47 protein-coding genes and 1 pseudogene (1 of these 48 cut by a window edge) are annotated in these 57,671 nt (G+C 71.0%); 27 read left to right on the top strand and 21 right to left on the bottom strand.

The genetic code is table 11. The features are described 5' to 3' along the window. Positions 1 to 430, top strand: the 3' portion of a protein-coding gene (locus ABZT18_RS16920; RefSeq protein WP_354992471.1) for a hypothetical protein. It extends 11 nt beyond the left edge of the window; the window shows 430 of its 441 coding nt (coding positions 12–441); its start codon lies off the left edge, out of view; the stop codon is at positions 428 to 430. 130 nt (positions 431 to 560) lie between these two features. Then, positions 561 to 1,280, top strand: coding sequence for a VOC family protein (locus ABZT18_RS16915; RefSeq protein WP_355251699.1), 720 nt, complete (start codon positions 561 to 563; stop codon positions 1,278 to 1,280). Positions 1,281 to 1,389: 109 nt separating this feature from the next. Here the strand turns inward: ABZT18_RS16915 and ABZT18_RS16910 are convergent, their stop codons facing one another. The 4 genes and pseudogenes from ABZT18_RS16910 to ABZT18_RS16895 form a co-directional block, all read right to left on the bottom strand. After that, positions 1,390 to 1,677, bottom strand: coding sequence for a hypothetical protein (locus tag ABZT18_RS16910; protein WP_354992473.1), 288 nt, complete (start codon positions 1,675 to 1,677; stop codon positions 1,390 to 1,392). Positions 1,678 to 1,711: 34 nt separating this feature from the next. After that, positions 1,712 to 1,880 (bottom strand): annotated as a pseudogene (locus ABZT18_RS16905) (YcxB family protein); the annotation flags it as partial. Between the two features lie 34 nt (positions 1,881 to 1,914). Beyond that, entirely contained in the window at positions 1,915 to 3,177 is a 1,263-nt protein-coding gene (locus ABZT18_RS16900; RefSeq protein ID WP_354992474.1) for an RNA polymerase sigma factor, read from the bottom strand. A 100-nt stretch (positions 3,178 to 3,277) separates the two neighbouring features. Continuing rightward, on the bottom strand, positions 3,278 to 3,712 hold the full coding sequence (locus ABZT18_RS16895; RefSeq protein WP_354992475.1) for a YciI family protein: 435 nt from the start codon (positions 3,710 to 3,712) through the stop codon (positions 3,278 to 3,280). 221 nt (positions 3,713 to 3,933) lie between these two features. On the opposite strand from ABZT18_RS16895, the gene ABZT18_RS16890 reads away from it, so the two are divergent. After that, complete coding sequence (locus tag ABZT18_RS16890; protein WP_355251696.1) at positions 3,934 to 4,473, top strand: GNAT family protein; 540 nt, start codon at positions 3,934 to 3,936, stop codon at positions 4,471 to 4,473. A 113-nt stretch (positions 4,474 to 4,586) separates the two neighbouring features. On the opposite strand, the gene ABZT18_RS16885 is transcribed toward ABZT18_RS16890, so the two are convergent. Continuing rightward, positions 4,587 to 5,144 (bottom strand): TetR/AcrR family transcriptional regulator, encoded by a 558-nt coding sequence (locus ABZT18_RS16885; protein ID WP_355251693.1) that lies wholly within the window; start codon positions 5,142 to 5,144, stop codon positions 4,587 to 4,589. Between ABZT18_RS16885 and ABZT18_RS16880 the strand changes: the two genes are divergently transcribed. From ABZT18_RS16880 to ABZT18_RS16870, 3 genes are all read left to right on the top strand, one after another. Next, entirely contained in the window at positions 5,109 to 6,203 is a 1,095-nt protein-coding gene (locus ABZT18_RS16880) for an aldo/keto reductase (RefSeq protein WP_355251690.1), read from the top strand. The two genes, ABZT18_RS16885 and ABZT18_RS16880, sit on opposite strands and share 36 nt — an antisense overlap. A 110-nt stretch (positions 6,204 to 6,313) precedes the next feature. After that, positions 6,314 to 6,904: a DinB family protein gene (locus tag ABZT18_RS16875; RefSeq protein WP_354992479.1), complete on the top strand. Its 591-nt coding sequence runs from the start codon at positions 6,314 to 6,316 to the stop codon at positions 6,902 to 6,904. 20 nt (positions 6,905 to 6,924) lie between these two features. After that, positions 6,925 to 8,952, top strand: a complete 2,028-nt coding sequence (locus tag ABZT18_RS16870; protein WP_355251687.1) for a hypothetical protein — start codon at positions 6,925 to 6,927, stop codon at positions 8,950 to 8,952. 121 nt (positions 8,953 to 9,073) lie between these two features. Here ABZT18_RS16870 and ABZT18_RS16865 read toward each other — a convergent pair whose 3' ends face one another. After that, on the bottom strand, positions 9,074 to 11,782 hold the full coding sequence (locus ABZT18_RS16865; RefSeq protein ID WP_354992481.1) for a glucosidase: 2,709 nt from the start codon (positions 11,780 to 11,782) through the stop codon (positions 9,074 to 9,076). 42 nt (positions 11,783 to 11,824) lie between these two features. On the opposite strand from ABZT18_RS16865, the gene ABZT18_RS16860 reads away from it, so the two are divergent. From ABZT18_RS16860 to ABZT18_RS16805, 12 genes are all read left to right on the top strand, one after another. Then, positions 11,825 to 13,768 (top strand): amylo-alpha-1,6-glucosidase, encoded by a 1,944-nt coding sequence (locus tag ABZT18_RS16860; protein ID WP_355251684.1) that lies wholly within the window; start codon positions 11,825 to 11,827, stop codon positions 13,766 to 13,768. 137 nt (positions 13,769 to 13,905) lie between these two features. After that, positions 13,906 to 15,240: a glycosyltransferase family 4 protein gene (locus tag ABZT18_RS16855; protein ID WP_355251681.1), complete on the top strand. Its 1,335-nt coding sequence runs from the start codon at positions 13,906 to 13,908 to the stop codon at positions 15,238 to 15,240. Between the two features lie 83 nt (positions 15,241 to 15,323). Then, entirely contained in the window at positions 15,324 to 17,051 is a 1,728-nt protein-coding gene (locus ABZT18_RS16850) for a protein kinase (RefSeq protein WP_355251678.1), read from the top strand. Between the two features lie 117 nt (positions 17,052 to 17,168). After that, entirely contained in the window at positions 17,169 to 18,788 is a 1,620-nt protein-coding gene (locus tag ABZT18_RS16845; protein ID WP_355251675.1) for a serine/threonine-protein kinase, read from the top strand. A gap of 103 nt (positions 18,789 to 18,891) precedes the next feature. After that, positions 18,892 to 19,701, top strand: coding sequence for a metal-dependent hydrolase (locus ABZT18_RS16840; RefSeq protein ID WP_355251672.1), 810 nt, complete (start codon positions 18,892 to 18,894; stop codon positions 19,699 to 19,701). Next, entirely contained in the window at positions 19,698 to 20,606 is a 909-nt protein-coding gene (locus ABZT18_RS16835; protein WP_355251669.1) for an amidohydrolase family protein, read from the top strand. The genes ABZT18_RS16840 and ABZT18_RS16835 overlap by 4 nt, the downstream gene beginning before the upstream one ends. A 354-nt stretch (positions 20,607 to 20,960) precedes the next feature. Then, positions 20,961 to 22,010, top strand: a complete 1,050-nt coding sequence (locus ABZT18_RS16830) for a LacI family DNA-binding transcriptional regulator (protein ID WP_354992519.1) — start codon at positions 20,961 to 20,963, stop codon at positions 22,008 to 22,010. Between the two features lie 85 nt (positions 22,011 to 22,095). Further along, positions 22,096 to 23,400, top strand: a complete 1,305-nt coding sequence (locus ABZT18_RS16825) for an extracellular solute-binding protein (protein WP_355251666.1) — start codon at positions 22,096 to 22,098, stop codon at positions 23,398 to 23,400. A 67-nt stretch (positions 23,401 to 23,467) separates the two neighbouring features. Then, positions 23,468 to 24,436 carry a sugar ABC transporter permease gene (locus ABZT18_RS16820; protein WP_355251663.1) on the top strand — a complete coding sequence of 323 codons (969 nt, stop codon included), beginning with the start codon at positions 23,468 to 23,470 and terminating at the stop codon, positions 24,434 to 24,436. A 1-nt stretch (position 24,437) separates the two neighbouring features. Then, positions 24,438 to 25,325: a carbohydrate ABC transporter permease gene (locus tag ABZT18_RS16815; RefSeq protein WP_354992490.1), complete on the top strand. Its 888-nt coding sequence runs from the start codon at positions 24,438 to 24,440 to the stop codon at positions 25,323 to 25,325. Then, the gene (gene yicI / locus ABZT18_RS16810) at positions 25,322 to 27,553 is read left to right on the top strand and encodes an alpha-xylosidase (protein ID WP_354992491.1); all 2,232 of its coding nucleotides are present in this window, start codon (positions 25,322 to 25,324) and stop codon (positions 27,551 to 27,553) included. Before ABZT18_RS16815 ends, yicI begins: the two co-directional genes overlap by 4 nt. Continuing rightward, the gene (locus tag ABZT18_RS16805) at positions 27,550 to 28,959 is read left to right on the top strand and encodes a GH1 family beta-glucosidase (RefSeq protein ID WP_354992492.1); all 1,410 of its coding nucleotides are present in this window, start codon (positions 27,550 to 27,552) and stop codon (positions 28,957 to 28,959) included. The genes yicI and ABZT18_RS16805 overlap by 4 nt, the downstream gene beginning before the upstream one ends. A 159-nt stretch (positions 28,960 to 29,118) precedes the next feature. Here the strand turns inward: ABZT18_RS16805 and ABZT18_RS16800 are convergent, their stop codons facing one another. Both ABZT18_RS16800 and ABZT18_RS16795 read right to left on the bottom strand, forming a co-directional pair. Further along, entirely contained in the window at positions 29,119 to 29,712 is a 594-nt protein-coding gene (locus ABZT18_RS16800; protein WP_354992520.1) for a nucleotidyltransferase family protein, read from the bottom strand. A 172-nt stretch (positions 29,713 to 29,884) separates the two neighbouring features. Further along, positions 29,885 to 31,594, bottom strand: a complete 1,710-nt coding sequence (locus ABZT18_RS16795; RefSeq protein WP_355251819.1) for a bifunctional 3'-5' exonuclease/DNA polymerase — start codon at positions 31,592 to 31,594, stop codon at positions 29,885 to 29,887. 119 nt (positions 31,595 to 31,713) lie between these two features. Between ABZT18_RS16795 and ABZT18_RS16790 the strand changes: the two genes are divergently transcribed. Next, positions 31,714 to 33,450, top strand: coding sequence for an ABC transporter ATP-binding protein (locus ABZT18_RS16790; RefSeq protein WP_355251660.1), 1,737 nt, complete (start codon positions 31,714 to 31,716; stop codon positions 33,448 to 33,450). A 50-nt stretch (positions 33,451 to 33,500) separates the two neighbouring features. Next, positions 33,501 to 35,204, top strand: a complete 1,704-nt coding sequence (locus ABZT18_RS16785) for an ABC transporter ATP-binding protein (RefSeq protein WP_355251816.1) — start codon at positions 33,501 to 33,503, stop codon at positions 35,202 to 35,204. A 53-nt stretch (positions 35,205 to 35,257) separates the two neighbouring features. Here the strand turns inward: ABZT18_RS16785 and ABZT18_RS16780 are convergent, their stop codons facing one another. Genes ABZT18_RS16780 through ABZT18_RS16760 form a run of 5 tightly spaced genes read right to left on the bottom strand, consistent with a single transcriptional unit; the run spans position 35,258 to position 40,285 of the window. Then, positions 35,258 to 36,187 (bottom strand): carbohydrate ABC transporter permease, encoded by a 930-nt coding sequence (locus ABZT18_RS16780; protein WP_354992494.1) that lies wholly within the window; start codon positions 36,185 to 36,187, stop codon positions 35,258 to 35,260. Beyond that, positions 36,187 to 37,095 carry a sugar ABC transporter permease gene (locus ABZT18_RS16775; RefSeq protein ID WP_354992495.1) on the bottom strand — a complete coding sequence of 303 codons (909 nt, stop codon included), beginning with the start codon at positions 37,093 to 37,095 and terminating at the stop codon, positions 36,187 to 36,189. The genes ABZT18_RS16780 and ABZT18_RS16775 overlap by 1 nt, the downstream gene beginning before the upstream one ends. Positions 37,096 to 37,113: 18 nt before the next feature. Then, positions 37,114 to 38,550, bottom strand: coding sequence for an N-acetylglucosamine/diacetylchitobiose ABC transporter substrate-binding protein (gene ngcE, locus ABZT18_RS16770; RefSeq protein ID WP_355251657.1), 1,437 nt, complete (start codon positions 38,548 to 38,550; stop codon positions 37,114 to 37,116). A gap of 26 nt (positions 38,551 to 38,576) precedes the next feature. Continuing rightward, the gene (locus ABZT18_RS16765; protein WP_354992497.1) at positions 38,577 to 39,326 is read right to left on the bottom strand and encodes an SIS domain-containing protein; all 750 of its coding nucleotides are present in this window, start codon (positions 39,324 to 39,326) and stop codon (positions 38,577 to 38,579) included. Next, on the bottom strand, positions 39,323 to 40,285 hold the full coding sequence (locus ABZT18_RS16760; protein WP_355251654.1) for a MurR/RpiR family transcriptional regulator: 963 nt from the start codon (positions 40,283 to 40,285) through the stop codon (positions 39,323 to 39,325). Before ABZT18_RS16760 ends, ABZT18_RS16765 begins: the two co-directional genes overlap by 4 nt. A 205-nt stretch (positions 40,286 to 40,490) precedes the next feature. Here ABZT18_RS16760 and ABZT18_RS16755 point away from each other — a divergent pair, with 205 nt between their 5' ends. Further along, entirely contained in the window at positions 40,491 to 41,480 is a 990-nt protein-coding gene (locus tag ABZT18_RS16755) for a BadF/BadG/BcrA/BcrD ATPase family protein (protein WP_355251651.1), read from the top strand. A 261-nt stretch (positions 41,481 to 41,741) separates the two neighbouring features. On the opposite strand, the gene ABZT18_RS16750 is transcribed toward ABZT18_RS16755, so the two are convergent. The 3 genes from ABZT18_RS16750 to ngcE (ABZT18_RS16740) all read right to left on the bottom strand — a co-directional run bounded on the left by ABZT18_RS16750 (position 41,742) and on the right by ngcE (ABZT18_RS16740) (position 45,027). Further along, entirely contained in the window at positions 41,742 to 42,560 is an 819-nt protein-coding gene (locus ABZT18_RS16750; protein ID WP_355251813.1) for a carbohydrate ABC transporter permease, read from the bottom strand. An 83-nt stretch (positions 42,561 to 42,643) separates the two neighbouring features. After that, positions 42,644 to 43,552, bottom strand: a complete 909-nt coding sequence (locus tag ABZT18_RS16745; protein WP_355251648.1) for a sugar ABC transporter permease — start codon at positions 43,550 to 43,552, stop codon at positions 42,644 to 42,646. Between the two features lie 62 nt (positions 43,553 to 43,614). Continuing rightward, positions 43,615 to 45,027 carry an N-acetylglucosamine/diacetylchitobiose ABC transporter substrate-binding protein gene (ngcE, locus tag ABZT18_RS16740; RefSeq protein ID WP_354997848.1) on the bottom strand — a complete coding sequence of 471 codons (1,413 nt, stop codon included), beginning with the start codon at positions 45,025 to 45,027 and terminating at the stop codon, positions 43,615 to 43,617. A 192-nt stretch (positions 45,028 to 45,219) separates the two neighbouring features. Between ngcE (ABZT18_RS16740) and ABZT18_RS16735 the strand changes: the two genes are divergently transcribed. Further along, on the top strand, positions 45,220 to 46,674 hold the full coding sequence (locus tag ABZT18_RS16735; protein ID WP_355251645.1) for an acyltransferase: 1,455 nt from the start codon (positions 45,220 to 45,222) through the stop codon (positions 46,672 to 46,674). Here the strand turns inward: ABZT18_RS16735 and ABZT18_RS16730 are convergent. Both ABZT18_RS16730 and ABZT18_RS16725 read right to left on the bottom strand, forming a co-directional pair. Then, complete coding sequence (locus ABZT18_RS16730; RefSeq protein WP_355251642.1) at positions 46,646 to 48,133, bottom strand: CoA-acylating methylmalonate-semialdehyde dehydrogenase; 1,488 nt, start codon at positions 48,131 to 48,133, stop codon at positions 46,646 to 46,648. The genes ABZT18_RS16735 and ABZT18_RS16730 overlap by 29 nt on opposite strands. Further along, positions 48,130 to 49,428, bottom strand: coding sequence for an aspartate aminotransferase family protein (locus tag ABZT18_RS16725; protein WP_355251639.1), 1,299 nt, complete (start codon positions 49,426 to 49,428; stop codon positions 48,130 to 48,132). The genes ABZT18_RS16730 and ABZT18_RS16725 overlap by 4 nt, the downstream gene beginning before the upstream one ends. A gap of 203 nt (positions 49,429 to 49,631) precedes the next feature. On the opposite strand from ABZT18_RS16725, the gene ABZT18_RS16720 reads away from it, so the two are divergent. Beyond that, on the top strand, positions 49,632 to 50,690 hold the full coding sequence (locus tag ABZT18_RS16720) for a hypothetical protein (RefSeq protein ID WP_355251636.1): 1,059 nt from the start codon (positions 49,632 to 49,634) through the stop codon (positions 50,688 to 50,690). A 62-nt stretch (positions 50,691 to 50,752) separates the two neighbouring features. Here ABZT18_RS16720 and ABZT18_RS16715 read toward each other — a convergent pair whose 3' ends face one another. Next, positions 50,753 to 51,448: a Tat pathway signal sequence domain protein gene (locus ABZT18_RS16715; RefSeq protein ID WP_354997843.1), complete on the bottom strand. Its 696-nt coding sequence runs from the start codon at positions 51,446 to 51,448 to the stop codon at positions 50,753 to 50,755. A 393-nt stretch (positions 51,449 to 51,841) separates the two neighbouring features. On the opposite strand from ABZT18_RS16715, the gene ABZT18_RS16710 reads away from it, so the two are divergent. The 3 genes from ABZT18_RS16710 (at position 51,842) to ABZT18_RS16700 (ending at position 53,954) form a co-directional block, all read left to right on the top strand. Continuing rightward, on the top strand, positions 51,842 to 52,624 hold the full coding sequence (locus ABZT18_RS16710) for a TetR/AcrR family transcriptional regulator (RefSeq protein ID WP_354997842.1): 783 nt from the start codon (positions 51,842 to 51,844) through the stop codon (positions 52,622 to 52,624). Positions 52,625 to 52,813: 189 nt separating this feature from the next. Then, positions 52,814 to 53,443 (top strand): DUF6230 family protein, encoded by a 630-nt coding sequence (locus ABZT18_RS16705; protein ID WP_354997841.1) that lies wholly within the window; start codon positions 52,814 to 52,816, stop codon positions 53,441 to 53,443. A 1-nt stretch (position 53,444) separates the two neighbouring features. Beyond that, entirely contained in the window at positions 53,445 to 53,954 is a 510-nt protein-coding gene (locus ABZT18_RS16700; protein WP_354997840.1) for a DUF6114 domain-containing protein, read from the top strand. Between the two features lies 1 nt (position 53,955). On the opposite strand, the gene murD is transcribed toward ABZT18_RS16700, so the two are convergent. Continuing rightward, positions 53,956 to 55,320, bottom strand: a complete 1,365-nt coding sequence (gene murD / locus ABZT18_RS16695) for a UDP-N-acetylmuramoyl-L-alanine--D-glutamate ligase (RefSeq protein WP_354997839.1) — start codon at positions 55,318 to 55,320, stop codon at positions 53,956 to 53,958. An 82-nt stretch (positions 55,321 to 55,402) separates the two neighbouring features. Between murD and ABZT18_RS16690 the strand changes: the two genes are divergently transcribed. Next, positions 55,403 to 56,752, top strand: a complete 1,350-nt coding sequence (locus tag ABZT18_RS16690; RefSeq protein WP_354997838.1) for a hypothetical protein — start codon at positions 55,403 to 55,405, stop codon at positions 56,750 to 56,752. A 214-nt stretch (positions 56,753 to 56,966) separates the two neighbouring features. Here ABZT18_RS16690 and ABZT18_RS16685 read toward each other — a convergent pair. Then, a partial coding sequence (locus ABZT18_RS16685) for a helix-turn-helix domain-containing protein (RefSeq protein WP_354997837.1) occupies positions 56,967 to 57,671 on the bottom strand: 705 nt, incomplete at its 5' end.

Here is a 57,671-nt window from a genome sequence, read left to right as displayed (position 1 = left end):
CGATGACGTCGCGAGGCGTGACAGTTGGCGATGCTGGGTGTGCGACGAGCCGGTCGACGCCGACATGTCGGTGAACGACCCGCGTGGACCCAGCGTCGACAGCCGCACCGCCGACAAGAAGGCCAAGGTCGCCGAACGACTCGCGCACCGTGCCTGCAACACCCGCAAGGGCGCGGTCAAGGTGGTCATCGCCTGGCCGGACCGTCTGCACGTCGTGGAGCCCGCACCGCTGATCACGGTCGCCGAGCGACTCGAACGCAAGGGTGGCCGCGAGCTGGTCGCCCGCTGTCCGAGCAAGAAGGACGCCCAGGAGGCGGCGGACTGGCTGGTCGACCGGTTCTCCCGGCTGACGCCCGGACTGCCGGTGACCGCAAGCGTCGACTCAGGCGGCGGACAGTACCTCGTCACCCTGGCCGCCGGCCGCCGCTGACCTGGAACCTGAAACGCACCTCGGCACCAAGCTGTCAGGCCACCGACTGCATCGGCCGATCGGACGGCTGAGGGCGGCGATCGGCTATTTCCATGTGCGACGGGTACCCCTCGACGCCTAGGAAGGAGCCATGACCAACGAGGTGACCGTTCCCCTGCTGCCCTGCGCCTCCATCGACGACATCGTCGCCTTCTACGAGGTTCTCGGATTCCATACCACCGTTAAGCAGCGCAAACCCAACCCGTACGTGGCGTTGCAACGTGAAGACCTGCATCTGCACTTCTTCGAGATCGCCGGGTTCGACCCGGAGCAGTCCTACGGCTCCTGCGTCGTACTGACGACGGACATTGAGGAACTGCACCGGGCATTTGCTGGGGGCATGCGTGCCGCCTACGGCAAGGTACTGGTGTCCGGGATGCCGCGGATGACCCGGCCCAGGGCGCGAAAGAACTCCGACGGATTGGGCGGGTTCAGCGTCATCGATCCGGGCGGCAACTGGATCCGCGTCTTTCAGAATGCCGCCAGGACGAGCACGCCGACGACGATGCCTGCCGGGCGGCTGGCCAAAGCGCTGGCAAACGCCGTCGTGCAGAGCGATTCAAGGGGCGATGCCCAGCAGGCCGTCCGGATCATCGACAGCGCGCTGGCCCGCCCGCAAGCCGACGACGACCCGGTCGCACAGGTGGAGGTCCTCGTCTACCGTGCCGAACTGGCGATGGTGCTCCAGGACCAGGAGACGGCAACGGAGATGCTGGACCGCGCCGCACGTGTCGTGCTGAGCGCGGACGAGACCGTACGGGCAGCGCCGTCGTTCGGAACCGCCGCAGACCTCGCAGCGGCGCTGCGGTAAGTCGACGCCCAGCCATGGTGAGTCAATGCGCCCGGCAGCTATCCGAGCGCATTGACATCGGCGGAGTCGCATACCGACCGTCTCCAGTCGGCGGCGATCAGTTTCCTGATCAGAAGGGGGGCGCGTCCTCGCCCATCAACGCCAGCACGACGCCTCCCTTACCGCTCTTGAGGCCCTGGACTACGACCTTGCCGGTGCTGCCGTCGGGCAGCTCCAACGTAAAGGTCTTCCCGACCGCGTTCTTGGGGCCATTGCCGGCGCTGTTGGCAGGTCGGAAATCGCCTGCCCACGGCTGAGTCCCACCCTTTCGGGCGGGCTCGGCGAAGAGAGCGGCGGTGCCGGGGGTCCGGGTGCCGTCCGAGGAGAGAAGCACTGAGGCGCTGCGATAGGTAGCCATATGCGGCAAGGATATCCCGGACTGCGCTCATTCGCGCCATGCAACGGCGCCGTAACGCGGTTGATCGGGCGTTGGCCCGGCCCGAGCTGGACCTGAGCGACCCCGTCCCACGCGATGCCGCCGGACTCCGAGCCGCTGCGCATCATGATGTTGTCATCGGTGATGTCGTAGGCGCCCTCGACGGCGTAGCGACTGGAGCGCTGGCCGAACCTCGGGGGCCGTTCAGGAATGATCCGTTCACACCGGCTGATCGCAGGCGGCGGCGCGGTCCAGCAGCAGGGTCCGCTCCCGCTCGTTGCGGGTCAGCGACGCCGCCCGCTCGAACTCCACCCGTGCCTCGGCATGTCGGGCCAGCTTGGCCAGGAAGTCGCCGCGCACGCTGGGCAGCAGGTGGTAGTTCTGCATGACCGGGAAGGCCATCAGCTGGTCCAGCAGCGCCAGCCCGGTCTCCGGCCCGTACGCCATGGCCAGCGCGACCGCGCGGTTCAGCTCGACCACCGGGGACGGCATCGCCTCGGCCAGATGCTCGTAGAGCCCGGCGATGCGCTCCCAGTCGGTGTCCTCGAAGCGGCGGGCCCGGGCGTGGCAGGCGGTGATGGCCGCCTGCAGCACGTACGGGCCGGGCTTGCCATCGATCAGGGCCTCGGCCCGTTCCAGCGCGGCCACGCCGCGGCGGATCAGCAGTTGATCCCAGCGGGCCCGGTTCTGGTCAGCCAGCAGGATCGGCTCGCCGCCTGGGCCGGTGCGGGCAGCCGCCCGGGAAGCCTGGATCTCCATCAGCGCCACCAGGCCGTGCACCTCGGGCTCGCGCGGAGCCAGCCGGGCCAGGATCCGGCCCAGCCGCAGGGCCTCCTCGCACAGCGTCGGCCGCATCCACTCGTCGCCGGTGGTGGCCGAGTAGCCCTCGTTGAAGATCAGGTAGACGACTTCGAGCACCGAGGAGAGCCGGGCGGCCAGCTCGTCGCCCTGCGGCACCTCGAACGGCACCTGGGCGTTCGCCAGGGTCTTCTTGGCCCGCACGATCCGTTGCGCCATGGTCGGTTCCGGCACCAGGAAGGCCCGGGCGATCTCGTCGGTGGTCAGGCCACCGAGCAGCCGCAGGGTCAGCGCGGCGCGCGCCTCCGTGGACAGCACGGGGTGGCAGGCCACGAATACCAGCCGCAGCAGGTCGTCGCCGATGCCGTCGTCCTCAGCGACCATCGCGCCGATGTCCGGGGTCGTTTCCTCGAGTTCCCGGCCGACCTCCTCGACCTTGCGCTTGAAGGTCTCGTTGCGCCGGATCTGGTCGATGGCCCGACGCTTCGCGGTGGTCATCAGCCACGCGCCCGGATTGCGCGGCACGCCCTCCACCGGCCACTGCTCCAGAGCCGCGACCAGCGCGTCCTGCGCCAGCTCCTCGGCCACGCCGACGTCGCGGACGAGCCTGGTCAGTCCGGCGATGAGCCGGGGCGCCTCGATCCGCCAGGCAGCCTCGATCGCACGGTGGGTGTCAGTGGCCACAGCCTCCGTCTACCCCACTGCGCGTTCGGACGCAACAGTGCTCATGCCGCGCGGACCGGTTCACTCGTGCGCCGAACCCGCGTCACCCAGGCTGTGCTGATCAGTTCTTCCCGGCGACCTTCACGCGCCGCTTCTCCACAGCCTCCTGCTGCTCGGCCGTGAAGCTCTCGCCGAAGTCATCGGCGTGGAAGACCCGCCGGATCTCGATGTTGGTCGGCGCCCCCACGCCCGCTGACTGGATCGGGCAGCGCTTGAACCACTCGACGCACTCCTCGAGCGACTTCATCTCGACCAGGTAGTAGCCGGCGATGAGCTCCTTGGTCTCGGTGAACGGCCCGTCCACCACGGTCTTCTTGTCACCGTCGAAGAAGATCCGGACGCCCTTGGCGCTGGACTGGAGGCCGCCGGCGTCCAGTAGCGCGCCGGCGTCGACCAACTCCTCGATGAACTTGCCCATCGTGTCAAAGTCTTCGGTAGCGGGCAGCACGCCGGCTTCGCTCTCCGCGGTGGCCTTGGTGATCACCATGAATCGCATCGCTGTCTCCTCATGTCAGGGTGCCTTCTCACCTACGCGTCGAATGGCCGTCGGCCCGATCGACACCCTGCCAGAAGTTTTTCCGCCGACCCGCTACGCCGCGCTCCGCGGGTCGGCGTACGGGCGCGAGACCCAGCGACTGCATCGCAACGGTGCAGGGCGTTACCCCACCCCGGTTTAACCCGGTCGTGGGTCTCCACACCGGCTGTTAGCGTCGCGGCATGTTCGCCACCGACCGGGTCCGACTGCGCCCGCCCACGCCCGACGACGCGCCGAACATGTTCCGCCTGTACGGCGATCCCGAGTTGCACCTGATCACAGACGGCGAGCCGTTCGTGCCGCGCCACGTCGGCCAAGTCCGAGCCCGGCTGGAGAAACAGGTCACCGAGCCGCCCGACGGCCAGACCTCGGTGTCACTGCTGGCCGAAACCGTGGCCGACGGCACTTTCCTCGGTGCCAGCGTGCTGTGGGGGATCAACGCCTTCAACCAGTACGCCCACCTCGGCATCTCGCTGCTACCCGAGGCGCGTGGCCAGGGGTACGGGACCGAGGTTATCCGGCTGCTCTGCCGGTACGGCTTCCGCAACCGCAACCTTCGCCGTCTGGAATTGGAGACGCTGGCCAGCAACGCGGCCATGCGGCGGACCGCGGAGACGTGCGGCTTCACGCACGAAGGCACCCAGCGGGAGCGCGAGTACGACGGCGACGGCTTCGTAGACATGGTGATCTACGGTCTGCTCCGGCGCGACTGGACGCCGTAGCCGGCCGGCGCGGCGGCGTCCGGTCGTGATCGGGCGGCTCAGGCGTTCGGGGCGCGTCGGGGGTGCCGTCCACCATGGGCACGGTCGGCGGCAGACCCGGATGGACGGTGTCGTCAGTTGGAACTGTTGGTCGGCGTGTAGACGCCGGCGCGGGCGGCTACCGCTGCCGCTTCGGCGGCCCGGTCCGCCGCGGCCCTGTCGATGGGGTCTCCGCTGACGAGCAGGCGGTAGTAGAGCGGTGCCGAGACGGCACGGACGACCTCGGCCGCGTCCGTCCCGGAGGGCAGTTCCCCCCGCCGCACCGCCTGCTCCACACAGGGGACCCACTCGGCGATCCGGACGGCGTAGAAGCGGTGGAGAGCCTCGGCGGCACGGGGGTCGCAGGTCGCGGCGACGATGACTGCCCGGAACAGTGCACCCTGACGCGAGTCGACCAGGGTGCGCTGCACGAGCCGGGCATTGGCGCGCAGGTCCCCGATCAGCGATCCAGTGTCGGCTCGCGGCAGCGACTGCTCCGCCATGTCCGTCAGCAGGTCGGCGACGAGGGCTGCGGCCGTACCCCAGCGGCGGTAGACCGTTGTCTTGCCCACCTCGGCGCGGCGCGCCACGTCGGCGAGGTCGAGTCGGTCGAAGCCGTGCTCGACGAGTGCGTCACCGGCAGCGCGGAGCACGGCGGCGCGGACCCGGAGTACCGACGACTCGGCGCATCCGGACTCACCGTGCCCGCCCTCAGCTTCGGCGCCGGCACCTTCGGCGGCTCCGGACCGCTCTTCGGCGCCTGGGGCAACACGGACGCCCGCGAGGCGAGACGCCTCGTGGACATCTGTCTGGACGCCGGGATAAGCATGTTCGACACTGCGGACGTGTACTCCGACGGCGCGTCCGAGGAGGTGCTGGGACAGGCGATCAAAGGCCGACGCGACGCCGTCCTCATCTCGACCAAGAGTGGCCTGCCGACCGGCGACGGACCCAACGACGCGGGAACCTCACGCGCGCGGCTCATCCGATCGGTCGAGGCGGCCCTTCGCCGACTCGGCACCGACTACATCGACCTGTTTCAGCTACATGCCTTCGACGCCGCAACACCCGTCGAAGAGGTCGTAGCGACACTGGACGACCTGGTACGGGACGGGAAGATCCGCTATCTCGGCGTCTCCAACTTCGCCGGCTGGCAGCTCATGAAGTCCCTCGCCGCAGCCGACCGGGACCACCGCCGCCGGTACGTGGCACACCAGGTCTACTACTCACTCGTTGGTCGGGACTACGAGTGGGAACTGCTGCCCCTGGGCCTCGACCAAGGCGTCGGGGCCGTGGTGTGGAGCCCACTCGGCTGGGGACGACTCACCGGCAAGATCAGCCGCGAGACGCCGCCACCCCCCACGAGCCGCCTGCACGCCACCGCCGCCTACGGCCCGCCGGTCGACGACGAGCAACTGTTCGACGTTGTCGACGTCCTCAGGGACCTGTCCCGCGAGACCGGCCGAGCAGTGCCGCAAATCGCGGTCAACTGGCTACTACGACGACCCACGGTAGCCACCGTCATCATCGGCGCCCGCGACGAGGCACAACTGCGGCAGAACATCGGCGCTGTCGGCTGGTCACTCACACCCGAACAGACAGCCCGTCTCGACGCAGCCAGCACCCGTACCGCGCCCTACCCGTACTTTCCTTACCAGCGGCAGGAAGGCTTCGCCAGGCTCAACCCTTCGCCGCTCGGGAACACCGTCTGAGCAACGGCTGGACGGGCCGTTCATTGGCGTGCCCCCGGCCGCCGGATAGCGGCAGCGATCCGTGACCTCTGCGGTGCGCGAGGTGCGACGGATAGGGAAAACTGGCGGGCATGGCTGACTTGAGCGATGCGAAGGCCGCGCTGCACCACTACCTTCAGGAGACTCGCGAAGACCTGATCTGGAAGCTCGACGGGCTGAGCGAACGCGAAGCCAGACTGCCCCGCACCGCGACCGGCAACAACCTGCTGGGAGTCCTCAAGCACTGCCTCAATGTCGAAGCCAGCTACTTCGGTCCCACGTTCGGGCGCGAGTTCCCGACGCCTGAGGAACTGGTCCCCATGCACGCGTTCGAGGACGACCCGCAGGCCGACTGGTACGCGCGGGAGGACGAGACGAAGGACGGGCTGATCGACCTGTATCGCCGGGTCGGGGAGTTCGCAGACCAGACGATCCACCAGCTACCACTCGACGCGCCCGGGCAGGTGTCGTGGTGGCGGCCGGGTGGACAGGCCGTGACGCTGCACAGGATCATCATCCACGTGACCTGCGACCTCGCTCGTCACGCCGGTCACGCCGACATCATGCGCGAGCAGCACGACACGGCGATCGGCCTTCGGCGCGACAACACCAACATTTCCGACGACTACGACTGGCCGGCGTACGTCACGAAGCTGACGAAGCTCGCTGACCGCTTCGGATAGCGGCACGTAGGCTGCGCCGCGTGCTTGATGGTCTTGATGCGGTTGCCTGGGGTGAGCTGTCACATGCGTATGGCAGCGCGCACGATACGCCGGGGCTGCTCCGGCAGGCAGGCTCCGAGGACAGCGAGATAGCTTCGGCGGCCATTTCCGAGCTGCACGGCAGCGTCTTCCATCAGGGCACGGTCTACCCGGCCACTGTGGCAGCGGTGCCCTTTCTCGCGGAGCTTGCCGCAGATGCCCCGCACCGCCGCGACGGCTTCGTCTGGATGCTCGGCATGCTGGCCGACGACCGGCATGCCGACGGTGCCGATTCCGGGCAGGTGCGGGCAGCGGTTACCCGCCAGCTGGAGCCCCTGGTGGCCCTGCTGGATGACGCCGACCCTGAGGTCCGCGAGGCCGCGGCCTATGCCACGGCGAAGGCGGGTGTGACCGCCGACCCGTTGTGGCGGCGGTGGGCGGTGGAGGACCATCCGGCGGCGCGGGCGACGCTGGCTCTCGCGTTGGGCGAGGTGGATTCCGCTGCCGCCGAGACGGTGCTGGGTGACGCTGCCCTGCATGGTGACCCGCAGGTCAGGGTGGCCGCCGCGGTGGCGTTACTCCGCGCGGGCCTGGACTGGCCGGCGGGCACGATCCCCGCCCTGGTGGCCGCGATCGACGACGGCGCGGCCCTCACCTGGGCCTGGGCTCGCGGAGGTGAGTGGTCGGAGGAGATCGTGGTCGTGCCGTCCATCCCGTTGGCGGTGACGGTCGTCGAACACATGCTGCGGTCCGGCAATCCGAGCACCCACAAGGCTGGGCTCTGGGCCTTGACCGCGCGCTGCGACGCCCGGCGCTCTGCGCCGTCGATGTTCGTGCCGCTGGTGGGACCGTTGCTCAACGATCCGGATCCCGGCGTGCGCGGCAGCGTGATGGACGTGTTGCGCCAGGCAGGTGCGGCAGCGAGGCAGTTCGCCGACGCGGTGGCCGATGTTGCCGGCCGCTTCCCCGACACGGCCGGAGAGCAGGGATTCACCGTCGAGTACCGGTCGATCGAGACTTTGCAGCGGCTCGGTGATCCGCGTTGGGTCGAGCCGGTGTGCGCGGCGGCCGCCCAAGGTCACCGGTTCCGATTCATGCCTGGCGCGGTCCGCTTCACACCGGAGGTCCTGGCCGCGGTTCAGAGCCGGCTGCGCACCCATCAGGCATGCGCCGAGGTGCTGGCCGGGATGGTCGGGCACTGGGGTACGGACGCCGCCGCCCTCGTGCCGGACCTGCTCGCCGCCATGCCACACGCCGCTCCGCAGATCGCTGAGACGCTGCTCAGGCTGGGGCACGACGATCACGCCGCTGTCCCGTACTGGCGAACTCGGGCGTTGGAGACGGGAGACCTGCAAGCGGCCCTGGCCGTCTGGCGGCTGACGAGGGACACCGACGTGGTGCTCGACGCCCTGCGCGCAATCCTGGCGGGAGACGCGCGGCCACCATCGGCATCTATGCCGGTCATCGACGAACTCGGCGACGCTCTGGCACCGCTGATGTCCGTCGCGGCGGCGCATCTGACTGGTAAGGCCAACCGAGTTCGTCCCCAGCGGGACAAACAAGTCCTGGCGGCTCGGGTGGTCACGGCCGTGGCCGGACCGGAAGGCGTGCTGCCGACGGTGGAAGCGGTGCTCGTCGGCGGAGACACGCCCGCGCGTCATGCTGCGGACTTCATCGCCGACCTCGCGCACGCGTCCCCGGCAGCGGTCGTCCACCTGCAACCACACCTGCGCGATCGTCTGGACGACCGGTGGAGCAGGCTGTCCGCCGCCCGAGCCCTCGCCCGACTTGGCGTGCCGACAGCCGATCTGGCTGAGCCGCTCAGCCGCGGAATCACCGACTACGGTGGTCGACTGGCCCTCGCGATCATCCTGGAACTGCGAGCGGTCGAGACGATCCCCGCCCTGGAAGAACTTCTCGGCCGCGACGAGCGTTCCGGTGTGGGCAGCTTCGCCGATGACCTCGTCTGGGCCGACGAACTTCTACAGGAACACGTCAAAGACACGATCGCCCGCCTTCGCAGCATGTAGACCGTGCCCTCACAGGAGTGTTCGAGTACGCGAAAGGCATGGCCCGCCCGAGGTGGGGCCACCCGCCTCCCCGCCGCCACCGGCGAGGGCCTGGACGCGGCAGCCGCCTCCGGCGGCGGGCTCAGCGGCGCAGGGTGAGAATCAGGTCGGCGACCAGGGCGGTCCAGCCGGTCTGGTGCCAGGCGCCCAGGCCGGCCCCGTTGTCGCCGTGGAAATACTCGGGGAAGGCGATCAGGTCCCGCCAGTCCGGGTGGGTCTGGAACAGGCGCGCCGCCCCGTAGATCGGCCGCCGACCCCAGTCGTCCTGCGTGAACAGTGAGATCAGCCGGGCGGACAGGTCGTCGGCGATCTCGTCCAGTGTGCGCTTCACCCCGGAGCGGGTCGGGTACTCCACCTGGAGGTCGTCGCCGAAGAACGCCGCGTAGTCGCGAAGCGCGCTGATCAGCAGGAAGTTCGTCGGCATCCAGATCGGGCCGCGCCAGTTCGAGTTGCCGCCGAACAGCCCACTGGTCGACTCGGCCGGCTCGTAGCCGACGCAGAACTCCTGCCCGCCGAGCGTGACCGAGAACGGCTTGTCCAGATGCGCGCGGGACAGCGTCCGCAGGCCGAAGTCGGAGAGGAACTCGTCGGGGTCGAGCATCCGGGCGAGCAGCCGGACCACCTGCTCCGGGCCGACCATGGACAGCAGCCGCTGCTGCCGGCCGTCCGGGCCCAGCCGGCGGGTGCCGATCACCTCGGCGTACTCCGGGCGGTTGGTGAGGAACCACCGCAACCGGGCGCCCAACTCGGGCAACCGGTGCAGGGTCTTCGCGGTGAGCCGGGTGGTGGCGGCCAACGGCAGCAGCCCGACGACGGAACGGACCTTCAGCGGCACCTTCGTGCCGTCGGCCAACCGCAGCACGTCGTAGAAGAAGGCGTCCTCGTCGTCCCACAACCCCTGCTCGTACGCGGCGGCGGCGATGTACGCGAAGTGCTCGAAGAACTTGGTGGCGGTGTCCACCCAGGTCCGGTCGTGTTCGGCCAGCACAATCGCCATGTCCAGCATGTTCAGCGCGTACATGGCCATCCAGCCGGTGCCGTCGGACTGCTCCAGCACCCCGGCCACCGGCAGCGCCGCCGAGCGGTCGAACGGCCCGACGTTGTCCAGCCCGAGGAAGCCGCCCTCGAAGACGTTGTTGCCGCCGGTGTCCTTGCGGTTGACCCACCAGGTGAAGTTGAGCAGCAGCTTGTGCATCACCCGGGCCAGGAACTCGTAGTCCCGGCCGCCGTCGATCTCGAACACCTTCAGCGCCGCCCACGCGTGCACCGGCGGGTTCACATCACCGAACGCCCACTCGTACGCCGGGATCTGCCCGTTGGGGTGCAGGTACCACTCGCGAAGCAGGAGCAGCAGTTGCTCCTTGGCGAAGCCCGGGTCGACCCGGGCGATGCTCACGCAGTGGAAAGCGAGGTCCCAGGCCGCGTACCAGGGATATTCCCAGGGGTCGGGCATGGAGATGACGTCGAAGCTGGTCATGTGCCACCAGGCGCTGTTGCGCCCGTGCCGGCGCCCGGCCGGCGGTGGCGTCGAGCCCGGGTCGCCGTCGAGCCAGCGCTTGACGTCGAAGTGGTAGAACTGCTTGCCCCACATCAGCCCGGCGATGGCCTGCCGGGCCACCAGCGCCTCGTCCGGGGTGGCGGCCTGCGGGATCACGTCGGCGAAGAACCGGTTCGCCTCGGCCCGCCGCGCCCACACCACGGCCTCGAAGCCGTCGCTGAGGTCGGCCGGGGGCGGCGGCGCGGCGGCCGGTGGCGACGCGGTGCGGGTCAGCCGCAGCCGGATCTGACGCTGCCCGCCGGCCGGCACGTCGAGCACGTAGTGCAGCGCGCCCTTGGTGCCCTCCCGCGCCGGGTTGACCGTGGCCGCGCCGTTGACCACGTGGTCGTTGATGCCGTCCTTCGGGTACTCCGAGCGGCCGGGCAGGCCCCAGAGCCGTTCGGCGTTGGTGTCGTTGTCACAGAGCAGTGGGACCGGGCCGCCGTCGCCCTCCAGCAACAGTTGGCCGAGCACCCGGTGCTCGCCGACGAGCCGGGTGCCCTGACCGGTCAGCCGGGGGATCCGATCGCCGCCGGGCAGGCCCCAGGCCCAGGTGTTGCGGAACCACAGGGTGGGCAGCACGTGCAGGGTCGCCGCCCGGTCGCCCCGGTTGGCGACGGTCACCACCATGCAGAGGTCGGTCGGGGACGCCTTGGCATAGTCGACGGTCACCGCCCAGTACCGGTCGTCGTCGAAGATCCCGGTGTCCACCAGCTCGTACTCGGTGTCGTCCCGGCCGCGCAGCGCGTTCACCGCGACGAGTTCGTCATATGGGAACGCGGCCTGCGGGTAGTGGTAGCGCCAGCGCATCCAGGAGTGGGTGGGTGTGGAGTCCTCGTACCACCAGTACTCCTTGACGTCCTCGCCGTGGTTGCCGCTGTCGCCGCCGAGGCCGAACATCCGCTCCTTGAGGATCGGATCCTCGCCGTTCCACAGCGCGAGAGCGAAGGCGAAGGTCTGTCGTTCGTCGCAGACGCCCGCCATCCCGTCTTCATTCCACCGGTAGGCTCTGGACCGCGCGTGGTCATGCGGGAAGTAGTCCCAGGCCGTACCGTGCTCGCTGTAATCCTCCCGTACCGTCCCCCACGCCCGTTCGGACAGATAGGGACCCCATGCGCGCCAATCCTGCTCCCCCGAGTCGGCCTGGGCGAGCCGGAGCCGCTCAGCGTCGGGTGGCGAGGCGTCGGAGGACGATCGGTCAGTGATCACGTGCACATCTTTGACGTCGCCGCGGTACTTGACCACAGCGGCCATTCTCGTCGTGGCGTGTTACACCCCGCCGCCGGTGGAGGAAAGTTGATCGACATTCACTTCGGCCCGCAGGTCTGCGGCGATCTGACGAGCGCCTCCAGCCGGGAATGGCTGGTGCCCGACGGCCTCGGCGGGTACGCGATGGGCACCGTCGCCGGGCTGCGGACACGTCGCTACCACGGTCTGCTGGTGGTGCCTGGTGAAACCCCGGCGTCGCGCCGCGTGGGACTGGTCAGTCTCGACCCGGCGGTCACCCTGCCGTCCGGCGCGCGGGTGCGGCTCGGCGCGCACGAGTGGTCCTCCGGCGACGTGGACCCGCGCGGCTTCGAGCTGCTGGAGCGCTTCGACCTGGTCGACGGGCTGCCCCGGTGGCGGTGGCGGATCGGCGCGGTGGTGATCGAGCGGGAGTTGGCCATGCTGCCCGGCCGCTCCTGCGTGGCGGTGGTGCACCGGCTGGTCGCCGGCGGGCCCGTCCGGCTGGAGCTCTCCGCCGCCTGCACCTGGCGCGACGCACACGGCGAACGGCGGTCCGACGGCCCGACGCCGCAGGTCGAGCCGGTCGCCGACGGCGCGGTGGTCGAGGGCGCGTACCGGCTGGCCGGGCCGGGCTGGACGCCCGAGGGGCAGTGGTGGCTGGGCGTACACCACCGGGAGGAGGCCAACCGGGGTCTGCACCCCGACGAGGACCTCTGGTACGCGGGACGCTTCGTCGGCGAGCTGGAACGCCCCGGTGACACGGTGTCGGTGCGGGCCTGGACCGCGCCGCTCGACCTGGAGCCGATGTCGGCGGAGGAGATCGTGGCGACGGCCCGGCGACGCAACCGGCAGGTGGTGGCGACGGCGAAGCCAGCCGACGACACCGAAGCCAGCCTGGTGCTGGCCGCCGACGCGTTCGTGGTGCGCACCAACCAAGCGGCCGTGGACGTGGTGGCCGGCTACCCGTGGTTCGGGGCCTGGTCGCGCGACACGATGATCTCGTACGAGGGGTTGTTCCTCTGTACGGGTCGGGCCGACGAGGGCCGGGAGCTGCTGCGGGCGTACGCGGCGACGCTGTCCGAGGGGATGCTCGCCAACACGGCCGACACCGGTCGGGTGGAGTACAACACCGTCGACGGCACGCTGTGGTTCCTGCACGCGGTGAGCCGACACGTCACCGTCACCGGCGACACCGATCTCGGCGACGAGTTGCTGCCCGCGCTGCGCACGGTCATCGACGCCCATGTGGCCGGCACCCGCTACGGCATCGGCGTCGACCCGGCCGACGGGCTGCTCGCCCAGGGCGCCCCGGGCACCGCGCTGACCTGGATGGACGCCCGGGTGTACGGGGTGCCGGTCACCCCGCGTACCGGCAAGCCGGTCGAGGTCAACGCGTTGTGGATCAACGGGTTGGCCGGGCTCGCGGAGCTGACCGAGCTGGCCGGGCAGGACGCGGACGAGCTGTGGCGACGGCACGGGCAGGCCACCGCCTCGTTCCGGGGGCGTTTCCCGGCGCCGACGGGCTGGCTGCACGACGTGCTGGACGCGCCCGCGCCGGCGTACCCGCTGGGTGGGGCGGCCCTGCACGACGACGACGCGCTGCGCCCCAACCAACTGCTGGCCTGGTCGCTGCCGTTCGCACCGCTGGAACCGGATGAGCCGACGTTGCGCCGGGTCGCGGCCGGGCTGCTGACCCCGCTCGGGCCGCGCAGCCTCGCGGTGGATTCGCCGGAGTTCGTGGGTCGGCACCGGGGTGGCCCGGCCGACCGGGACGGCGGCTACCACCAGGGCACGGTCTGGCCGTGGCTGCTCGGCCCGTACGTGGACGCCTGTCGGCGGGGAAAGATGTCAGTCGATGATGCGTTCGTTGGCATTGAGTCCCATCTGACCGAATATGGGTTAGGCTCGGTGAGCGAGACGGCCGACGGCCTCGCGCCGCACACCGCAACCGGCTGCCCGTTCCAGGCGTGGTCGGTGGCCGAGCTGCTGCGGGTGCGTCGAAAGGGCCAGTAGCGCTTTACACGACCGCAACGGTGGTGTCGCCGCTGGTTATCTCGATCCCGGCAGGATTGGCCCCGACCCAGGCGCGACGGCGACATCGATTCCGGTGTCGGTCGGCGCGCGCCCGGGGACAATTCAAAGGGGGCCGCATGTCACCCGATGCCCACGTGATCGACATCCACCCCGCCCGGCAGCTGCGGGTGCTGATGCTCTCCTGGGAGTACCCGCCGGTGCTCGTCGGCGGCCTCGGCCGACACGTCCACGCCCTCTCCGTCGCCCTCGTCGCCGCCGGCCACGACGTCACCGTCATCACCCGCCACACCGACGGCGCACCCCTGGAGGAGTACGCCGACGGCGTCCGCATCCTGCGCGCCCCCGAGGACCCCGTCACCTTCCCCCTCGCCACCGGATCCCTGCTCGCCTGGACCATGGCCTTCAACCACACCCTCACCCGCACCGCGCTGCGCGCCACCGAAGCCGGCACCTACGACGTCATCCACGCCCACGACTGGCTCGTCGCCCACACCGCCATCACCCTGGCCGACCACCTGGACCTGCCCCTGGTCACCACCATGCACGCCACCGAGGCAGGCCGGCACCAGGGCTGGCTGCCCGAGGAGATGAACCGCACCATCCACGGCGTCGAGCACTGGCTCAGTGGCTCATCCATTCGGGTGATCACCTGTTCGGGGTACATGCGCGAGCAGGTGACCACGCTGTTCGACGTGCCGGCCGGGCAGGTCGACGTGGTGCCCAACGGGGTCGACGGCCGCGCCTGGCGGGCCCGGCCGCGGGCGGTCGCGTCGGCCCGAGCACGGTTCGCCGGGGACGGCCCGTTGGTGGGGTACGCCGGACGGCTGGTCTACGAGAAGGGCGTCCAACACCTGGTGCACGCGGTGCCCCGCCTGCGCGAACGGCACCCGGGGCTGCGCGTGGTGATCGCCGGCGACGGCCCGTACCGCGCCGAGTTGGAGGCGGAGGCCCGGCGGCTGGCGCTCAGCTCGACCGTCCGGTTCACCGGCTTCCTCGACGCCACCCAGTTGCCGGCGATGCTCGGCGCGACCGACGCGACCGTGGTGCCCAGCCTCTACGAGCCGTTCGGCATGGTGGCGCTGGAGGCGGCCGCCGCCGGAGCACCCCTCGCGGTGGCCCGCACCGGCGGTCTCGCGGAAATCGTCGAGCCCGGCGTGACCGGGGTGACCTTTCCGCACAGCGACCCCGACGCGCTCGCCGGCGCGGTCGGTCAACTACTCGGCGATGAGGTCTTCGCCCGGCGGGTGGCCAGCCGGGCCCGAAGAATGGTCGGCGAGCGGTACGGGTGGGCCACCATCGCGGCCCGCACCGCAGCCACCTACACCGCTGCCCGCCGGGAGCACGGCCCGCTACAGGCCCGGCGGGCCGCCGCCCGACTGGCCGGCGGACGTACCCGGATCGCCATTCCGGAGGGCAATCTGCTCGCCCGCGCCGACCACGCCGCCTGCTGAGCTGAGTCGGACGACCGATAGGTGACTTCCGATCCGCTGGTTAGGGTGTAGCCCGGACAGCGGCTGAGGAGGAGCGTGCGCAGGTGCTGATCGCTGGTCGGTACCGGCTGCTCGACCTGGTGGGTCGTGGGGGCATGGGTCGGGTGTGGCGTGCCCGCGACGAGATGCTGCACCGTGAGGTCGCGGTCAAGGAGATCGTGCCGCCGAGTTGGCTGGCCGATCACGAGCGGGCCGAGCTGCGCTCGCGCACCCTGCGGGAGGCGCGTGCCGCGGCCCGGCTCAACCATCCCGCCGTGGTCCGGCTCTACGACGTCATCCCGGTCGAGGGCAGCCCGTGGATCGTGATGGAGTACGTCCCGTCCCGCACTCTGCAGGACGTGCTGGACGCCGAGGGGCCACTGGAGCCGGCCCGCGCGGCCCGGATCGGGCTGGCCGTGCTCGACGCCCTGCACGCCGCGCACACGGCCGGGGTGCTGCACCGCGACATCAAGCCGCAGAACGTGCTCGTGGCGCACGACGGGCGGGTGATGCTCGCCGACTTCGGGCTGGCCACCTTCGACGGCGGCGACGGCGTGATGACCCGCCCCGGCATGGTCCTCGGCTCCCCGCAGTACGTCGCCCCGGAACGGGCCGCCGAGGGGGTGTCCACGGTGGCCGCCGACCTCTGGTCGCTCGGGGCGACCCTGCACGCCGCTGTGGAGGGCCGCTCCCCGTACGCCCGCAGCACCGCGATGGCCACCCTGAGCGCACTGGCCGCCGGGCCGCCGGACCCGGCCCCGCACGCCGGGCCGCTCGCGCCGGTACTCGCCGGCCTGCTGCGTCGCGACCCGCGCGACCGCCTCGACCACGACGCCGCGCGCCGGTTGCTCGCGGCGGTGGCCGGCCGCGTCGACCCACCGCCGATGCCTGACCAGCCCCGGGTTCCCGAGCGGCCAGGCCTGGTGGCGGATCCGGGTGAGCGGCCCGCCGTGGCTGACGGGCTGGACGACCAGGACCCCACCATCCCGCTGCCCGATCCCGCCAATCCGGCCCCGGAAGCCGTGGCCTCCACCGCCTCGGCTCCAGGGCCCGGCCACGCGGGCGGGCGGCGTACCGCACGCCGGGTGGCCCTGATCGCCGTAGCGCTGCTGGTGGCCGCCGCCGTCGGCGTGGGCACCGCGTTGGCCGTCGTCGGTCACGAGCCAGGCGACAGCGCCGGCCAACCCACCGCGCTGCCGCCGAGCCGTCCGTCCGACGACGGTCCGAACGGGCGGTCAGACGCCGGCCCGGACCGGCCCGGCCCACCGCCGGGTGGCGGGAACGTCCCCCCGCCCCCGTTCGCGTGTGTCCGCCCCACTATCTCCGGTGCGCCGGTGCTGGCCGGCGTAGCGACCCCGGGCGAACGATTCCGGCCGCCGCCCGGCTGGGTCTGGCATGCGGGCACCACCGGCTTCCGGGTCTCCGTACCGGCGACCTGGCACACCTTCCGCGACGGCGCGGTGGCGTGCTTCCAGGACCCGGCGACCGGCCGGGCCTTCAGCGTCGCCGAGGGCGGCGCCGCCGATCCCCTGGCCCGGCTCCGGGCGGTCCGCGACGCGGCGGCCGGGATCGGGGCACTGCCGGGGTACGACGAGATCCGACTCGCCGCGAGCGACGGCGGAGCGGAGTGGGAGTGTCGCTGGCAGGCGCCGTACGGGGTTTGGCTGCACGCTCGACAACAGACGGTCGGGGCCAACCGCTGGACCCTGGGCTGGATCACCGACGACGAGGACTGGACCCGCGCCGGCGCGGACTGGACGACGGTGCGAAACAGTTTCCGACCACCCCGCTGACCTGCACCGTTTGTCATGATCCGGACCCCGTCTGGCGTGGATCGAGACCGCTCAGCGGATGAGAAAGCCGGCATCGGTGGCTATCGTGTAACTCGGGGTGACCGAGGGGGAGCGACCGTGCAGCAGTTGCTGATCGCGGGTCGGTACCGGCTGCTCGACCTGGTCGGCACCGGCGGAATGGGCCGGGTGTGGCTTGCTCGCGACGAGATGCTTCACCGCGACGTCGCGGTGAAGGAGGTCGTCCCGCCGTCCTGGCTGGCCGAGGCCGAACGCGCGGAGTTGCGGCTGCGGACATTGCGCGAGGCACGCACCGCCGCCCGGCTCAACCACCCCAACGTGGTCCGCATCTACGACGTGGTGCACGACCGGGAAAGCCCGTGGATCGTGATGGAGTACGTGCGGTCCCGCTCGGTGCAGCAGATCATCAGCGCGGAGGGGCCGCTGAGCCCGCAGCGCACTGCCCGGATCGGGCTGGCCGTGCTCGCCGCGTTGCGGGCAGCGCACATCGCCGGGGTGCTGCACCGCGATGTCAAGCCGCACAACGTGCTGGTGGCCGACGACGGGCGGGTGGTGCTCACCGACTTCGGGTTGGCCACCTTCGACGGGGGCGAAGGTGCGATGACCGGGCCGGGCACGGTGCTCGGCTCACCGCAGTTCGTCGCCCCTGAGCGGGCCCGCGAAGGAGTGTCGGATCCGCGTACCGACATGTGGTCGCTGGGCGCGACGCTCTATGCGACGGTCGAGGGGAAGTCGCCGTACGCCCGGTCGAGCGCGATGGCGACGCTCAGCGCGCTGGCCACCGAACCACCGGACCCCATGCGCCGCGCAGGGCCGCTGCGTCCCGTCCTCACCGGCCTGTTGCAGCGCGACCCCTGGCGACGGTTGACCGCCGCCGAGGCGGAGCCGCTGCTGAGCAGTGCCGCGGCGGACCACAGCCAGCCCGCAGGGCCGGAGCGGTCCTCGACGGTGGCGGCGGTACTTGGCGCGGGCCGTTCCGTGGCGTCCCGGCCGGAGGCCCCGCCGGTCGATCCGGAGCCGCCGAGCGTGCAGCCGGCGAGCCGCCCCGGTCGGCGTCGACGCCTGATCGCCCTGGGCGGCGCGGCCACCGCCCTGCTCGTCGCCGGAGGCATCACGCTCGCGCTGGTCGACCGCCACGACGAGCGGACACCACCGTCCGGCTCCGGTGGCGGTGCGCTGACCGCCCGGCCGGCCGCGTTCGCCTGCGCGACGCCTCCGCCAGCAGCGGCCACGCCGGTGGCGTCGGTGTCGCCGCCGGCCGACGCACGGTACCGGTTGCGTGCCGGCTGGACCTGGCACGACGACCCGACCGGTTTTCGGATCGCCGCGCCGGTGGCCTGGGCACGCTGGACCGAGGGCGCGGTGACCTGCTTCCGGGAGCTCGACGGGGCCCGGGTGCTGAGCGTCGAGGCGGGGCCGGAGCGAGCCGACCCGGTGGCGTACTGGAAGGCCGAGGAGGCGCGACTCACCACCGGTGACGCGTTGCTTCCGGGCTACCGCAGGGTGGAAATCTCCGCGATGGACATCTTCGAGGGTGGCGCGGTCTGGGAGTGCAGCTGGGAGAACGCCGCCGGCGAGCAGGTACACAGCTTCCGGTTGCTGACCAACACGTCGGCCGAGCGGTCCTACACCGTCTCGTGGCTGACAAAAGAGTTCGACTGGCAGGTCAACGCGGCATACTTGCCGATGATCCGGCAGAGCTTCACCCCCGCCCTCTAAGACCGTCCGATGTGGACTCTTTGGGTGATGCCCCTGCGGCGCCGACGCTGACTACAGTGGCGTAGCTTTGGGCGCTCAAGATCCCTGGGGAGGGTGAGCCGAGATGATGGGACCGTCGCACGCGCTATCCGGCGCGGCGGTGTGGCTGGCCGGGTCCTGGGCACTGGACCAGTTCGCCGACTACCACCAGTCACCGCTCGCGTTGGCGGTGGGCACCGCGGTGTGCGCCGGTGGCGCACTCTTTCCCGACCTCGACATGTCGGGCAAGGTGACCCGCAACCAGGGTGGGGCCACCGTGGCCCGCACCTTCGGGGTCTTCTCGCTCTTCGCCGCCGAGGTGATGGAGAAGATCTCACTCGGGGTCTACTACGCCACGAAACTCAGCAAGGACCCGCGCCGCAACAACGGGCACCGGACGCTGACCCACACGCTTCCGTTCACCGTGCTGGTCGGCTGGGGCACCACCGCGCTCTGCGCCGCCTACGGCAAGTGGGCGGTGATCACGATCCTGTTCTTCATGTTCGGCCTCGCCCTGCGCGGGCTGTTCGACAAATGGGCGGAGCGCGCCGGCTGGGTGATCGTGACCCTCGCGTCGGCCGGGGCGGCGTGGTTCACCTTCGTCAACCTCCCGGGCGGGCGCGGCTATCCCCTCATCGGCACCGCCGTGGGGGTGGGCTGCTTCGTGCACATCATCGGCGACATGATCACCCGAGCCGGCGTGCCGATCCTCTGGCCGATCCCGATCAAACGACGCATGTGGATGATGGTCGGCCTACCGAACAGCATCGCCCTGCGCGTCGGCAGCAAGGCCGAGGTGGTCGGGATGCGCATCGCGCTGACCGTCGTCTCAGCGCTCGCCACCGTCGGCCTGATCGCGCCCTCGGTGCTGAGCCGGTTCGACATCGACATATGACCGAGGCGGCGCCGGAGCCACCGCCGGCCGCCGACGCGCGGGTGCCGGAGTTCTGGCGCGCGCTGGGGCTACCCGGGCTGGCCGACGTGCACGTGCACTTCCTGCCGCCGCGCCTGCTCCGCCGGGTATGGGCGTACTTCGACGCTGCCGGGCCACTGGTCGGCACCGAGTGGCCGATCCGGTACCGGTGGAGCGATGCCGAGCGGGTCGCGTACCTGCACCGGCTGGGCGTACGGGCGTTCAGCGCACTGGCGTACCCCCACCGACCGGGCATGGCGGCGGACCTGAACCGTTGGACGTTGGAGTTCGCCCGGAGCACCCCGGGCTGCCTGCCCTCGGCCACCTTCTTCCCCGAGCCGGGCGCGCCCGCCTACGTCGAGGCGGCGCTGGCCGGCGGAGCCCGGCTGTTCAAGGTGCACGTGCAGGTCGGTGGCTTCCCGCCGACGGATCCGGCGCTGGACCAGGTGTGGGGGATGCTGTCCGACGCGGGTGTGCCGGTGGTGGTGCACGCCGGCCACGCACCCGTGGGGACGTCGCACACCGGGCCGGAGCAGTTCGCCGCCCTACTCGCCCGCCATCCCCGGCTGCCCGCCGTGGTGGCGCACCTCGGGGCCCCGGACTATCGGGCGTTCCTGGACCTCGCCGAGGCGTACGAGCGGGTCCGGCTGGACACCACGATGGCGTTCACGCCATTTTTCGACCAGTTCGTCCCGTTCCCTGCCGACGAACTGCCCCGGCTGCGCGAGCTGGGGTTGGCCGGCAAGGTGCTGCTCGGCAGCGACTTCCCGAACATCCCCTACCCGTACGCCGACCAGTTGACCGGGTTGGCCCGGCTGGACCTGGGCGACGACTGGCTGCGCGCGGTCTGCTGGGGCAGCGCCGCCACCCTGTTCGACCTGCACTGACGCGCCAGACCCTGCGCAGCCACGCCGCACTCCGCCCCCGCTCTCGCCCCGCCCCCTCCCCCGCCCCTCAAGATCGCGCTTGATCCTGGATGTTGTGGTCTCCGCGCGACCACGAGGGGACTCTTTCCGGGATCGAGCGCGACCATGCCGTCGTCCCGCCCGAGGGCACGCGGGAGGCGACGCGCGGCAGGCGCCTTCACGTCCACGCAGGGCACCGACTTCTTTTCGACATCGGCTATTGACGGCGCCGTAACAGGTGGCCTAGCGTCTGTCGAACCGCTTCGTCGAAGCGTTTCGACGATCATAAACGGGAGCGATCCCACGGCTGGCCTGAGGAGGTAGGCGGTGGCCACCATGCACGACGTCGCCCGCCTCGCGCACGTCTCGGTCAGCACCGTCTCGTACGTGCTCACCGGCACCCGGCCGATCTCCCAGGCCACCCGGGACAAGGTGCTCGCCGCGATGGCCGAGCTCGACTACCAGCCCAACGCGATGGCCCGCGGCCTGGCCAGCCGGCGCAGCCGGATCCTCGGCCTGCTGATGCCGATGGACGAGCGGGGCCTCGGCGCCACCGAGACCGCCTTCGTCACCGGTGCCGCCGCCGCGGCCAGCGCGGCCGGCTATCACCTGGTGCTCTCGCCGGTCGGCGGCGGTGACCTCGACGACCTGCGTCGGCTGGCCAGCCAGCGGATGCTCGACGGCGTCGTGCTGATGGAGGTCCAGTTGGCCGACGAACGGGTCACCGTGCTCCAGGAGACCGGCGTGCCGCTGGTGCTGATCGGCCGCACCGGCGACACCAGCACACTCTCCTACGTCGACATCGACTTCGACCAGACCGTACGGGAGGCCGTCGCGCACCTGGTCGGCCTCGGGCATCGGCGGATCGTCTACGTCAACCACTCGGCCGCCACGCTGGCCAGTGGCTACGGGCCCGCGCTGCGTACCCGTGACGCCTTCGTCGCGGCGATGACCGGGCACGGCCTGGACCCGGTGATGATCGCGGCCGAGGACAGCGCCGCAGGCGGGCGTGCCGCCCTGGCCGCCGCCTTCGCGCAGGCCCCGGAGCTGACGGCCGTGCTGGCCATGAACGAGACCGCGATCTTCGGCATTCTCGGCGAGCTGACCGGCCGCGGGCTGTCGGTGCCTGACGACGTCTCCGTCGTCTCGATGGTCACCTCGCCGCAGGTCGCCGAGCTGGCCACCCCGGCGCTGACCGCGATGACGTCGCCCGGCTCGGCCCTCGGCCGGATCGCGATCGAGGCGCTGCTGCGCCATCTGGACGGCCCCGGCGACCACCGCCACCAGCAACTGCTGCCGTGCGCGCTGGAGATCCGGGGATCAACCGCCGTGCCCCGGCGGCCGGCAGTGGCCACCGCCGACCCACCGTCGACCGACGGGGGCTGACCAGCGAAAACGGCCCGCCGCCGCGCGGCAACGCGACGACGGGCCCAGTGAAGTACCGGCTAGATACTCAACGAGGAGGATTCTAATGCAGCGATTCCGTCGGCTCGTCGCCGCGATCGCCCTGGCGGCGACCGCGACGACCACCATGGCCGCCTGCGGCGGTGGTGACAGCGGGGACGACAGCGGGGCCAAGACCCTCAAGCTCTGGCACTACGAGAGCGAAAACAGTGCCATGGGGGTCGCCTGGAACCGGGCCATCGAGATCTTCAAGACCGAGCACCCGGGCGTCGAGGTGCGCTTCGAGCGCAAGGCGTTCGAGCAGATCCAGCAGAACGCCGGCATGATCATCAACTCGTCCGAGGGCCCGGACATCATGGAGTACAACAAGGGCAACGCGACCGCGGGCCTGCTCTCCTCCCAGGGCCTGCTCGCCGACCTGAGTGCCGAGGCCGACAAGCGCGGCTGGGCCGGCAAGCTCAGCCCCAGCCTGCAGACCACCGCCCGCTACAGCGACAAGGGCGTGATGGGCTCGGGCAAATGGTTCGGCGTGCCGAACTACGGCGAGTACGTCACGGTCTACTACAACAAGGACGTCTTCCAGCAGAACGGCGTCCAGGTCCCGACCACCCTGGCCGAGATGACCGCCGCGATGGACACCTTCGTCGGCAAGGGCGTCACCCCGCTGGGCATGGCCGGCGCCGAGTACCCGGCCGGTCAGCTCTTCTACCAGCTGGCCCTGGCCAAGGCGGACCGGCAGTTCGTCGACAACTACCAGCTCTACAAGAACCCGGTGGACTTCAAGGCCGACCCACTGAAGTACGGCGCGGACACCTTCGCCGAGTGGGTGAAGAAGGGCTACGTCGCCAAGGACTCGGCCAGCCTCAAGGCCGAGGACATGGGCACCGCGTTCATCGGCGGCAAGGTTCCGATGATCGTCTCGGGCAGCTGGTGGTACGGCCGCTTCAAGACCGAGATGAAGGCCAACTGGGACACCTTCCTCTTCCCCGGCAACACCCTGCAGGCCGGCTCCTCCGGCAACCTCTGGGTGGTTCCGGAGAACAGCAAGGCCAAGAGCCTGTCGTACGACTTCATCGACATCACCCTGCGTCCGGAGATCCAGGACCTGATCGGCAACAACGGTGGTGTCCCGGTCGCCGCTGACCCGGCGAAGATCAGCGACGCCAAGGACCGCAAGCTGATCGAGGACTTCAACACGGTCAGCAAGCAGGACGGGCTCGCCTTCTACCCGGACTGGCCGGTCCCCGGCTACTACGACGTGCTGGTCTCCGGCTTCCAGGGCCTGATCAACGGCTCCAAGTCGCCCGACCAGGTTCTCGACTCGATCGCCAAGCCGTACGCCGATGGCGTCAAGGAGATCACCGGCAAGTGACACGGCGAGCGGCGGGCGCGACCGGCACGAGCGGCGCGCCCGCCCGCCCCGCCGGGAAGGATCTTCCATGGCAGTCTCCGAGACCGTCGCCGCCACATCGCCGGCCGCGACCCCCACCCCGCCCGTGCCGAGCCGCAGACGTCGCGGCCGCAACGCGGCGTACTGGCTCTACCTGCTCCCCGGGGCAGTGCTCTTCATCCTGGTCATCGGCGCACCGCTGATCGGCACCCTCTACCTGTCACTGACCAAGTGGTCCGGCATCGGCGACCCCACCTGGGTTGGCCTGGACAACTACCAGCAACTGCTGCACGACGACGTGTTCTGGGCGTCGTTCCGCAACACCGTCGCGATGCTCGTCGCGATGGTGGTGGTGCCCACCCTGCTCGGGCTGGTGCTCGCCGCGGTGCTCTTCGACGTCATCGGCCGCCGGTTCAAGCCCCGCACCGCCGCCGCGCTGCGGGCCGCCTTCTATCTCCCGCAGGTGCTGCCCGTCGTGGTGGCCGGCATCGTCTGGGGCTGGATCCTGCGCCCCGACGGTGCGTTCAACAGCCTGCTCGACGCGGTCGGCCTCGGCGCGCTACGCCACGACTGGCTCGGCGACCCGGACACCGCACTGCCGGCCGTGATGGCGGTGATGATCTGGGTGCAGATCGGCTACCCGGTGGTCGTCTTCATGGCGGCGCTGCAGCGGGTCGACCCCGAGTTGTACGAGGCGGCCGAGGTCGACGGCGCGAACTGGCTCCACCGGTTCCGGGCGATCACCCTCCCGCAGATTCGGCCGGAGACCTTCGTGGTGGCCCTGACCTGCACCATCGCCGCGCTGAAGGTGTTCGGGCCGATCTTCGCCCTGACCCGGGGCGGCCCGGAGAACGCCACCAACGTGCCGTCCTACTTCGCTTATTACACGTTCTTCAAGAAGCTCCAGGTCGGCTACGGTTCCGCGATCTCCACGGTGCTGACGCTGATCATCATCGTGGTGGCCGTGGTCTTCATCTGGATGCAGGCTCGCAGCGAGCGCCGGGACCGGGGGATCTGACATGGCCGTCACGCTCACACCGACCACCGCGCCGGTGGCGCCGCGCCGGCCCGTCCGCGATAGGCACCACCGTGGCGTCAGCCGCTGGGTCGTGCTCACCCTGGTCACGCTCGGCGCTCTCGTCATGCTGGTGCCGTTCGCGTTCATGCTGCTCAACGCGTTCAAGTCGCCCGGTGACTACTCGTCGGGCGGCCCGCTGAGCTGGCCGACGGAGTTCTACACCAAGGGTCTGCGGACGTACTGGACCGAGGTGAACTTTCCGCTCAAGCTCTGGAACTCGGCGCTCATCGCCGGCTCCGTGGCGGTGCTCGGCGTCGTCGTGTCACTGCTCAACGCGTACGCCCTGGGCATCGGCCGGGTTCGCGGCCGGCTCTGGATCGTCGGTCTCTTCCTGCTGGCCAACATGCTGCCGCAGGAGGCGCTGATCTACCCGCTGTACTACGTGGCCAAGGAGGTCGGGCTCTACAACACCCGACTCGCGGTGATCATCATCTTCACCGTGATCCAGAGCGCGTTCGGCACCTACCTGCTCGCCTCGGTGATGGGCACGTTCCCGCGCTCGCTGCTGGAGGCCGCCGCGCTCGACGGCGCCGGCAAGTGGACCGTGCTGTGGCGGGTGGTCTTCCCCAACCTGCGGCCCACCCTCGCGGTGCTGCTCATCTTCTTCTTCATCTGGACGTGGAACGAGTTCCTCATCCCGCTGGTCATGCTGATCGACAACCAGACGCAGACCATCCCGGTCGCGCTCGCGTCGTTGCAGGGCGACCGGCTGATGGACGCTCCGACCACCAACGCCGGGGCGCTGATCAGCCTGGTGCCGGCCATCCTCTTCTTCCTCATCTTCCAGCGCACCCTGGCGCGCGGCATCACGGCAGGAGCCGAGAAGTGAAGTTCACCGACGGGTACTGGCAACTGCGCCCCGGTGTCAACGTCCTGCGTCCCGGCACCGTGGAATCGGTCGAGCCGGACGAGCGCGGCTTCACCGTCTTCGCGCCGACCGGTCAGATCACCGGACGCGGCGACACCCTCAACCGGCCCCTGGTCACCGTCCGGTTCTTCTCCCCCGCACCCGGCGTCATCGGGGTGACCATCGCCCACCACACCGGCGGGCTGCCCCGCGAGCCCCACTTCGGGCTGAGCACCGACGAGACGCACCCGGTCACCGTCGACGTCACCGGAATCAGCGCCACACTGACCACCGGTGAGCTGACCGCGCGGGTCGCGCTCATCGACGGGTGGCGGGTCGACTTCCTGCACGGCGATCGGCTGGTGACCGCGTCCACCGCGCGCAGCGTCGGCGTCGTCACCGACGCGGAGGGCCGCCGGCACGTGCACGAGCGGCTCGCCCTCGGCGTCGGCGAAACGGTGTACGGGTTGGGCGAGCGCTTCGGCCCGTTCGTCAAGAACGGCCAGACCGTCGACATCTGGAACGCCGACGGCGGCACCGCCAGCGAGCAGGCGTACAAGAACGTGCCGTTCTACCTCAGCAGCGCCGGCTACGGGGTGTTCGTGGACCACCCGGAGCACGTGTCGTTCGAGGTCGGCTCCGAGGTCGTCACGCAGACCCAGTTCAGCGTCGAGGGGCAGACGCTCACCTACTACGTCATCGACGGGCCCAACCCGAAGGACGTGCTGCGCCGCTACACCGCGCTGACCGGCCGGCCGGCCCGGGTTCCCGCCTGGTCGTACGGGCTGTGGCTGTCCACCTCGTTCACCACCTCGTACGACGAGAAGACGGTGACCGAGTTCGTCGACGGGATGGCCGAGCGGGGGCTGCCGCTGTCGGTGTTCCACTTCGACTGCTTCTGGATGCGCCAGTTCCACTGGGTCGACTTCGTCTGGGACCCGGCGACCTTCCCCGACCCCGAGGGAATGCTGCGTCGCCTGCACGAACGCGACCTCAAGGTGTGCGTCTGGATCAACCCGTACATCGCGCAGCGCTCGTACCTGTTCGAGGAGGGCCGCGAGGCGGGCTACCTGGTCCGCAACCCCGACGGATCGGTCTGGCAGTGGGACAAGTGGCAGGCCGGCATGGCGCTGGTCGACTTCACCAACCCGGACGCGGTGCGCTGGTTCACCGGCAAGCTCAAGGCGTTGCTGGACATGGGCGTCGACTGCTTCAAGACCGACTTCGGTGAGCGCATCCCGACCGACGTGGTGTGGCACGACGGCTCGGACCCGCAGCGGATGCACAACTACTACTCGTACCTCTACAACAAGGCGGTCTTCGAGCTGCTGGAGGCCGAGCGCGGGAAGGGCGAGGCCGTGCTGTTCGCCCGCTCGGCCACGGCGGGCGGGCAGCAGTTCCCGGTGCACTGGGGCGGCGACTGCGAGTCGACGTTCGTCGCCATGGCCGAGTCGCTGCGCGGCGGGCTGTCCCTGGCCGCGTCCGGCTTCGGCTACTGGAGCCACGACATCGGCGGCTTCGAGGGCACCCCCGACCCGGACGTGTTCAAGCGGTGGACCGCCTTCGGGTTGCTCTCCTCGCACTCCCGGCTGCACGGTTCCGGCTCGTACCGGGTGCCGTGGGCATTCGACGACGAGGCCGTCGACGTGCTGCGGCACTTCACCCAGCTCAAGCTCCGCCTGATGCCGTACCTGGCGGCCGCCGCCGAGGAGGCGCACCGCGACGGGACGCCGATGATGCGGCCGATGATCGTGGAGTTCCCGGACGACCCGGCCACCGCGCACCTGGACCGGCAGTACATGCTCGGCCCGGACGTGCTGGTCGCTCCGGTGTTCAGCGCCGACGGCGACGTCACCTACTACGTGCCCGGGGGCACCTGGACGCACCTGGTCACCGGCGCGCAGGTCACCGGCCCGGCGTGGGTCACCGAGAAGCACGGGTTCGACAGCCTGCCGGTGCTGGCACGGCCGGGCGCGGTCATCCCGTTCGGTGCCCGCGACGACCGACCGGACTACGAGTGGGCGGACGATGTACGGCTGCGGCTGTACGCACCGGCCGAGGGGCAGCGGACCCGGGTACGGGTACCGTCACCCGGGGACGGGCCGGGCGCCGAGTTCGACGTGCGCTACGAGGGTGGGACGGCCAGTGCCGAACTGGTCGCCGGCACCTCGACGGGCTTTATCTGCGAGATCCAGGGGACTGAACGATGACGCAACACCACTTCCCGGAGAGCTTCGTCTGGGGATCGGCGACCGCGGCGTACCAGATCGAGGGCGCGGTCACCGAAGACGGCCGCGGACCGTCCATCTGGGACACCTACAGCCACACGCCCGGCCGGACGCTGAACGGCGACACCGGTGACGTGGCGGCCGACCACTACCACCGGTGGGCCGACGACCTCGGGCACATCGCCGACCTCGGGCTCGGCGCGTACCGGTTCTCCATCTCCTGGCCACGGGTGCAGCCGGGCGGCTCGGGCCGGTTCAACCAGGCCGGGATCGACTTCTACTCCCGGCTGGTGGACGGTCTGCTGGACCGGGGCGTCCGGCCGGTGGCAACCATGTACCACTGGGACCTGCCGCAGGAGTTGGAGGACGGCGGCGGCTGGGCGGCACGGGAGACCGCGCTGCGCTTCCAGGAGTACGCGGCGGGCATCGTCGGTGCCCTGGGCGACCGGGTGCACACCTGGACGACGCTGAACGAGCCGTGGTGCTCGGCGTACCTGGGCTACGCCTCCGGGGTGCACGCCCCGGGTCGGACCGAGCCGGCGGCGGCGCTGGCCGCGGTGCACCACCTCAACCTCGCGCACGGCCTGGCCGGCCGGGTGGTCCGGGAGCTGGCCCCGGCCGCCGAGCTGTCGGTGACGCTGAACCTGCACGTCATCCGGGGGGCGTCCGACTCCGACGCGGACCAGGACGCGGTACGGCGGATCGACGCGCTGGCCAACCGGGCGTTCCTCGGCCCGATGCTCGACGGGGCGTACCCCGCTGACCTGCTCGCCGACACCGCACCTGTCACCGACTGGTCGTTCGTCCGCGACGGTGACGAGAAGCTGATCGCGGTGCCGCTGGACGTGCTCGGGGTGAACTACTACTCCAGCACCCTGGTCCAGGCCTGGGACGGGGTGTCGGCCCGCTCCGACGCCGACGGGCACGGCGCCTCCACCTCGACACCGTGGGTCGCCGCCGACAACGTCGACTTCCTGCCGCAGCCCGGCCCGTACACGGCGATGGGTTGGAACATCGACCCGCCCGCCCTGACCGAGCTGCTGCTGCGCCTACGCGACGCGTACCCGAGCCAGCCGATGATGATCACCGAGAACGGTGCGGCCTTCGACGACGTGGTGTCGGACAACGGCCGGATCCACGACGACCGACGGATCGACTACCTGCGCCAACACATCGGCGCGATGGCCGACGCCCGTGCGCAGGGTGCGGACGTCCGCGGCTACTTCGTCTGGTCGCTGCTGGACAACTTCGAGTGGGGCTACGGCTACGACCGCCGCTTCGGGATCATCCGGGTCGACTACGACACCCAGGTCCGCACCTGGAAGGACAGCGCCCACTGGTACCGGCGGCTCGCCGCCACCGGCGAACTGGACCAGGCCTCGGAGTAACCGCACCTCGGCCGGCGGGCAGGGGTGGTCGGTTTGCCTTTGCTCTGCTTCAACGGACGCAACACTCGGTGTTCGGATATCGGACGCGCGGTGTTGCGTGGATTGAAGCAGAGCAAAGGCAGCGAGGGGGTGGGCGCCTACCCATGTGACACCAGCTGACTAGACGCCCACCCGCTGCGGCGGGACGGTGAGCCCGTAGAGCGCCATCAGCTCCGGGGTGTCGACCCGGCTGCCGTCGGCCACCGCGTCGCAGGCGATGTCGACGATCTGGTCCTTGTGCGCCAGCAGGTAGGGCCGGGCGCCCACATCCGCGCTGGCCAGGGTTGCGATGCCGGGCCAGTGCCGACGGCCGAAGAGCATCGGGTAGCCGCGCAACCCGTCGTAGGTGGCGCAGACGAGCACGTCCGGGTACGGCAGCGCGGCCACCCGGCGGACCGCTACGGCGGTCAGGCCCGGCATGTCGACGGGGACCACCACCACCGCCTCGATCCCCTCGTCGTCCATGGCGGCCAGGCCGGCCCGGATCGACGAACCGACCCCGGTGCCCCACGCCTTGTTGATCACTACGGTGGCCTTGCCCAGATCAGCGGTTTCCCGGACCTGATCAGCGGCGGCACCCAGCACGACCACGATCTGCTCGCAGCCCGCCTCGGTCATTGTGTCGATCATCTGGTTGACCAGGGGCTTCTCACCCTGGTGCAGCAGCGCCTCGGGACCACCGATCCGTCGTCCCCCGCCCGCGGCGATGATCATTCCTGCGATCCGGTTCAGCTGCGCCCCCTCCAGCACGGGACCGACCGTGACCGGTCGGTCCCTTCCTACGGACACTGCAACGAGGACGGCCGGCCGAGGGTGGCGGGGCGAAAAGGAGAAATAGCGCAACCGTTATATGCCCGGCACCTCCGGGCACGGCACCGCACCGGGGTCAGGTCGCGTCGGCGTAGCAGTCGACGATGGACAGGTCCAACGGAAAGCGGACCGGGGTGTCACCGAAGAGCAGTGCGGTGGCCCGGTCGCCAGCACGGCTGACCGCTGCGGCGACCGCGTCGGCCTGCACGGCAGGGCAGTGCACGACGACCTCGTCGTGCTGAAAGAAGACCAGCTCGGCGTCGGTGCCGGCCAGCTCCGCCCGCAGCGTGGCGAGCAGAGTCGACGCCCACTCGGCGGCGGTCGCCTGGATGACGAAGTTGCGGGTGAAGCGCCCCCGGGACCGCGCGGCACGGGCCCGGGGACTGTGCGGGTCGGCCGCGCCATCCGGGTCGGAGGGCGCATCGTCGGGATCACCGAAGCCGGCCGAACCGGGCGGGCACGTCCGCCCCAGCCACGACCGCACCAGCCCACCCGCCTCACCGGTGCGCGCCGCAGCCTCGACGTAACCGAACGCCGTCGGGTAACTGCGCTTGAGCACCGCCAACGCGGGCACCGCAGCCCCGCCGGTCTGCCCGTACATCGCGCCGAGCAGGGCGACCTTGGCCCGGGCCCGGTCGCCGCCGAAGGAGTCGCGGGCCAGCGCGGCGTAGAGATCGCCGGCACCGCCCGCCGCCGCCAGCCGGGCGTCGCCGGAGACCGCGGCGAGCACCCGAGGCTCCAACTGACCGGCGTCGGCGACCACCAACCGCCAGCCCGGATCGGCCACCACGGCACGCCGGATCACCTTGGGGATCTGCAGAGCGCCCCCGCCCCGGGTGGCCCAGCGGCCGGAGACGACCCCACCCGGCACGTACTCCGGCTGGAACCGGCCGTCACGCACCCACTGCTCGCGCCAGGACCAGCCGTGCGCCGTCCAGATCCGGTAGATCTCCTTGTATTCCAACACCAGTGGCACGGCCGGATGGTCCACCCCGCGCAGAACCCAGGCCCGGGTGCTGGGCAGTTCCACCCCGACCCGGGCGAACGCCTTCAACAGCTCTGCCGGGGAGTCGGCGTGCAGGCGGCGCACGCCGAACGCGTCGGCGATCCGAGCTGCCAACTCGGCGAGTCGGCGCGGTGGGCCGCCGACCGGGGACGCCTCGCCGAGCAACTCGTTGAGGATCTCGTCGTGCACGTCGGCACGCCAGGGCAACCCGGCGACGCCCATCTCCACCGCGATCAGCGCGCCGGCCGACTCGGCGGCCACCAGCAACCGGAACCGGCCCGGATGCTCGGTGGCAGCGGTGCGGGAAAGCTGGTCGGCGTACACCTGGGTCAGGGCCTCGATGCCCGGGCCCGGCGGGCCGGGCAGCGTGTCGAAGAGCGCGCCCTGGCCGTGCCCGGGCGGCGCGGCGGCGCGCGGCGGTGGGTCGGGCGGCACCGCTGCGCCGCTCAGCCGGGCCCAGGCGGCGGCCAGCGAGCGGGGCTCGCCCCAGCGGCCGGCGTGCCCGAGCAGCAGCGCCTCGGTCAACTCCACGTCGTGGCACCGGTCGACCCGCACGCCGGCACGCAGCAGCGCCGGGTAGACGGATGCGGTGGCCGACCAGACCCAGCGCGGGTGCTCGGCGGCCTCGCACGCGGCGACCGCGGCGATCAGGTCGGTGACGACCTCGGTCGGGCCGGCCGGCCGGCCGGCGGCGTCCAGTGGGCGCAGCACTCCCCCGCCCCGCTCGTCGGACACCACCGCCACCAGCACGAACGCGATTCTGCCTCTTCCCCCCGACAGGAAAGGAGGCGCACCTTACATCTGGAGGGTCCGTGGGTGTCGGAGCGGACCGATAGCGTGATCGAATGCCCCCGCAGATCCCGCATTCCGAACCTGGGACTCCGGACACCCGGGGTCCGATGCGATATCTCTGGTGGCTGGTCCGCTGCCAACCCGGGCGGGTGCTGCGCGGCAGCCTGCTCGGGACGGTCTGGATGGTCGGGCTGTCGGCACGGCCCTACCTGATCTACCGCGCCGTCGACGACGGGCTGCGCGCCCACGACACCCGGGCCCTGGCGCTCTGGGTCGCGGCGATCGTCGTGGCGGGAGTGGCGTTGTCGTTCGTGGGCACCATGCGGCACCGCACGATGACGTTCATCCGGGAAGACGCCAAGGCCCGCTCGGCGGAGGTCCTGCTGCGCCACCTGTCCCGGATCGGCGCCGCGCTGCCACGCCGGGTCGCCTCGGGCGAGGTGGCCACCGTCGGCGGCTCCGACATCAACTGGGCGGCGGACGTGCTGACGCTGACCGGGCCCGGCGTCGGCGCGGTCGTCGCGTACGGGGTCATCGCCGTGGTGCTCTGGTCGATCTCCCCGACGCTCGCGCTCTGTGTGCTGGTGGGAGTGCCGGTGGTCGGGCTGGTCGTCGGGCCACTGCTGCGCCGCCTGGAGCGTGCGGAGTCGGTCTACCGCGGGCAGCAGGGCGCGCTCACCGCCCGATCCGGCGACATCGTGGCCGGGCTGCGGGTGCTCGCCGGGGTGGGCGGCCGGGACCTGTTCGCGCGGCGGTACGCGGCCAGGTCCCAGGACCTGCGCGCCGAGGGCTACCGGGTCGGCGCGGTCAACAGTTGGATCGACGCGGCCACCGTCGCCATCCCCGGGTTGTTCCTGGCGGCGGTGGTGTGGCTGACGGCTCGGATGGCGGTGAGCGGTGACGTCACGGTCGGTGAGCTGGTCGCCGTCTACGGCTACGTGGCGACCCTGATCGTGCCGGTCTGGTTTCTGATGGAGGGCAGTTACCAGCTGATCCGGGGTCGGGTTGCCGCCCGGCGGATCGCCGACCTGCTCTCCGTGAGCACGGACGATGTCGGCGGCCCGGGTCGTCGGTGGCCGGGCTCCGTGCCCGACGCACGTCGGCCGGGCGCCCTGACCGCGCCGACCGGCCCCGCCGACCTGCACGACCCGGTGACCGGGTTGACCGTGCGCGCCGGCCGGCTGACCGGGGTTGCGGCAGACGACCCGGCGGCGGCCGTGGCCCTGGCCGACCGGCTCGGCCGGTACGTCGTCAGCGGGACCACCTGGGGCGGTGTGCCGCTGACCGGGGTCGCCCTGGACGAGGTCCGAGAGCGGATCCTGGTGGCCGACCACGACTCGTACCTCTTCGCCGGAACTCTGCGGGACATCCTGCACGGGGCTCACGCCGACGACGACCGGATCGGGGCCGCACTGCGGGTCGCCTCGGCCGAGGACGTCGTCGACGCCCTGCCCGCCCGGCTGGACACCCCGATCGACGCCCGAGGCCGGACGCTCTCCGGAGGTCAGCGCCAACGGGTACGCCTGGCCCGAGCGCTCCACACCGAGCCGGAGGTGCTGATCCTCGTCGACCCGACCTCGGCGGTGGACGCGCACACCGAGGCGCGGATCGCCGAGCGGCTGCGTGCCGCGCGGGCCGGGCGGACCACCGTGGTGATCACCACGTCGCCGCTGCTGCTCGGCCGGGCCGACCTGGTCGCGCACCTGAGCGCCGGCCGGATCACCGCCACCGGCAGCCACGCCGACCTGCTCGACCAGGACGCCGACTACCGGCACCTGGTGGCCCGTGACAGCGAGGATCCCGATCTGGAGCAGCCCGCCGGCACCGAGGGGGCGTACCGGTGAGCCGGCTGCCGGTGGCCGACCGCAGCGCCGTACGCCGAGCCTTGCGAGACATGATCAGCCGGCATCGGCGCGCGGTCGGGATCGTGCTGGCGCTGCACAGCGCCGCCGCGGTCGCCGGGCTCGCCCCGCCGTGGCTGCTGGGCACCATCGTCGACCGGGTCACCGCGGGCGCGGGGGTGGCCACTGTGGACAAACTGGCGCTGGCCATCGCCGGTTGCGTCCTGGTCAGCGCATTGCTCTCCCGCTACGCCCAGTACGCCGGCCACCGCTTCGGTGAGCGGGCCGTCGCCGAACTGCGCGAGGAGTTCGTCTCCCGGACTCTCCGGCTGCCGGTCTCGGTCGTCGAGCGCGCCGGCTCCGGGGACCTGGCCACCCGCAGCTCGGTCGACGTGGCGACCGTCGGGACCACCGTCCGGGACGTGGTGCCCATCATCGTCATCGCCTCGGTGCAGTTGACGTTGCTGTTCGGGGCGATCTTCCTGCTGCATCCGCTGCTCGGGCTGGCAGCGCTGGCCGGGCTCCCGTCGATCATCGCGGTGACCCGCTGGTACCTGCGGCGGGCCGGCCCCGCGTACCTCACCGAGGGCGCGGTGTCGGCCGAGTTGACCGAGACGCTGACCACCACCGCCGAGGGGGCCCGCACGGTGGAGGCGCTGCGGCTGGCCGACGACCGGATCCGGCACGGCACCACCCGCATCGCCCTGGTGTGGCGCGCCCGGCGGGCGACCCTCGCGCTGCGTACGGTCTTCTTCTCGGTCGTCGAGGCCAGCTATCCGCTGCCGGTCGCCCTGGTCCTGCTCCTCGGCGGCCACCTGCTCTCCCGGGACATGGTCTCGCTCGGCTCGGTGATCGCCGCCGCGCTCTACCTGCAACAGGCGATCGACCCGATGGACCGGCTGCTGCAGTGGACGGAGCAGGCCCAGCGCGGCTTCGCGTCGTACGCCCGGGTGCTCGGCGTCGGCCTGGTCCCGCCGGAGCCGCCCGGCACCACGGCCACGTCGCGGGGAGAACGGCTCGTGGTGCGTGGGGCGCGGTTCTCCTACACCGGCGGGCAGGACGTGCTGCACGGCATCGATCTGGAGGTGCAGCCCGGTGAACGGCTGGCCGTGGTCGGTCCGTCGGGTGCCGGCAAGTCCACCCTGGCCCGGCTGCTGGCGGGGATCGACGCACCACGGGACGGCGTCGTCAGCATCGGCGGTTGCCCGGTCACCGACTTCGACCCCGCCGAGCGACGTCGCCGGATCGCCCTGGTCACCCAGGAGCATCACGTCTTCATCGGCTCGGTACGCGACAACCTGTCCTTCGCCGCGCCCGACGCGTCCGACGAGCAGATGCGCTCGGCGCTGGTCACCGTGGGTGCCGAGTGGTATGCCCAGCTGCCCGACGGCCTGGACACCGCACTCGGCGACGGGGCCCGGCAACTTGGCGCGGCCGAGGCGCAGCAGCTCGCGCTGGCCCGGCTGGTGCTCGCCGACCCGCACACGCTGATCCTCGACGAGGCGACCGCCGCGCTCGATCCGACCACCGCCCGTCGTACCGAGCGGGCGCTGGCCGCCGTGCTCGTCGGGCGGACGGTCATCGCGATCGCGCACCGGCTCAACACCGCGCACGACGCCGACCGGGTGGCGGTGCTGGCGGACGGTCGGATCACCGAGATCGGCAGCCACGACGAGCTGGTGGCGGCCGGCGGGGCGTACGCCGCTCTGTGGCATTCGTGGCACACCCACGCCGACGAGCGCCCGCAGCAGAGATGACCGCAGGGGCCCCTCGTCGATCGAGGGGCCCCTGCGGTGCGGGTGTCCTTGGTCTACTTCACCGCACCGGAGGTGAGGCCGGCCTGGATCTGCCGCTGGAAGACCGCGTACACGATGATCATCGGGAGGATGGCGATGGTCAGCGCCGCGAACAGCCCGGACCAGTCCGCCTCGTAACCGGCGTTGACCGAGATGTCGGCGATGCCCTGGGTGAGCACCCACTTGTCCTTGGCGTTGGAGAGCAGCACCAGCGGAAGTTGGTACTGCGCCCACTGACCGATGATGTTGAAGATCGCCACGCTGATCAGGCCCGGCTTCGCCATCGGCATCATGACCTGGAAGAACAGTCGGGTGTGCCCACAGCCGTCGATCATTCCCGCCTCGGCGACCGACGACGGCAGCGTCTTGAAGAACGCGGCCAGGAAGAACACCGTGAACGGCAACGAGTACGCGGTGTAGACCAGCACCACGCCGGTGTGGGTGTCCAGCAGGCCCAGGTTCTTCACCACGAAGAAGAGCGGCACCAGGGCGAGGAAGACCGGGAACGCCAACCCGGAGACGAAGAGGAAGTAGACCGCCCGGTTGCCCCAGAACTTGTAGCGGGCCAGGACGTACGCGGCCATCGAGCCGAGCAGCATGGTGAGGAACGTGCTGCACGAGACCACGATGACGCTGTTGAGGAAGTACCGGCCAACGTGCGCCTTGGTCCAGGCCCGCCCGAAGTTCTCCCAGCGCAGCTCCGCCGGAAGCGTCCAGGGGCTGCTGAAGATCTCGCTGGTGTTCTTGAACGCGGCGAGGAACGTCCAGAGGATCGGCACGATCACGATCACCGCCCAGACGGCGAGCGCGACGTGTCCCAGGCCGGCGAAGAGCCGTACCTCCGAGCGCGGGCCCTTGCGGCCCCGCCGGCCGGTCGCGTCCGGGTCGCCGGTCTTCGGCGGTAGGGCCGCCGGCGTCGGCGGCAGCGTCGACTGCGGGTTCATCAGTACTCCACGCTTTCCCGCTTGGTGAGCCGCAGCGTCAGCGCCGCGAACGTGAGGGTGAGGAAGAACAGCGCCACGCCCATCGCGGAGGCGTAGCCGTACTTCGAGTAGACGAACGCGTTGCGGTAGATCTCCATGGCCAGCACGGTGGTGGCGCCGTCCGGGCCGCCACCATCGACCGAGAGCACCGCCACGATGGCGAACGCGTCGAACGCCGCGATGCCGAGGTACACCCAGGCCACCTGGAGGGTGTCCCAGAGCAGCGGCAGGGTGACCCGGAAGAACAGCATCACCTTGCTCGCCCCGTCCATCTCCGCGGCCTCGTAGATCTCACCCGGGATGGAGGCCATCCCGGCTGAGAACAGCACCACGTAGAAGCCGACGGCCTGCCAGACGAGCACCGCGATGATCGACCACAGGGCCAGGTTCGGGCGGACCAGGAAGAGAATCGGGTCCACGCCGAACTTCATCAGCACGCCGTTGATCAGGCCGGACTCGTTCGGCCGGTACACCATCTGGAACAGCACCGCGATGATGGCCACCGCGAGGACCTGGGGGAAGAAGAACACCACCCGGTAGAACTTCGCCCCCCAGACCCCCTGGCGCTGCCCCCCGCTGCTCTTGCCGCCCACGTTCAACAGGAAGGCGAAGAACAACGCGATGGCAATGGTGATCAGCGGCAGGGCAAGCAGCAGTACGCCGTGGTGCTGGACCGCCTTCCAGAAGGCCCCGTCGTCGAGCAGCCTCCGGTAGTTGTCGAAGCCCACCCACTGCGGGGCGGACAGCCCCCGCCAGTTGGTCATCGAGATCTGGAACGCCTGCGCGTACGGCCAGATCACGAAGGTCACGTACAGCGCGACCGGGGCGAACAGGAACCCGATCACGAATGGATACTTGCCGTGCCGCATGACCCTAGCTCCGATCGATCAACGCTTGAACTTGGTAACGGAGCTGTCCTTCTTGATCGCGTCAGCGCGCTTCTGAATCCGCTCCACGAAAGCGTCCGCGTTGATCCGGCCGAACATCAGCTCGTTGGTGGCGGTCCGCGCCTCCGTGTCGAGCTCCTTGTACCAGCCGTCGAAGTACAGGTTGAACACGTCCTGGCCGGCCGCCTTGAGCGCGGCCTGCGAGCTGGCCACACCGGGCGGGAAGGCGAAGCCCTCCGAGCCGGCGGGGACCACGGTCGGGGCCTTGACGACCTCGGTGAAGCCCTTCGCACCCGCCTTGGACAGCATCTGGCGCATGTACTCCAGGCCACCCTTGGGGTTCTTGCTCTTCGCCGAGACGAAGTAGCCCTCGCCCGCGGTGGCGCGCAGTGCCGTGGCCGGCAGCTTGTCCGAGGCGGTCAGGCTCGGCACCGGCATGAGCTGGTAGTCGAAGCCGGACGGCGTGTCCTTCTTCTGCTCACCCTCCAGCCAGTCACCGCTGGGGTACATGGCCACCTTGTACTGGTTCTGCCGCAGCTGCACGTCGGTGTGCTTGAGCCCCTCGAAGCTCTTGTCGCTGAACTTCGCGCCGACCTCGGCCCACGCCGTGGCAGCCTGCTTGACCGCGTCCTGCTTCCAGGCGCCGTCCTCCAGGTTGTCGATGTTCTTCAGCACGTCCGTACCGCCGATCTTGGCGGCCTGGGTGAGGATCACGTTCCACTGGTAGTAGGCCGCGTTCGCCCCGGCGTACCCGTAGGGCGTGATGCCCTTGGCCTTGATGGCGGTGAGCAGGGCGATGAAGTCGTCCCAGGTCTTGGCCGGCGCCCAGCCGTTGTCCTTGAACAGCTTGCCGGAGTACCAGATGCCGAAGACGGTGGAGACGTAGTACAGGACGAACGGCTTGCCGTTGAACGAGCCCGCCTCGATGGTGCCGGGCACCACGGTGTCCCGGACCTTCTTGGCCGGGTCGTCGACCGACGGGGCGTCCCACAGCTCGGTGAGGTCCTGGAGCTGACCGTCGGCGACCAGCGCGCCGAAGTCCATCAGCTTCTCGCCCGAGTTGTTCACGAACTCCGGCGGGCTGCCGGCGGCGAAGCGCGGCTGGAGCACGGTCGAGACGGCCTGGGTGGCCTGGTGCTTGACCTCCGCCTTGGGGAACGCCGTCTTGTACAGCGGCTCGTGCACGTCGGTGGCGTACTTCTCGCCGTAGCCACCATTGAAGATGATCACCTCGATCGGGGCGTCCTCCTTGACGCCCAGCGGGTTCTTCTCACTCTTGGTGCCGCCGGCAACCTGCTCGTTCTCCTTGTCACCGCTGCTGGTCGCGCAGGCGCTGAGCAGGCCAATGGCCGGAGTGGCGAGCATGCCCACGGCGGCGGCGCGACGCAGCACCGTGCGACGGTCTAGTGCGGCAGGGTGCTCAGGGGTAATCGACATCGTCGTCTCTCCTTGTGGAATTCGGGTCAGGCGGTGCGCCGGAGACGCCCGGCGTACCGCGACTCGAGGGCGATGTTGTGCTCGTCCCCGCCGGGGACGTTGGCGGAGAGGTAGATAGGGGGCACCTCTCCGGCCTGGTGGAACCGTCGTACGACCTCCGCGGTCAGCAGCTGCGCCAGCAGCGCCGTGGTGAGCGAGGAGACCGCACAGACCGCGCCGCCGCCCTCGAGCGGCAGCAGTGCATCGCCGTACGGCGCGCCGTTGTCCAGCACGACGTCGGCGAGGTCGGCGAGCCGTTGGCCGGACGGGTGCCGTGGGGCGACCCGTGCGGTGTGCTCGACCGAGGTGACCGCGATCAACGGGTGACCGCGCTCGGTGACCAGCGCCGCCAGCTCGACCACCGAGCCGTTGATGCCGGACTGGGACGCCACCACGAACACGTCGCGCGGCTGTGGCGCCGCGAGCGCGTAGATCTGGTGGGCGATGGAGGGATCGCGTTCCAGCTTGGGGTCGGCGAGCACGTCGCGCGGGGCGTCGCCGTGCACCACCAGGTCCCGCACCGAGAGCCGGTTGGTGGGGACGAGCCCGCCGGCGCGGGCGACCAGCTCGGCGGCGAACGCCTCGGAGTGCCCGGCGCCGAACGCCTGGAGCACACCGCCGGCGCGCAGGCTGTCGGCGATCAGGTCGGCGGCCCGGGTGATCCCGTCAGCCTCGGAGTCGAGCAGCCGGTCGAGCACCGGGCGGACCGCGTCCGCGTACCCCTGGGCGCTGATCATGATTGGGCTCCCTTCGCGGCCTTGTGCCCGTCGACGGCCTGCGCGGTACGCCGGAAGGCCGCGTGGGCGCGGTCGTGTGTGCGCTGGGCGACGGCGATGTAGAGCAGGTCGAGCACCACCAGTTGGGGGTGCCGGGCCGAGAGCGCGTCCGGCCGGAAGGTCGTCGCCTGGCTGGCGGTGAGCAGCACGATGTCGGCCAGCTCGGCCAGCGGTGAGCGGGGGAAGCCGGTGAGGGCGATGGTGGTGGCGCCCCGGCTGCCCGCCTCCGCGAGCATCTCGATGGTCTCCCGAGTCTGGCCGGTGTGGGAGATGCCGAGCGCCACGTCTCCGGAGCGCAGCAGCGCGGCGCTGGCCAGCCCCTCGTGCACGTCGTTCCACGCCCACGCGGCCACGCCGATCCGATGCAGGCTGAACTGCATCTCCTCACCGACCAACGCGCTGCCGCTGGCGCCGAAGATGTTCACCCTGCTGGCGCCCGCGATCGCCACTGCGGCCCGCTCCACCTCGGCGAGATCGAGCAGGGTGGCGGTGTCGTGCATGGCCCGGGTGTCGGCGGCCATGATCTGGCCGAGCACCCGGGCGAGCGGGTCGCTCGGCTGGATCTCCCGGCCGATGTCGATGGTCCAGCCGGCCGAGCGCGCCCGGCCGGTCTCGGAGGCGATGCCCAGCCGCAGATCGGCGTAGCCCTCGAAGCCCATCGCCCGGCAGAAGCGGGTGATGGTCGCCGGCGAGGTGCCGCTGCGCTCGGCCAGCTCCACTATGGTGGCTCGGGCGGCGGCTTCCGGGTCGCTCAGCACGTGCTCGGCGACCCGGCGCAACGCGCCGGTCAGCTCGCCGAGGCCATTGCGGACCCGGGCCAGCACCCCGTCGGAGGCTGGTCCGAGGCTGCCCCGCCGGTCAATCGCCTCGGCGTCGACCACCGCGGTCCCCGCGGCGGTGTCCACCTCGTGATCAACCATGCGACGCCTCACCTTTTCGAAAAGACTGTTTACTGTTAGTGGTAAAATTTCTTACTAAACGACCGTCTATGTCAAGACCGTGGGCGAAGTTTTCAAACTGTTACCTGGCGCACAGGCCGCCGCAACCGCCGGCTCTTGCTCCGCGCGACCGTTCCGACCAGCATGAACAGGCCCGAGAGCCGCGCATCGCAAGGAGACCGAGCCGATGTCCGACACCGTCGTGGTCGGCCTCGACGTCGGCGGTACGTCCACCCGGGCGACCGCCCTGACCGTCAACGGCGACCGCCTCGGCACCGGCCGCGCCGGCGGTGGCAACCCCACCAGTCACGGCGCCGAACGGGCCGCCACCGAGCTGCTGACCGCACTACGCCAGGCGCTCGCCGACGTCGACCCGACCCGGGTGGCCGCCGGCACGATCGGGTTGGCCGGAGCGGCCCGACTGCTCGCCGACCCGACCGGGCGGGCCGCCTTCGACCGGGCCTGGCACGACGCCGGCCTGCGTTGCCCGTACACGGTCCACGGCGATGCCCTGGTCGCCTACGCCTCCGGCACCGCCGCCCCGGACGGGACGGTGCTCATCGCCGGCACCGGTGCCATCACCGCGCAGGTCCGCGACCTGCGGCTGGACCGCGTCGCCGACGGTCACGGCTGGCTGCTCGGCGACGCCGGATCGGGCTTCTGGCTCGGCCGTGAGTCGGTCCGCCGACTCCTCGCCGACCTGGACGCCGGCCACACCCCCGGCGCGCTGGCCACGGCGGTGCTCACCGAGCTGATGGGCAGCGCCGCCATCGCCTCCCGCCCCCGGGACACGGTGGACGCCACGATCCAGGCGGTCACCCGCCGAGCCCCGGTCGAGCTGGCCCGACTGGCGCCGCTGGTCGTCACCGCCGCCGGCGACGGCGAACCCGTCGCCACCGCGCTGGTCGCCGAGGCCGCCGCGCACCTCGCCACCAGCGTCGGCCGGATCCGCCCGGCGGGGACGGTGACACCGATCGTGCTCGGCGGCGGACTGCTCACCGGGGACACCCCGCTGGCCGCCGCTGTGCGGGCCGAGATCGGCTGGCACTGGCCGCACGCGCCGCTGCACACCGCCGGTGACGGGGCGGCCGCCGCAGCCTGGCTCGCCGCCCGCGAGCTACCCGAGGTCACCGACCCGGCCGCCCTGCACGCCCGCCTCTTCCCACCCACCCGCTGACCCGACCCGCGCCCGGCCACCGGCGTCGCGCACCGCCCACCCCCCCCCGGTCGCCCGGCCCTCGGTCGCGCACCGCCCGGCGCGCACCGCCCGGCGCCCCGCGTCGGACGGACCTGCATGATCGCGCTCGATCCAGGATGTAGTCCCCACCTCGCGGCAGGAGGCCACTACATCCTGGATCGAGCACGATCATGAGCGTGCGCGGCACGGCGGCCTGGCGCGCGGCGCGGCGCGGGCGGGGCGTCGAACGTGAACCGGTGGCTACTTGAGCTGGCCCGCGGTCAGGCCGGCCTGCACCTGCCGCTGAAAGCCCACGTAGACCGCGAGCACCGGCAGCACGGCGATGCTCAGCCCGGCGAAGAGCCGCGCGTAGTCACCGGCGTAGCCCTGGCTGACCGAGAGCGCGAACAGCCCCTGCGCCAGCACCCACTTGGACTCGTCGCCCTGCATCAGCACCTGCGGCAACAGGAACTGGTTCCAGTGGCTGAGAAAGTTGAAGATCGCAACACTGATCAATCCCGGACGCGCCATCGGCAGCATCACCCGGAAGAAGAGCCGGAAGTGACCGCAGCCGTCGACCATCGCGGCCTCCGCCACCGAGGTCGGCAGGGTCCGGAAGAACGCGGTCAAAAAGAACACCGTGAACGGCAGCGAGTAGGCCGCATACACCAGGATCAGTCCGGTCCAGGTGCCGAAGAGGCCAGCGTTGCGGACCACGAAGAAGAGCGGCACCAGGGCGAGGAACACCGGGAACATCAGCCCGCCGACGAACAGGTAGTAGACGACCTGGCGGCCGCGGAACTCGTACCGCGCGAAGACGTACGCGGCGGTCGCGCCCATCAGCATCGTGAGGCTGACCGAGCCGGCGACCACCACCAGGCTGTTGAGGAAGTACCGGCCGATGTGCGCGCCCGTCCAGGCCCGCGCCCAGTTGTCCAGGTGCAGTGCCCCGGGCAGTCCCCACGGGTCGGCGAGAATCTCCCCGTTGGTCTTGAACGAGCTGATGAACATCCACAGCAGCGGCAGCACGGTGAGCAGGCCCCAGAGCAGCAGGAAGCCGTGCGAGAGGACGTTGGCCACGCCGAGTTCCCGCCGCACCGGGCGGTCCCGGCCGGTGGTGGACGCTGGCGTGGTGACGGTGCGGGTGGGCTGATCCAGAGTGGTCACGAGTACTCGATCCGATCGCGCCGGCCGGCCCGCAGCGACAGCGCCGCCACCGAGAGGGTCAGGAAGAACATCACCACGCCGATCGCCGAGGCGTAGCCGAACTTGGTCTCGCTGCCGAAGGCGGTGTCGTACATCCGTACGCCGATCACGTCGGTGGAGAAGTTCGGCCCACCGTTGGTCATCAGCTGCACGAGGATGAACCCGTCCAGGGCGAAGATGGCCAAATAGACCCAGGCGACCTGGACGGTGTCCCAGAGCAGCGGGAGGGTGACCCGGCGCAGCGTGGTGAACCGGGACGCGCCGTCGAGCAGCACGGCCTCGTAGATCTCCTTCGGCACGGCCGACATCGCGGCGCCGAACAGCACCACGTAGAAGCCGACGTTGCTCCACACCATCACCGCCAGCACGCACCAGAAGGCGGTCGCCGGGTCGCCGAGCCAGGTCGGCGCGGACAGGCCGATCGACTGCAGAGCGGCGGTGAGCAGCCCCTTGTTCGGGTGGTAGACCTCCTTCCACAGCAGCGCGATGATCACCACGGAGAGCACCTGCGGGAAGAAGTACACGGTGCGGTAGAGCGCGCCGCCGCGTACCCCGGTCACACCGGCGCGGCCCTTGCGTCCGCCCATGGCGAGCATGGTGGCGAAGAAGAGCCCGAGCACGATGGTCAGCACCGGCACCAGGGCCAGCAGGATCGCGTTGTTCTTCAACGCGTTCCAGACGTAGTCGTCGTGCCACAGGGTCTTGAAGTTCGCCAGGCCCACCGGGTTGGAGTCGGCCGAGTAGCCGAGCCAGTCGGTGGTGGAGATCTGGAACGCCTGCAGGTACGGCGAGACGACGAAGATGACGTAGAGCAGCACCGGCGGCACCAGGAAGGTGACGATCAGCGGCCACTTGCCATGTCTCACGATGAGGACCTTTCCCCGGGGTGCGGCCGGTGGAGGTGGACCCACCCCCACCGGCCGGGCTGTCAGGCCGCTCGCTTGTATTTCTTGATCGAGGTGTCCTGGGCGATCGAGTCGGCGCCCTTCTGGCACTGCTCGAGGAACTCCGCCGGGCCGATCCGGCCGCTGAAGAACTCGCCGCACGCGGCGTCGACGAGGTTGCGCTCCAGCTTGCGGTAGTAGTTGTTGTAGACCCAGTTGAAGCCGTTGGCGCCGGACGCGTCGAGCGCCTTGACCACGGTCGTCAGCCCGTACGGCAGCTCGACGCCCTCGGTGGCACCGGCGACCACGGTGAGGCTGGCGACCTTCCGGGTGAAGTCCTGGGCGCCCTTCTTGGAGAGCATGGTCCGGAAGTACTCCAGGCCGCCGGCGACGTTGCGGGCCTTGGCCGGCACCATGAACGGCTCCCCGGCGGTGCCCCGGATCGCCTCGAACGGCAGCTTGTCGCCGCTGCCCAGGCTCGGCGTCGGCGCGATGGTCATGTTGAACCCGGCCGGGGTGACGTCCTTCTGCTCGCTCTCCAGCCAGGAGCCGCAGGAGATGAAGGCGGCCTTGCCCTGGCACCAGGCGGTCTGCGACTGCTTGTGGTCCAGGCCGGGCGAGCCCTCCAGGATGTACTTGTCCTTGACGATCTGGTGCCACGCGTCGGCGGCGGCCTTCATCGAGTCGGACTTCCAGGCGTTCGGCTCCAGGTTGTCGATGGCGGTGGCCACCGAGGGGCCGCCGAGTTTGATCGCCGTGGAGATCAGCGGCCAGCTCATGTAGCGCGGGTGCAGGCCGGCGTACGTCCAGGGGGCGATGCCCGCGGCCTTGATCTGCTTGCAGAGCGCGATGTGCTCCTCCCAGGTCTTCGCGTACTCCCAGGAGCGCTCGGTGAAGAGCTTGTTGGAGTGCCAGATGCCGTAGGCGGTGTAGGTGTAGTTCAGCACCAGGAACGTGCCGTCGTACGAGCCGACCTCGACCGCGCCGGGCAGCAGGGTGTCCTTGACCGTCTTGCCGGGGACGTCGAGGCTCGGGGCGGTGAGCAGCTCACCGAGGTCGGCGAGGGCGTTCTGGCTGACCAGCCCGTTGAAGTCGATCTGGCCGGCGCCGGAGTTGTTGACCACGTCCGGCGGGGTGCCGTCGACGAAGCGCGGCTGAAGGGTCTTGCTGATCTCCTGCGTGGCGGAGTGCTTGACCTTCGCCTTCGGGTACTTCTCGGTGTACATGGCCTCGTGGGCCTTGGCGTACTCCTCGCCGAACCCACCGCCGAAGATCACCACCTCGAGCGGGGCGTCCTCCTTCACGCCGAGCGGGTTCTGCTCGCTCTTGGTGCCCTTGTAGGCCGCGTTGTCGCTCTTGTCACCACCGCCGGTGGCGCAGCCAGCCAGCAAGCCGGCGGCGGGGGTGGCCAGCAGACCGGCGGCGGCACTGCGCCGCAGGATGTCACGCCTGTTCATCAGGTATCTCCTCGGGTCGGGTCGGGCGGGCCGCCGGTTTGGGGGGAGGCGTCCGCCGCGCGAGGCACGTCGATTCTCTTCAGTTCATGCTCTGTTGCTGAAGAATTTCTACGACAGGCCGGCCCGGACTTCAAGTCCTGACGGTCGAACCGTTATCACCACCGGCCGCCGTCGGTCGCCTAGCCTGAGGCGATGCGCCGTCTGCGCGACCTCGCCGACCGCACCCCGGCCGGACGGGAGCGGTACGTCGACCTACTCCGTGCACTCGCTATCACCATGGTCGTTATCGGACATTGGGGCGTCACGGTGATCGGGCGGGACGCCGCCGGGCAACCCACCGGGCACTCCGCGCTCGGTGACCTGCGCTGGGCGTACCCGCTGACCTGGGTGGCCCAGGTGATGCCCGTCTTCTTCCTGGTCGGCGGCTACGCCAACGCGGCCTCGCTGACCCGGCTGCGGGCCCGGGGCGGCGACGCCGCCGATTGGCTGCTCGACCGCAGTGCCCGACTGGTCCGCCCCACCAGCGTGCTGCTGCTCGTGCTCACCGGGGCGGCGGCGGTGGCCCGGCTGCGCGGCGTCGACCCGAGCCGAATCCGCGAGGTGGTCTGGTTCGCCACCATCCCCCTGTGGTTCCTGGTCGCCTACCTGGCGGTCGTCGTGCTCACCCCAGCCATGTACGCGCTGCACCGCCGTTTCGGCCTGGCCGTCCCGCTGGTGCTGGTCGCCCTGGTGGGCCTCGGCGACCTGGCCCGGCTGACCGGGTCGGAGGAGCTGAGCTATGGCAGCTACCTGTTCGGCTGGCTGGCCGTACACCAGCTCGGCTTCGCCTGGTACGACACCCGCGCCACCCCGCCGACCGCCACCGAGACCGCGCCCGCGGCGCCGCCGACCACCGCAACCGCGCCACCGTCAGCCTCCGCCGACGCCGGCGGGCCGTCGACTGCCGACCACCCGGGGGTACGCCGGCGGCGGCTGCCCACCTCCCGGCGGGCCGGGCTGGCGTTCCTGGCCAGCGGGCTGGCCGCTCTGCTGCTGCTCACCGGGCCCGGCCCGTGGCCGGTGGCCATGCTGCACGTGCCCGGCGAGCGCCTGGACAACCTCAGCCCGCCCAGCCTCGCGCTGCTGGCCGTCGCCACCGCCCAACTCGGCCTGATCCTGCTGCTGCGCGGCCCGGCGGAACGCCTGCTGCGCCGCACCGGCCCGTGGCAGCTGGTGATCGGGGTCAACCTGGTGGTGCTGACCATCTTCCTCTGGCACCTGACCGCCGCGATCCTGCTCATCGGGCTGCTCGACACGACCGGGACGCTGCCCACCCCGGCCGCAGGTTCAGGCGCCTGGTGGGCGTGGCGAGTCCCCTGGCTGCTGCTGCTCGCAGCCGTCCTGGCGGTGCTGGTCGCGATCTTCGGCCCGGTCGAGGCACGCAGCGCCCGGCACCGCACCGCACGACGGGCTGGCCGGGGCGCCACCACCCGCGCGGCGCTGACCGGGGCCGGGTACACCGCCGTGGTGGTCGCGCTGCTGATCAACAGCGCGACCACGAAGCGGGCCCCGGAGCCACTCGGCACGCCCGTTGCGGCGCTGCTGGTGTACCTGGCCGGGGCGGGCGTGCTGCGGTTGCTCAGGTCTGGGTGGGGAACCCGAGGTTGACCCCGCCGTGGCGCGGGTCCAGCCACCGGCTGGTGACCACCTTGCCGCGGGTGAAGAAGCGCACCCCGTCCTCCCCATGGGCGTGCAGGTCACCGAAGAGCGAGGACTTCCAGCCACCGAACGAGTGGTACGCCATCGGCACCGGGATCGGCACGTTGATGCCGACCATGCCCACCTCCACCTCGTGCTGGTAGCGCCGGGCCGCACCGCCGTCGTTGGTGAAGATGGCCGTGCCGTTGCCGTACGGACTGGCGTTGACCAGCTCCACCGCCTCGTCGTACGAGCCGACCCGAACCACGCTGAGCACCGGCCCGAAGATCTCGTCGGTGTAGATCGACATCTGCGGGGTCACCCGGTCGAACAGGGTCGGGCCCAGCCAGAAACCGTCCGGGTCGCCGTCCGGCGTCACGTCCCGCCCGTCCACCACCGGCACCGCTCCGGCGGCCACCCCGGCGTCCACGTAGGAACGCACCTTCGCCGCGTGCGCCGCGGTGACCAGCGGACCCATGTCGCAGCCCCGCCGGCCGTCGCCGGTGCGCAGCCCGGCCATCCGCTCGGCGATCCGCCCGACCAACGCGTCCGCGACCGGCTCCACGGCCACCAGCACCGAGATGGCCATGCACCGCTCCCCCGCCGAGCCGAACCCGGCGTTGACCGCCGCGTCGGCGGCCAGGTCCAGGTCGGCGTCCGGGAGCACCACCATGTGGTTCTTCGCGCCGCCGAGCGCCTGCACCCGCTTACCGGCGGTGGTTCCCCGCTGGTAGACGTACCGGGCGATCGGGGTGGAGCCGACGAACGAGACGGCCCGCACCTCCGGATGCTCCAGTAGCGCGTCCACCGCCTCCTTGTCGCCGTTGACGACGTTGAGCACCCCGTCGGGCAGGCCCGCCTCGGCGAACCACTCGGCCAGCAGCAGCGCCGGGCTCGGGTCCTTCTCGCTCGGCTTGAGGACCACCGCGTTTCCGCAGGCCACCGCGACCGGCACGAACCACAGCGGCACCATCACCGGGAAGTTGAACGGGGAGATCACCGCGACCACCCCGACCGGCTGACGGATGGTGTACGAGTCGACCTCGGTGGAGACGTTCTCGCTGAACGCGCCACGCAGCGCCGACGGCAGGCCGCACGCGTACTCGATGACCTCCAGGCCGCGCTGCACCTCGCCGGCGGCGTCGGCGAGGACCTTGCCGTGCTCGGCGGTGATCACCTCGGCGAGCCGGTCCCGGCGAGCGTGCACCAACTCGCGGAACGCGAACAACACCGCCGACCGCTTCGCCAGCGACGCGTCCCGCCAGGCCCGCGCGGCGCGGGCTGCGGCCTGCACCGCGACGTCGACGTCCGCGGTCGAGGCCAGCTCGACCTCGGTGGTACGCCGACCCGTCGCCGGATCGAACACGTCGCCGCGCCGCTCGGACGTGCCGCCGACCCGCTTACCGTCGATGAAGTGGCCGATGCTCATGCCGCCACCCCCGCCGCCGACCGGATCGCGTCGACGAGGATCGCCAGACCCTCGCGGGCCTCGTCCTCGGTCAGCGTCAACGGTGGACCCATCCGTAGGACGTTGCCGTACAGGCCGCCCTTACCGGCGAGCAGACCACCCTCCCGAGCGGCCTCGAAGACCCGGTTGGTCAGCGTCGGGTCCGGCTCGCTGGTGCCCGGCCGGACGAACTCGACGCCGAGCATCAGCCCTTTCCCGCGTACCTCCGCGACGCAGTCGAGGCCACCCACGGCGGACCGCAGGCCGTCGGCGAGGATCGCGCCGACCCGGGCCGCGTTCGCCTGGAGGTCGTGCTCGATCAGGTAGTCGAGCACCGCGTTGCCGGCCGCCGTGGAGATCGGGTTGCCGCCGAAGGTGGAGAAGCTGATCGCCGGCACCGACTCCAGCACCTCGGCCCGGCCGACCACCCCGGCCAGCGCGAACCCGTTGCCGATGCCTTTCGCGAAGGTGAGCAGATCCGGGGTGACGCCGTGCGCCTGGTAGCCCCAGAAGTGCTCCCCGGTGCGCCCCCAACCGGTCTGCACCTCGTCGGCGATGAACAGGATGCCGTGCTCGTCGAGGACCTTCTTCCAGCCCGCGAAGAGCCCGTCCGGCGGGTGCACGAAACCACCGACACCCTGGATCGGCTCGGCGATCAACGCGGCCACGTCACCGGCGGTCTGCGTGGCCAGCACCTCGCGCAGGTCCTCCACCGCCGCGTCGACCTGCTCCTCGGCGCTCAGGCGCGCGAGCAGACCGCGCACCCGGTCGCCCGAGTGCAGCCAGGCCACCTGGAGCGGGTTGAGCCCGCTGGCCGACCAGTTGCGGTTGCCGGTGACGCCCATCGCCGCGTACGACCGGCCGTGGTAGCTGTTACGCACCGCCAGGATCTGGTGTGAGCGGCGGTGGTTGGTGGCGACCAGCAGCGCCGCCTCGTTCGCCTCCGTGCCGGAGTTGGTGAAGAACACCCGGGCGTCCGGGATGCCGGAGCGCTGCGCGATCTTCTCGGCCAGCTCCACCTGCTGCCGGATCAGGTAGAGCGTCGAGGTGTGCGCGATGCCGGTGGCGAGCTGGCGCTCGACCGCCTCCCGGATTTCCGGGATGTCGTAGCCGATCATGTTGGTCAGCACGCCGCCGAAGAAGTCCAGGTAGCTGCGCCCCTGGGCGTCGGTGACCCGGCGGCCCGAGCCGGCGACAAGCTCGAGCGGCTCGGCGTAGTACAGCGGCATCCAGGACGGGAGCACGGCCCGGTGCCGGGCCAGCAGGTCATCGGTCATCGTGGCAACCCTTCAGCGGCGTTCGCGGATACCGCACGCTCCCACCGGCGGCCGGTATGGACAACTGCCACTGTGTAGCGCAGGGCGCGCCAGCTCCTGACAGTCCGTCAGCCGACGACGGCTGGCGCCAGGGTGAGCCGCCCTGCCAACCGGACGGGACGACGCCGACCCGCGCCGGGACCGCCGCTCGGTACGATTCGGCGATGCCCGACATCCCCGCTCCGCCACCGTTACGGACAGCGGATGGACCGATCGGAAACACGCCGTTGACCTCCGGGTCGGTGCCCGTCGGGCCGGACGTGCCGCTGCCCGCCGGGGTCGCGGGCGCACCGACCACGGCGATGACCGCGGGGATAGCCGGGTGGGTCGACGCCGACCCGCTGCGCCAGCTCGTCGCCCGCTTCGGCGGCACGTGGCCGGCCGGTGACCTCGCCGACGCTCTCCGGTTCCTCGACGAGTTCTCCGCCCGGCACTGGGACTTTCGGGGCGGCCGGGAGCGGCCGGACGCCCGGGAGCCGAACCTCGACGCCGGCACCGCCGAGCTGGTACGCGCCGCCGCCGGCGCGCTGGGGCTCGTCCGGCCCGCGCCACCGATCAAATCGGCGTACGCCCACCAGGTCGTGCTGGGCGGCCTGGCGCACGCCTGCCTGCGTCGCGTCGCGTACGCCGCGCACCTGCTGCGCGGCGGGCTGCGGGTGACCGGCGAAGTGGCGGTGCTGGGCAGCTTCCGGCCGCTCTCCGACCTGGAGCACCGGATGTTGGCCGAGGCGGGGGCACCCCGCTGCGAGACCGAGGTGGACGCCCTGGACGCGGCGGTCCGGCTGGCATTCGGGGTGACCGCCCCGGCGCGGGAGGACGGCGTCGACGCGGGCCACGCGCACCACTCGTGGTCGTCGCGCACGTATCTGCCGGCCTCTCTGCCGCCGGTGCGGGTGCTGGCCGCGCCGTCGAGCGAGCCGCAGCGGCGGCGTGCGCACACCGCGGACACCCAGCGGTTCTGGGCCGGCCACGTCCAGCTCGCCCCAGGCGACGACGTGCTGATGGTCACCGCGCCGATCTACGTGCCGTTCCAGCACTGCGATGCGCTGCGCACCCTGGCCGTGCCGTACGGCTGCGGCATCGACACCGTCGGGGTCGACCCCGCCCTGGTGGACCTTGCCCGGCTGCCGGAGCCAACACTCAGCCCCGGCCGCTACCTCCAGGAGATCCGCTCGGCGATCCGTGCGATGCGCGCCCTGCACACGGAGTTGGCCGCCGGCTGAGCGGCGCACGACCGAAGGCCGGCGCACGGCGGATCGCCGCGCACCGGCCTTGTGGACCGTGATCAGTTCACGTAGACGGCGGCGTTCCCCTTGCTGGTGTCGCGCACCGGCGAGTACGTCGCCGAGAAGTACGCGGTGCTGAAGCAGAGAGCCGAGCCGGAGAACTTGGTCAGTGGCTGGTTGGTGAAAATGATGGAGTTGGAGGCGTTGACCGCCGCGCCGGTGAGGCTGTTGGTGCTGGTCCGGTAGACGCAGTTGACCGTACCGAGCAGCGAGTTCAGCACGACGGTGCTCTGGATCGGCGCCGCCGCGGTGCCAGTGAGCTTGACGACGCCGGCGCTGGTGACGGAGGTGGCGTACGGCAGGTTGTTCAGAGTGATGCTCTGCACCCCGGTGGTGCCGAACACGTTGGTGGTGCAGGTGCCGAAGCTCTGTCCGGTGAGGTTCTCGGTCGCGGTGCCCGGGGCGATCGGGTTGGTCAGCACCTTGGCGGTGAAGGTGGACGCGGCGCACTTGATCCCGGTGGTGCCGCTGGTGGAGTTGTAGAAGGTGGCGTTGGTGCCGGTCTTGAGGCTGGCCTGGATGATGTCGTTGACGGCGACCGCGGTGCCGCCGGCCGTCGGATAGGTCAGCACGTTGCCGGCGAGCGCGGCGGACGGGGCGGTGGGCGGCGCGGCGGAGGCCGGGGTGGCGCCAACGAGACCGGTCAGCAGTGCGAGGGCAGCGAGGCCCCCACCGATTCTTCCGTACCTGAGCATGGTTCTTCCTTCCGGCGGTGGGACGGGAATGAGCGGACCGCACAGGCGGTCACCGCCGGGCGGGGACACCCGGGCGGCGATTGTGGCCATCCGTAGTGGACGGCGGTGGTGAGGGTGCCGGCGGCCATCGGGGCCGGCCGGCGGTGACGGAGGTGCCGCGCGTCAGCGAACGGTGCAGCGTGCCGTGCTGCGGCGGAGCCGCGTCACCTGCGACTTTCGTGCCTTGGGAGTGCGCTCGAGTTCGGCGATAATGGCAGTCATCGAGCCCTCCTTCGACGAGCCAGGGTGACCATCCGGGGAGATCACCAACGGTGACTATGCACCAACTGAGCGTGGTGAAAGTTATAAACCCCGGAGGGTCGCAAAGTCAACGCATCCAGGGAGGTCGATAAGTTGACCACGCAGGGTCACCCACAGTCAGCGACGGCGCCGGTGCCCCTGCCGGGTGCGCGACCCGGGCGCGACCCGGATCGCGCAATCAAGCGCGGTCCGCGCCGGGTCTCCGCCGAGGTGGTGGCCGCGACCCAGCGGGACCGCCTCTTCGACGGGCTCGTGCACGAGGTGGCGACGAAGGGCTACGACAACGCCCGGGTCAGCGACATCTGCCATGCCGCCGGGGTGACCCGCCCGGCCTTCTACGCCCTCTTCACCGGCAAGGAGGACGCCTTCCTCGCCGCGTACCGGCACGGCATCGCCGTGGTGTCACAGCTCATGGAGAGTGCCTACCGCGATGCCGGCCCGGCCTGGCCGGACGCGGCCCGCGCCGCGCTGCGCACCCTGCTGGAGGTGCTGGCGAGCGTGCCCGCGTTCGCCCGGATGGCGCTCGTCGAGGTGGACGTGGCCGGCCCGGACGCCCGCCGGGAGCGGGATGCCCTGCTCAGCAGCTTCCGCCGGTTCTTCGCCGACGCCGGCCCAGGGCCGACGATCGCCGGTGTGGACCGGGACGCTCTCGTGTCCACAGTGGTTGGCGGGATCTACGCCACCATCCGCGGCCGCGTGGCGCAGGGGCGGGCGTCGGAGCTGCCGCAACTGCTGCCGGTGCTCACCTACGCGGCCACCGCGCCGTTCCTCGGCACCGACGGTGCGGCTCAAGCGACCCGGCCGATACGCCCGGACGACGGCCCGAGCACGACCGCGCCATGCGTGTCGACCAGCGAGCCGACCTTTCATTCCTGATCACCCAGTCGAAAACCGCAGCGGTTTCTCACTTTGGCCGCATTTTACAAATGCTGCTCAACTGGCCGCCTCTACACGCTGTTGACCCGCCCTTTACTCGGCGGTAACTTCGGCCTGTGCCTGGATACGCAGCATCCGGGGGCGCAATTCCCATTGTCGCTGACGAATTGATCTCTAAGGGGAGCCGCCATGTCGGAGGAGACCGCACCCATCGAACCCGGTCCACCGCGGAGCGGCCTGCGCTGGCGCCGGTTCGCCATCACGTTCGGCACCGTCGCCGCGGGCGCCGCCGGCATGATCATGCTGACCGCCCAGGGCGTGCTGGGCGCGCAGTTCGCAATCTCCGGCATGCCGTTCACCGTCACCGCCGACAAGCTCACCGGCACCGGGTTCGAGCAGTTCGCCACCCTCGACCAGATGATTCCGGACAGCCCCAACCAGGGCGACACTGGCGGGCAGGTCCTGGTGATCGTGTCGGCGATCGACAAGGCAGAGCTGACCAACCTCTGCCAGAGCATCAATCTTGGCGGCGTCAACCTGAAGATCACCGCTGGCGGCAACGGCAAGCCGGTCACCGCCCGGACCCTGGTCGTCGATGGTGACGAGGTCGCCGGCAACGCCTCCTTCGAGAACATCGACGTCGGCCAGGACGCCAGCACCCTCGACCAGGTGCCCGGCGTGACAGGCAACCCCGGCGTCTTCGCCCAGCAGGCGGACAAGGTGACCATCACCAACCTGCGGCAGAACAACTTCGCCACCACGGCCGCCGTCTTCAACCTGCCCAACCTGCGCATGGCGTTCACCTCCGACGGGTGCTGACATGACCACCGGACGACACCACCCGGCGCCGGCCGCCCGCCAACTCGGCGGGCGGTGGCGCCGCTGGCGGCGGGCCCGACCGTTCACGGCCGGGGTGCTGATCGCGCTCGGTGGCGCGGAGATGCTCGTGACCCTGCGCGCGTCGCTCGGCGTGCTGCTGCACGTCGGGCCGCAAGGGCTGGCCGCGTACCTGGTGCCAGCGGTCCTGATTCTCTGCGGGGTGCTGCTGATCACCACCCCGCAGCAGCGGGTCTTCTACGCCCTGCTCTCCCTCGTGCTCGGGCTGGGCTCCTGGCTGACCTCGAACCTGGGCGGCTTCCTGATCGGGATGTTGCTGGCCCTGATCGGCGGGGCAATGGCGTTCGCCTGGACCCCGGACAAGCAGCGCCGACCAGCCGTCGCCGCAGCGGAGCCCGTCGCACCGGCACCGCGCGAATCCGAGGATGACGCCGACACCGCCCTGCTGCCCGGAATGCAGACGCCGGACCCGACTCCGGCCGAACGGGGCTGAGTCAGCGGGCGGTGTCGGCGACCGCCTGCGCGAACACCTCGGAGCGGTGCTCGAAGTTGCGGAACTGCCCGTAGCTCGGGGCGGCCGGCGAGAGCAGCACCACCCCGCCGGTCGGGGTGAGCTTGCGGGCCAGCCCCACCGCGGCCACCAGGTCCTCGGCAAGCTCGGTGCGCACCGCCGGCAGCCCGGCGAGCGCCTCGACGATCCGGGGGCCGCTGTCCGGGATGCCGATGACGATGATCTCCCGCTCGGCCAGGTGCTCCCGGAGCGGGGTGTAGTCCAGACCTCGGTCGTTGCCGCCCACGATCACGGTCAACGGCCGCCCGTCGTACGCGTCGATGGCGTGCATGGCCGCGTACGGGCTGGTGGCCAGGGTGTCGTCGACGAAGGTCAGCCCGGACGGGTCGGTGATCTCGGTAAGCCGGTGGGCCAACCCCTGGAACTCGGCGACCGCGACGGCAAGGGTGTCCTTGCCGGCCACCACGTCCACACCGAGCGCGTCGAGCACGGCGAGCGCGACGCAGAGGTTGCCCTCGTTGTGCCGGCCGACGAGCGGCAGCACGGCGCGTGGGAAGAGCGGCTGAGCACCGAGGTGGAACCACGCGGTGCCGTCGGCGCCGGTGGCGACGTGGGTGGTGTCGGGGCGACCGGCCCGGACCGTCGACCCGTCACCCAGCTCACCGAGCTCACTCAGCTCGGCGGCGAGCCGGGGGTCGGCGCCGTTGACCACGATCGTCTCCGGGCCGTGGGCGAGCAGGTTGAGCTTGTCCCGGTAGTACTCCCGCTCCCCGCCGTGCGCGTCCAGGTGCTCGGGGAAGAGCGCGGTGACCACAGCCACGCGGGGCGAGTCGGTGAGGTCGCTGCACTGGTAGCTGGACAGCTCCAACACGTACAGCTCCGCCTGCGGCAGATCCAGGGTCGGCACGCCGATGTTGCCGCCGAAGACGTTCGGCCGACCCACCGCAGTCAGCAGGTGACTGATCAGGCTGGAGGTGGTGCTCTTGCCCTTGCTGCCGGTGACCCCGACGGTGCGGGCGGCATGGTCGGCCATCCACAGCGCGGTGCCCTGGGTCACCATGACACCGCGTCGACGCAGCTCGATCAGCCACGGGTGGGTCTGCGGGACGCCCGGGGAGCGGACCACCACGTCGGCGGCGGCGAGCCGTTCGAAGCCCGCCTCGCCGGTGACCAGCGGAGCCGCCTCGGCCAGCGGGCCGTCCCAGGGCAGCGAGAGGAAGTTCGCGCTGTCGTCGACGGCGACCAGCTCGGCCGGGCCGTGCGCGGCGATCGCGGTCACCGCAGCCCGGCCCTCCCTGCCGGTGCCCCAGACGGCGACGGTACGTCCGCGCAGGTCAGACAGGCGCACTGGGCTCTCCTCAGGGGTCGCGGCGGCAGCAGGGCGGGCCCGGTCCGGACACGGCCGGACGAACCAGGGCCTAGTATGGCGTGTGCCCAACGAGCAGCTCCGGCGGATGGACGCCTTCACCTTCCCGTCCTACTCGATCGACTTCGCCACTGGCGAGGTGTTGTTCGACTACGCCCTGACCGGCCCGGCCGGCGAGCAGCGATTCACCGAGGCGATCACCCTCCCACTGCCGGCGGAGCCGCCCTCGGACGAGACGGTGGCGACCCTCGGCCGGGTGCTGGAGGTGCTGCACCTCGTCGCCGGCGTCAGTTACTACAAGGCCGCCGCACCGCCCCGGCTCGTGCTGCCGGCGCCGCTGGGCGCGGCCACCGTCGACTACGTCACGGCCATCTACACCAAGGGCCTCGCCGAGTACGCGTACCGCAACCAACTGCCGCACGTGCTCCAACTGCGCCCGGAGGTGCCGGCGGGTTCGCCGGAGTCACCACGCGTGTACGACAACTCCGACCGTCGTCCGCTCTCCGCGGTCGGCGGCGGCAAAGACTCGATCGTCAGCCTGGAGGCGCTACGTCGCGCCGAGCTGGACCCGGTGCCGTTCTCGGTCAACCCGAACCACGTGATCGTCTCGGTGAACGAGGCGTCCGGGCTGACCCCCCTGGCCGCCCGGCGGCGGATCGACCCCGTGCTGTTCGACCTGAACGCGGCCGGCGCACTGAACGGGCACATCCCCGTCACCGCCATCAACTCGCTGATCGCGGTGGCCACCGCGGTGCTGCACGGGCTGGGCCCGGTGGTGATGTCCAACGAGCGCTCGGCGTCGGACCCCAACCTGGTCTGGAACGACCACGAGATCAACCACCAGTGGTCCAAGGGCGTCGAGGCGGAAGGGCTGCTGCGGTCGGCGCTGGCTGAGCACGCCGGCCTGACCGACCCGTACTTCTCGCTGCTGCGCTCGCTGTCCGAGCTGCACATCGCCCGGCTGTTCGCCGAATTCACCCGGTACGACGATGTGGTGACCAGCTGCAACTCCGCGTTCAAGCTGCACGACGCGAGCGAGCGCTGGTGCCGCAACTGCCCGAAGTGCCGGTTCGTCTTCCTGGCGATGGCGCCGTTCATGCCGCGGGAACGGGTGGTGGGCATCTTCGGCGGTGACCTGCTGGCCGACGAGTCGCAGATCCCCGGCTATCGGGAGCTGCTGGGCGTGGACGGGCACAAGCCGTTCGAGTGCGTGGGCGAAGTCGAGGAGTCGGTGGTGGCCCTCGGCCTGCTCGCCGAGCAGGACCAGTGGCGCGACGCCCCGGTGATCCAAGCCCTGGTGGACGCCGTCCCAGCAACAGCCTGGTCCGCAGTAGCCACCTCAGACGTCTTCACCCCCGGCGGCCCCAACCACATCCCCCCAACCTACGCAAAAGCCCTAACCACCCTCACCTAACCCCCACGCACCCTCCCCCGCGCACGCCCCCTCGCGCCGCGCGCGCCCCTCGCATGCCCCAGCGCGTCGATCTAGGGCATATCACTGTTCTGGGAGATCAACTCACGCTGATATGCCCTAGATCAGCGCGGCCGGAGCGGGCGGGCGCGGGGCCCGGGGGGCGCGGCGGGCCCGGGGGGCGCGGCGGGCCCGCGGGGCAGGGGGGCGGGAGGGGTTAGGGGGTGCGGACTGCTTCTAGGGCTAGCAGGGCTACGTGTAGGGACAGGGAGGCTTCGACCGAGTCGAGGTCTACGTCGAGGATGCGGGCGATGCGGGCCAGCCGCTCGTAGAACGCGGGCCGGGACAGGTGGGCGGCGGCAGCGCCCGCGGTCTTGTTGCGCCCCTGTTCCAGGTACGCGCGCAGGGTGTCGAGCAGCTGCTCCCGGGGGTGCCGGGCGTCGTAGTCGAGCAGCGCGCCGAGTTCGCGTTCCACGAAGGTCTGCAACCGTGGCTCGTCGCGTAGCAGGTGCAGCAGCCCGGCGAGGCCGACGTGCGGCAGACGGAAGATCGGCAGGTCACGCCGGTCCCGGCGGGCCGCCTCGGCAATCTGTCGCGCCTCGACGAGCGACCTTCGTGCCTCCCGCAGACTGCCCACGCCAGAGCCTGCGGCCACGATGACCCCACCGGGAGCTAAGCCGGCGCCCCGGGACGAATCAGCGCCGCCCGCCACCCGAGGAGCCTCGGCACCGGACGCCGCCCGGGACGGATCGGCACCGGACGTCGAGCGGGACACCTCGGCGCCCGACGTTGCCCGGGACGGATCGGCGCGCGAGACCGCCCGGGATACCTCGGCGCCCGACGTTGCCCGGGACGGATCGGCGCGCGAGACCGCCCGGGATACCTCGGCGCCCGACGTTGCCCGGGACGGATCGGCGCGCGA

Source organism: Micromonospora sp. NPDC005291 (assembly GCF_040607415.1).
In the GTDB taxonomy this organism is placed as follows: Bacteria; Actinomycetota; Actinomycetes; order Mycobacteriales; family Micromonosporaceae; genus Micromonospora.
The sequence above is the reverse complement of the archived record's forward strand: the minus strand, read 5'-3'. Positions and strand labels throughout refer to the sequence as shown.

Bases quoted from the DNA above. Each gene is read 5' to 3' on its own strand.
- ABZT18_RS16915 (WP_355251699.1), top strand. From the start codon at position 561: ATGACCAACGAGGTGACCGTTCCCCTGCTGCCCTGCGCCTCCATCGAC.
- ABZT18_RS16910 (WP_354992473.1), bottom strand. From the start codon at position 1,677: ATGGCTACCTATCGCAGCGCCTCAGTGCTTCTCTCCTCGGACGGCACC.
- ABZT18_RS16895 (WP_354992475.1), bottom strand. From the start codon at position 3,712: ATGCGATTCATGGTGATCACCAAGGCCACCGCGGAGAGCGAAGCCGGC.
- ABZT18_RS16890 (WP_355251696.1), top strand. From the start codon at position 3,934: ATGTTCGCCACCGACCGGGTCCGACTGCGCCCGCCCACGCCCGACGAC.
- ABZT18_RS16875 (WP_354992479.1), top strand. From the start codon at position 6,314: ATGGCTGACTTGAGCGATGCGAAGGCCGCGCTGCACCACTACCTTCAG.
- ABZT18_RS16865 (WP_354992481.1), bottom strand. From the start codon at position 11,782: ATGGCCGCTGTGGTCAAGTACCGCGGCGACGTCAAAGATGTGCACGTG.
- ABZT18_RS16855 (WP_355251681.1), top strand. From the start codon at position 13,906: ATGTCACCCGATGCCCACGTGATCGACATCCACCCCGCCCGGCAGCTG.
- ABZT18_RS16840 (WP_355251672.1), top strand. From the start codon at position 18,892: ATGATGGGACCGTCGCACGCGCTATCCGGCGCGGCGGTGTGGCTGGCC.
- ABZT18_RS16835 (WP_355251669.1), top strand. From the start codon at position 19,698: ATGACCGAGGCGGCGCCGGAGCCACCGCCGGCCGCCGACGCGCGGGTG.
- ABZT18_RS16830 (WP_354992519.1), top strand. From the start codon at position 20,961: ATGCACGACGTCGCCCGCCTCGCGCACGTCTCGGTCAGCACCGTCTCG.
- ABZT18_RS16825 (WP_355251666.1), top strand. From the start codon at position 22,096: ATGCAGCGATTCCGTCGGCTCGTCGCCGCGATCGCCCTGGCGGCGACC.
- ABZT18_RS16820 (WP_355251663.1), top strand. From the start codon at position 23,468: ATGGCAGTCTCCGAGACCGTCGCCGCCACATCGCCGGCCGCGACCCCC.
- ABZT18_RS16815 (WP_354992490.1), top strand. From the start codon at position 24,438: ATGGCCGTCACGCTCACACCGACCACCGCGCCGGTGGCGCCGCGCCGG.
- ABZT18_RS16805 (WP_354992492.1), top strand. From the start codon at position 27,550: ATGACGCAACACCACTTCCCGGAGAGCTTCGTCTGGGGATCGGCGACC.
- ABZT18_RS16800 (WP_354992520.1), bottom strand. From the start codon at position 29,712: ATGATCATCGCCGCGGGCGGGGGACGACGGATCGGTGGTCCCGAGGCG.
- ABZT18_RS16790 (WP_355251660.1), top strand. From the start codon at position 31,714: ATGCGATATCTCTGGTGGCTGGTCCGCTGCCAACCCGGGCGGGTGCTG.
- ABZT18_RS16785 (WP_355251816.1), top strand. From the start codon at position 33,501: ATGATCAGCCGGCATCGGCGCGCGGTCGGGATCGTGCTGGCGCTGCAC.
- ABZT18_RS16780 (WP_354992494.1), bottom strand. From the start codon at position 36,187: ATGAACCCGCAGTCGACGCTGCCGCCGACGCCGGCGGCCCTACCGCCG.
- ABZT18_RS16775 (WP_354992495.1), bottom strand. From the start codon at position 37,095: ATGCGGCACGGCAAGTATCCATTCGTGATCGGGTTCCTGTTCGCCCCG.
- ngcE (WP_355251657.1), bottom strand. From the start codon at position 38,550: ATGTCGATTACCCCTGAGCACCCTGCCGCACTAGACCGTCGCACGGTG.
- ABZT18_RS16765 (WP_354992497.1), bottom strand. From the start codon at position 39,326: ATGATCAGCGCCCAGGGGTACGCGGACGCGGTCCGCCCGGTGCTCGAC.
- ABZT18_RS16760 (WP_355251654.1), bottom strand. From the start codon at position 40,285: ATGGTTGATCACGAGGTGGACACCGCCGCGGGGACCGCGGTGGTCGAC.
- ABZT18_RS16755 (WP_355251651.1), top strand. From the start codon at position 40,491: ATGTCCGACACCGTCGTGGTCGGCCTCGACGTCGGCGGTACGTCCACC.
- ngcE (WP_354997848.1), bottom strand. From the start codon at position 45,027: ATGAACAGGCGTGACATCCTGCGGCGCAGTGCCGCCGCCGGTCTGCTG.
- ABZT18_RS16735 (WP_355251645.1), top strand. From the start codon at position 45,220: ATGCGCCGTCTGCGCGACCTCGCCGACCGCACCCCGGCCGGACGGGAG.
- ABZT18_RS16730 (WP_355251642.1), bottom strand. From the start codon at position 48,133: ATGAGCATCGGCCACTTCATCGACGGTAAGCGGGTCGGCGGCACGTCC.
- ABZT18_RS16725 (WP_355251639.1), bottom strand. From the start codon at position 49,428: ATGACCGATGACCTGCTGGCCCGGCACCGGGCCGTGCTCCCGTCCTGG.
- ABZT18_RS16720 (WP_355251636.1), top strand. From the start codon at position 49,632: ATGCCCGACATCCCCGCTCCGCCACCGTTACGGACAGCGGATGGACCG.
- ABZT18_RS16715 (WP_354997843.1), bottom strand. From the start codon at position 51,448: ATGCTCAGGTACGGAAGAATCGGTGGGGGCCTCGCTGCCCTCGCACTG.
- ABZT18_RS16705 (WP_354997841.1), top strand. From the start codon at position 52,814: ATGTCGGAGGAGACCGCACCCATCGAACCCGGTCCACCGCGGAGCGGC.
- ABZT18_RS16700 (WP_354997840.1), top strand. From the start codon at position 53,445: ATGACCACCGGACGACACCACCCGGCGCCGGCCGCCCGCCAACTCGGC.